This window comes from Shewanella sp. 5_MG-2023 (assembly GCF_030547465.1).
In the GTDB taxonomy this organism is placed as follows: domain Bacteria; phylum Pseudomonadota; class Gammaproteobacteria; order Enterobacterales; family Shewanellaceae; genus Shewanella.
In genome coordinates this window covers 1-57,671 of the sequence record NZ_JAUORC010000008.1, presented here as the reverse complement: position 1 = coordinate 57,671, position 57,671 = coordinate 1, and the positions used below count along the sequence as shown (strand labels likewise).

Annotated in this window: 53 protein-coding genes; 31 read left to right on the top strand and 22 right to left on the bottom strand. The window is 41.9% G+C overall.

Annotated elements, in window-relative coordinates; translation table 11 throughout:
- Window positions 1-74: 74 nt before the first annotated feature.
- A complete protein-coding gene (locus Q4557_RS06205) occupies window positions 75-1,607 on the bottom strand; it encodes a DUF3612 domain-containing protein (RefSeq protein WP_102475979.1) in 1,533 nt (510 codons plus the stop codon).
- Between the two features lie 202 nt (window positions 1,608-1,809).
- Between Q4557_RS06205 and Q4557_RS06200 the strand changes: the two genes are divergently transcribed.
- Window positions 1,810-2,322: a malate synthase gene (locus Q4557_RS06200; protein ID WP_241901072.1), complete on the top strand. Its 513-nt coding sequence runs from the start codon at window positions 1,810-1,812 to the stop codon at window positions 2,320-2,322.
- Window positions 2,323-2,495: 173 nt separating this feature from the next.
- On the opposite strand, the gene Q4557_RS06195 is transcribed toward Q4557_RS06200, so the two are convergent.
- From Q4557_RS06195 to Q4557_RS06175, 5 genes are all read right to left on the bottom strand, one after another.
- Complete coding sequence (locus tag Q4557_RS06195) at window positions 2,496-2,912, bottom strand: MarR family winged helix-turn-helix transcriptional regulator (RefSeq protein ID WP_102439355.1); 417 nt, start codon at window positions 2,910-2,912, stop codon at window positions 2,496-2,498.
- On the bottom strand, window positions 2,912-3,910 hold the full coding sequence (gene dmeF, locus Q4557_RS06190) for a CDF family Co(II)/Ni(II) efflux transporter DmeF (RefSeq protein WP_303411409.1): 999 nt from the start codon (window positions 3,908-3,910) through the stop codon (window positions 2,912-2,914). The genes Q4557_RS06195 and dmeF overlap by 1 nt, the downstream gene beginning before the upstream one ends.
- A 191-nt stretch (window positions 3,911-4,101) precedes the next feature.
- A complete protein-coding gene (gene ccoG, locus Q4557_RS06185; RefSeq protein ID WP_303411407.1) occupies window positions 4,102-5,676 on the bottom strand; it encodes a cytochrome c oxidase accessory protein CcoG in 1,575 nt (524 codons plus the stop codon).
- 226 nt (window positions 5,677-5,902) lie between these two features.
- On the bottom strand, window positions 5,903-7,483 hold the full coding sequence (locus Q4557_RS06180) for a sigma-54-dependent Fis family transcriptional regulator (RefSeq protein ID WP_303411405.1): 1,581 nt from the start codon (window positions 7,481-7,483) through the stop codon (window positions 5,903-5,905).
- 277 nt (window positions 7,484-7,760) lie between these two features.
- The gene (locus Q4557_RS06175; protein ID WP_277869096.1) at window positions 7,761-7,883 is read right to left on the bottom strand and encodes a hypothetical protein; all 123 of its coding nucleotides are present in this window, start codon (window positions 7,881-7,883) and stop codon (window positions 7,761-7,763) included.
- Between Q4557_RS06175 and Q4557_RS06170 the strand changes: the two genes are divergently transcribed.
- Window positions 7,825-8,724, top strand: coding sequence for a YeiH family protein (locus tag Q4557_RS06170; protein ID WP_303411533.1), 900 nt, complete (start codon window positions 7,825-7,827; stop codon window positions 8,722-8,724). The two genes, Q4557_RS06175 and Q4557_RS06170, sit on opposite strands and share 59 nt — an antisense overlap.
- Window positions 8,725-8,763: 39 nt before the next feature.
- Here Q4557_RS06170 and Q4557_RS06165 read toward each other — a convergent pair whose 3' ends face one another.
- From Q4557_RS06165 to Q4557_RS06155, 3 genes are all read right to left on the bottom strand, one after another.
- On the bottom strand, window positions 8,764-8,982 hold the full coding sequence (locus tag Q4557_RS06165) for a hypothetical protein (protein ID WP_102439350.1): 219 nt from the start codon (window positions 8,980-8,982) through the stop codon (window positions 8,764-8,766).
- 92 nt (window positions 8,983-9,074) lie between these two features.
- Window positions 9,075-9,716, bottom strand: coding sequence for a paraquat-inducible protein A (locus Q4557_RS06160; protein WP_102520420.1), 642 nt, complete (start codon window positions 9,714-9,716; stop codon window positions 9,075-9,077).
- A 32-nt stretch (window positions 9,717-9,748) separates the two neighbouring features.
- A complete protein-coding gene (locus tag Q4557_RS06155; protein WP_102530642.1) occupies window positions 9,749-10,927 on the bottom strand; it encodes an HD-GYP domain-containing protein in 1,179 nt (392 codons plus the stop codon).
- A gap of 401 nt (window positions 10,928-11,328) precedes the next feature.
- Between Q4557_RS06155 and Q4557_RS06150 the strand changes: the two genes are divergently transcribed.
- Window positions 11,329-12,630 carry an isochorismate synthase MenF gene (locus Q4557_RS06150; protein WP_102439440.1) on the top strand — a complete coding sequence of 434 codons (1,302 nt, stop codon included), beginning with the start codon at window positions 11,329-11,331 and terminating at the stop codon, window positions 12,628-12,630.
- Window positions 12,631-12,746: 116 nt separating this feature from the next.
- On the opposite strand, the gene Q4557_RS06145 is transcribed toward Q4557_RS06150, so the two are convergent.
- Window positions 12,747-13,202: a hypothetical protein gene (locus Q4557_RS06145; protein WP_303411400.1), complete on the bottom strand. Its 456-nt coding sequence runs from the start codon at window positions 13,200-13,202 to the stop codon at window positions 12,747-12,749.
- A 432-nt stretch (window positions 13,203-13,634) separates the two neighbouring features.
- Here Q4557_RS06145 and Q4557_RS06140 point away from each other — a divergent pair, with 432 nt between their 5' ends.
- Together Q4557_RS06140 and Q4557_RS06135 are read left to right on the top strand one after the other, a co-directional pair.
- Window positions 13,635-14,300, top strand: a complete 666-nt coding sequence (locus Q4557_RS06140; protein ID WP_102475983.1) for a 7-cyano-7-deazaguanine/7-aminomethyl-7-deazaguanine transporter — start codon at window positions 13,635-13,637, stop codon at window positions 14,298-14,300.
- Between the two features lie 179 nt (window positions 14,301-14,479).
- Window positions 14,480-14,938: a GNAT family N-acetyltransferase gene (locus Q4557_RS06135; RefSeq protein ID WP_102475984.1), complete on the top strand. Its 459-nt coding sequence runs from the start codon at window positions 14,480-14,482 to the stop codon at window positions 14,936-14,938.
- 401 nt (window positions 14,939-15,339) lie between these two features.
- Here Q4557_RS06135 and Q4557_RS06130 read toward each other — a convergent pair whose 3' ends face one another.
- Window positions 15,340-17,481, bottom strand: a complete 2,142-nt coding sequence (locus Q4557_RS06130; protein ID WP_303411397.1) for a cache domain-containing protein — start codon at window positions 17,479-17,481, stop codon at window positions 15,340-15,342.
- A 3-nt stretch (window positions 17,482-17,484) separates the two neighbouring features.
- A complete protein-coding gene (locus Q4557_RS06125) occupies window positions 17,485-18,867 on the bottom strand; it encodes a sigma-54 dependent transcriptional regulator (protein ID WP_102439343.1) in 1,383 nt (460 codons plus the stop codon).
- A gap of 354 nt (window positions 18,868-19,221) precedes the next feature.
- Between Q4557_RS06125 and Q4557_RS06120 the strand changes: the two genes are divergently transcribed.
- The 8 genes from Q4557_RS06120 to mutM all read left to right on the top strand — a co-directional run bounded on the left by Q4557_RS06120 (window position 19,222) and on the right by mutM (window position 26,242).
- On the top strand, window positions 19,222-19,983 hold the full coding sequence (locus Q4557_RS06120) for a substrate-binding domain-containing protein (RefSeq protein WP_241903543.1): 762 nt from the start codon (window positions 19,222-19,224) through the stop codon (window positions 19,981-19,983).
- Window positions 19,983-20,690 (top strand): ABC transporter permease, encoded by a 708-nt coding sequence (locus Q4557_RS06115; RefSeq protein ID WP_076542090.1) that lies wholly within the window; start codon window positions 19,983-19,985, stop codon window positions 20,688-20,690. Before Q4557_RS06120 ends, Q4557_RS06115 begins: the two co-directional genes overlap by 1 nt.
- 2 nt (window positions 20,691-20,692) lie before the next feature.
- A complete protein-coding gene (locus Q4557_RS06110) occupies window positions 20,693-21,397 on the top strand; it encodes an energy-coupling factor ABC transporter ATP-binding protein (protein ID WP_102475987.1) in 705 nt (234 codons plus the stop codon).
- Entirely contained in the window at window positions 21,381-21,965 is a 585-nt protein-coding gene (gene mobA / locus Q4557_RS06105) for a molybdenum cofactor guanylyltransferase MobA (RefSeq protein WP_102475988.1), read from the top strand. The genes Q4557_RS06110 and mobA overlap by 17 nt, the downstream gene beginning before the upstream one ends.
- A 39-nt stretch (window positions 21,966-22,004) precedes the next feature.
- Entirely contained in the window at window positions 22,005-23,819 is a 1,815-nt protein-coding gene (locus Q4557_RS06100) for a bifunctional molybdopterin-guanine dinucleotide biosynthesis adaptor protein MobB/molybdopterin molybdotransferase MoeA (RefSeq protein WP_102475989.1), read from the top strand.
- A 23-nt stretch (window positions 23,820-23,842) separates the two neighbouring features.
- Complete coding sequence (gene moaA / locus Q4557_RS06095; RefSeq protein ID WP_102520422.1) at window positions 23,843-24,829, top strand: GTP 3',8-cyclase MoaA; 987 nt, start codon at window positions 23,843-23,845, stop codon at window positions 24,827-24,829.
- A 124-nt stretch (window positions 24,830-24,953) separates the two neighbouring features.
- Window positions 24,954-25,418: a hypothetical protein gene (locus tag Q4557_RS06090; RefSeq protein WP_102475990.1), complete on the top strand. Its 465-nt coding sequence runs from the start codon at window positions 24,954-24,956 to the stop codon at window positions 25,416-25,418.
- Between the two features lie 11 nt (window positions 25,419-25,429).
- The gene (gene mutM, locus Q4557_RS06085; RefSeq protein ID WP_303411388.1) at window positions 25,430-26,242 is read left to right on the top strand and encodes a bifunctional DNA-formamidopyrimidine glycosylase/DNA-(apurinic or apyrimidinic site) lyase; all 813 of its coding nucleotides are present in this window, start codon (window positions 25,430-25,432) and stop codon (window positions 26,240-26,242) included.
- 123 nt (window positions 26,243-26,365) lie between these two features.
- On the opposite strand, the gene coaD is transcribed toward mutM, so the two are convergent.
- A complete protein-coding gene (coaD, locus tag Q4557_RS06080) occupies window positions 26,366-26,869 on the bottom strand; it encodes a pantetheine-phosphate adenylyltransferase (protein ID WP_303411386.1) in 504 nt (167 codons plus the stop codon).
- Window positions 26,870-26,960: 91 nt separating this feature from the next.
- On the opposite strand from coaD, the gene Q4557_RS19925 reads away from it, so the two are divergent.
- The gene (locus Q4557_RS19925; protein WP_368506490.1) at window positions 26,961-27,269 is read left to right on the top strand and encodes a glycosyltransferase; all 309 of its coding nucleotides are present in this window, start codon (window positions 26,961-26,963) and stop codon (window positions 27,267-27,269) included.
- A 32-nt stretch (window positions 27,270-27,301) separates the two neighbouring features.
- Window positions 27,302-27,679 carry a galactosyltransferase-related protein gene (locus tag Q4557_RS06075; protein ID WP_303411384.1) on the top strand — a complete coding sequence of 126 codons (378 nt, stop codon included), beginning with the start codon at window positions 27,302-27,304 and terminating at the stop codon, window positions 27,677-27,679.
- Between the two features lie 13 nt (window positions 27,680-27,692).
- On the opposite strand, the gene Q4557_RS06070 is transcribed toward Q4557_RS06075, so the two are convergent.
- Together Q4557_RS06070 and Q4557_RS06065 are read right to left on the bottom strand one after the other, a co-directional pair.
- Entirely contained in the window at window positions 27,693-28,442 is a 750-nt protein-coding gene (locus Q4557_RS06070) for a glycosyltransferase family 25 protein (RefSeq protein ID WP_303411381.1), read from the bottom strand.
- A 91-nt stretch (window positions 28,443-28,533) separates the two neighbouring features.
- Window positions 28,534-29,382, bottom strand: a complete 849-nt coding sequence (locus Q4557_RS06065; RefSeq protein ID WP_303411379.1) for an adenylyltransferase/cytidyltransferase family protein — start codon at window positions 29,380-29,382, stop codon at window positions 28,534-28,536.
- Window positions 29,383-29,567: 185 nt separating this feature from the next.
- On the opposite strand from Q4557_RS06065, the gene Q4557_RS06060 reads away from it, so the two are divergent.
- Together Q4557_RS06060 and Q4557_RS06055 are read left to right on the top strand one after the other, a co-directional pair.
- Window positions 29,568-30,659, top strand: coding sequence for a CDP-glycerol glycerophosphotransferase family protein (locus Q4557_RS06060; RefSeq protein WP_303411377.1), 1,092 nt, complete (start codon window positions 29,568-29,570; stop codon window positions 30,657-30,659).
- A 101-nt stretch (window positions 30,660-30,760) separates the two neighbouring features.
- Entirely contained in the window at window positions 30,761-31,174 is a 414-nt protein-coding gene (locus Q4557_RS06055; protein WP_102435867.1) for an adenylyltransferase/cytidyltransferase family protein, read from the top strand.
- A gap of 80 nt (window positions 31,175-31,254) precedes the next feature.
- Here the strand turns inward: Q4557_RS06055 and Q4557_RS06050 are convergent, their stop codons facing one another.
- Both Q4557_RS06050 and Q4557_RS06045 read right to left on the bottom strand, forming a co-directional pair.
- Window positions 31,255-32,277 carry a CDP-glycerol glycerophosphotransferase family protein gene (locus tag Q4557_RS06050; RefSeq protein ID WP_102435869.1) on the bottom strand — a complete coding sequence of 341 codons (1,023 nt, stop codon included), beginning with the start codon at window positions 32,275-32,277 and terminating at the stop codon, window positions 31,255-31,257.
- An 85-nt stretch (window positions 32,278-32,362) separates the two neighbouring features.
- Window positions 32,363-33,400 carry a glycosyltransferase family 9 protein gene (locus tag Q4557_RS06045; protein WP_303411374.1) on the bottom strand — a complete coding sequence of 346 codons (1,038 nt, stop codon included), beginning with the start codon at window positions 33,398-33,400 and terminating at the stop codon, window positions 32,363-32,365.
- Between the two features lie 104 nt (window positions 33,401-33,504).
- Between Q4557_RS06045 and Q4557_RS06040 the strand changes: the two genes are divergently transcribed.
- Complete coding sequence (locus Q4557_RS06040) at window positions 33,505-34,218, top strand: 3-deoxy-D-manno-octulosonic acid kinase (protein ID WP_303411373.1); 714 nt, start codon at window positions 33,505-33,507, stop codon at window positions 34,216-34,218.
- A gap of 13 nt (window positions 34,219-34,231) precedes the next feature.
- On the opposite strand, the gene waaA is transcribed toward Q4557_RS06040, so the two are convergent.
- The gene (waaA, locus tag Q4557_RS06035; protein ID WP_303411371.1) at window positions 34,232-35,512 is read right to left on the bottom strand and encodes a lipid IV(A) 3-deoxy-D-manno-octulosonic acid transferase; all 1,281 of its coding nucleotides are present in this window, start codon (window positions 35,510-35,512) and stop codon (window positions 34,232-34,234) included.
- Between the two features lie 132 nt (window positions 35,513-35,644).
- Between waaA and Q4557_RS06030 the strand changes: the two genes are divergently transcribed.
- From Q4557_RS06030 to glpG, 5 genes are all read left to right on the top strand, one after another.
- Window positions 35,645-36,301: a TetR/AcrR family transcriptional regulator gene (locus Q4557_RS06030; RefSeq protein WP_102435876.1), complete on the top strand. Its 657-nt coding sequence runs from the start codon at window positions 35,645-35,647 to the stop codon at window positions 36,299-36,301.
- Between the two features lie 333 nt (window positions 36,302-36,634).
- Window positions 36,635-37,828 (top strand): glycine C-acetyltransferase, encoded by a 1,194-nt coding sequence (locus Q4557_RS06025; RefSeq protein WP_303411369.1) that lies wholly within the window; start codon window positions 36,635-36,637, stop codon window positions 37,826-37,828.
- Window positions 37,829-37,840: 12 nt separating this feature from the next.
- On the top strand, window positions 37,841-38,866 hold the full coding sequence (tdh, locus tag Q4557_RS06020; RefSeq protein WP_102435880.1) for an L-threonine 3-dehydrogenase: 1,026 nt from the start codon (window positions 37,841-37,843) through the stop codon (window positions 38,864-38,866).
- Window positions 38,867-38,982: 116 nt separating this feature from the next.
- A complete protein-coding gene (gene glpE / locus Q4557_RS06015) occupies window positions 38,983-39,291 on the top strand; it encodes a thiosulfate sulfurtransferase GlpE (protein WP_102435882.1) in 309 nt (102 codons plus the stop codon).
- A complete protein-coding gene (gene glpG / locus Q4557_RS06010; protein WP_102435884.1) occupies window positions 39,288-40,130 on the top strand; it encodes a rhomboid family intramembrane serine protease GlpG in 843 nt (280 codons plus the stop codon). Before glpE ends, glpG begins: the two co-directional genes overlap by 4 nt.
- Window positions 40,131-40,133: 3 nt before the next feature.
- Here the strand turns inward: glpG and elbB are convergent, their stop codons facing one another.
- Window positions 40,134-40,787 carry an isoprenoid biosynthesis glyoxalase ElbB gene (gene elbB / locus Q4557_RS06005; protein ID WP_303411364.1) on the bottom strand — a complete coding sequence of 218 codons (654 nt, stop codon included), beginning with the start codon at window positions 40,785-40,787 and terminating at the stop codon, window positions 40,134-40,136.
- A 385-nt stretch (window positions 40,788-41,172) separates the two neighbouring features.
- Here elbB and polA point away from each other — a divergent pair, with 385 nt between their 5' ends.
- Window positions 41,173-43,935, top strand: coding sequence for a DNA polymerase I (gene polA / locus Q4557_RS06000; protein ID WP_102435887.1), 2,763 nt, complete (start codon window positions 41,173-41,175; stop codon window positions 43,933-43,935).
- Between the two features lie 626 nt (window positions 43,936-44,561).
- On the opposite strand, the gene yihA is transcribed toward polA, so the two are convergent.
- Window positions 44,562-45,230 (bottom strand): ribosome biogenesis GTP-binding protein YihA/YsxC, encoded by a 669-nt coding sequence (gene yihA / locus Q4557_RS05995; RefSeq protein ID WP_102435889.1) that lies wholly within the window; start codon window positions 45,228-45,230, stop codon window positions 44,562-44,564.
- Between the two features lie 167 nt (window positions 45,231-45,397).
- On the opposite strand from yihA, the gene Q4557_RS05990 reads away from it, so the two are divergent.
- From Q4557_RS05990 to hemN, 5 genes are all read left to right on the top strand, one after another.
- Window positions 45,398-46,018: a cytochrome c gene (locus Q4557_RS05990; protein WP_102435891.1), complete on the top strand. Its 621-nt coding sequence runs from the start codon at window positions 45,398-45,400 to the stop codon at window positions 46,016-46,018.
- An 834-nt stretch (window positions 46,019-46,852) separates the two neighbouring features.
- Window positions 46,853-47,515: a methyltransferase domain-containing protein gene (locus Q4557_RS05985; protein ID WP_303411358.1), complete on the top strand. Its 663-nt coding sequence runs from the start codon at window positions 46,853-46,855 to the stop codon at window positions 47,513-47,515.
- A gap of 55 nt (window positions 47,516-47,570) precedes the next feature.
- The gene (yihI, locus tag Q4557_RS05980; protein WP_076542043.1) at window positions 47,571-48,128 is read left to right on the top strand and encodes a Der GTPase-activating protein YihI; all 558 of its coding nucleotides are present in this window, start codon (window positions 47,571-47,573) and stop codon (window positions 48,126-48,128) included.
- Between the two features lie 102 nt (window positions 48,129-48,230).
- Window positions 48,231-48,692 carry a DUF2489 domain-containing protein gene (locus tag Q4557_RS05975; RefSeq protein ID WP_102436162.1) on the top strand — a complete coding sequence of 154 codons (462 nt, stop codon included), beginning with the start codon at window positions 48,231-48,233 and terminating at the stop codon, window positions 48,690-48,692.
- A gap of 225 nt (window positions 48,693-48,917) precedes the next feature.
- Window positions 48,918-50,294, top strand: coding sequence for an oxygen-independent coproporphyrinogen III oxidase (gene hemN / locus Q4557_RS05970; protein WP_076542040.1), 1,377 nt, complete (start codon window positions 48,918-48,920; stop codon window positions 50,292-50,294).
- Between the two features lie 81 nt (window positions 50,295-50,375).
- Here the strand turns inward: hemN and add are convergent, their stop codons facing one another.
- Window positions 50,376-51,371, bottom strand: a complete 996-nt coding sequence (gene add / locus Q4557_RS05965) for an adenosine deaminase (RefSeq protein ID WP_102476005.1) — start codon at window positions 51,369-51,371, stop codon at window positions 50,376-50,378.
- A 226-nt stretch (window positions 51,372-51,597) separates the two neighbouring features.
- On the opposite strand from add, the gene Q4557_RS05960 reads away from it, so the two are divergent.
- The gene (locus Q4557_RS05960) at window positions 51,598-53,430 is read left to right on the top strand and encodes a DUF885 family protein (RefSeq protein ID WP_102436166.1); all 1,833 of its coding nucleotides are present in this window, start codon (window positions 51,598-51,600) and stop codon (window positions 53,428-53,430) included.
- Window positions 53,431-53,562: 132 nt separating this feature from the next.
- Window positions 53,563-54,507, top strand: coding sequence for an alpha/beta fold hydrolase (locus Q4557_RS05955; protein ID WP_102476006.1), 945 nt, complete (start codon window positions 53,563-53,565; stop codon window positions 54,505-54,507).
- 114 nt (window positions 54,508-54,621) lie between these two features.
- Here the strand turns inward: Q4557_RS05955 and Q4557_RS05950 are convergent, their stop codons facing one another.
- A complete protein-coding gene (locus tag Q4557_RS05950) occupies window positions 54,622-57,018 on the bottom strand; it encodes a bifunctional diguanylate cyclase/phosphodiesterase (protein ID WP_241903448.1) in 2,397 nt (798 codons plus the stop codon).
- Window positions 57,019-57,671: the final 653 nt, after the last annotated feature.

The window sequence follows — 57,671 nt, the reverse complement described above, 5'->3', positions numbered from 1 at the left end:
AGTGAATCTGCAAGTGCTAGCTAAAGCGGTCAAATTGCCCTTTGCAGAGAATTTGACGCCTATTAACAACAGCGCTAGCTTTCTTCACACAAGGCTTTACCCGCAGCGTAGCAGCTTGGCTGGCGTGGACACACGGCGCCGCGAGAGCAAATCACCCGAGCATCATTGTCTATGCCGCGCTCAATCCAATTGATATTCAGAATTTTAGCCACACTGGTTAAATCAGCTTTGATGTGTTTTGGAATGGCCACCAAACCGCCATTATCAACACAGGCTTTCTTTAAATCGGCGGTAATGGATTTTGCATCCTTGCCTTGGGCTTCAATGGCAGGGTTGAGATCAATGCCCGCACATAGCACATGTGGATTGCCTGCAGAATCATCAACTTTGATTGATTCGCAACAGTAAATTCGCGGCTCGTTACCGACATTTAAAATCGAGATCTGCGCCGAGGTGCCATCAGTGCTAGGTTCATTAATTTTTCTAAACACTGCCCAGTGATGACATGGATCTTCAACAATGCGCATATTGCCCCACGGCAGTGGAATACCATTGCCACGATAAACCGCTTTTAGCTTTCCTGGCGCATAGGCATCAAAGTAATGCCAGTGTGGATAAGGTGACACTACCGTCATGCGGCGCATTGCCACTGATGCTGACACTTGCAGTTGTTTATGTACCGCAATTTCATAGCCATGACGGTCGAGTAATTGTCTAAATGGCACCTTGGGACATAATAAAGCGCCAGCAAAAAAGCTCGATTCAAAATCACGCCATGCATGCAAAATATCTTGAGCATTAAGGGTATTTGATTGCATTGAGCTGTCATCATCAATTTCTACCCGACGCCCTGAGGTCATCACACTTTTAAGGCCATCTTTATTGTGTAAAACACAATGGCCAATATGCACCGCCAAGTCATATTTTAATCGCGGTACATTGGCTTTCAGGGCTTTATTAATATAAATCGTCGCTGGCGGCTCAAAAAATGAGGTGGTTAATCGGGCTGAACTTGCGCCAGTTTCATCGATCACTTCTGTGGGGATTTCATCAATCCACTTGATTTTAAGCCCCATACTTTTAGCGATATTAAGCATTTCTTCAGCCGCTAGAGGCAGTTGTTTTTTACCAATATCTTCAGCGGCTCGTTCTAAATCTGGGAAGTGATTTTGATGATGCTCTTGATGGGCGCGAATAAGTAACTGGGCAAATTGCCTGCCTGATGTACCTGTTTGCGATAACATTTCTGGAATGGCAATTTGCAATATATCATTTGAAAACAAGAAACTAGGCTCAAGCGGCATGCCGCTAACACCGCCATGACGGCCTTTTTCAGGGGTGATTGACTGCTCTTCTGGCATGTCATCTAAAAACCATTCCACATCTTTTTGAAACACGGTTGCGATCACGGCCAGCATTCCTGCACTGGGGACACGTTTACCGCGCTCTATCATCGAAAGGTACGACACTGACGGCGCCGAACTGGAATCCACTCGAATACATCGAGCGGATAAATCTTCCATGGTCAGGTGATTGCGTTTACGTAAATTACGAATCTTAGTGCCAAGGAAATGTGACTTTCTCATCAAGCTTTGATCATTGCGCATTTTGTAAAATTCACAGTGTAAAATTTTTATTGTGAAATTGTAGTGAAAAATACACTAGACTACAAATTAAGCAATCGGGAAACAGTGTTTGTTTTAACAAAACCCGTTTAAGCCAGTAAATGTTAAACCAGTACGCAGGGCATTAATTGCTGAAAACAACCAGCAAGTGCCGACATCAAACGAAGAGGATAAGGTTATGATTATGACTACTATGAACCACAACACAGCCGCTCACGACCTTAACAGCTTCATTGAAGAACAAATTGTGGCCACCAGCACTAATGCAGATAAAATCACCAACGCGAAAATATTTTTAGATAATAACTTTCCATTGGCTAGCGGGACTCATGCCGATGTAAGTAGCTACGTGATTTACTACACTCATCTGCTAGCATTTATGAAAGATGGCAGCCAATGTGGATTGCAAAATCCTTGTCAATTTGTGGCGTTAACTGGTCATAAAAGCGACCCAACATCTATCGTGTTAAAAAATAACGATACCCATGTTGAAGTGAGCTTTGACCGAAACGGTGAACTGGGTGCTAACGACCCAGCGCATATTGAAGATATTCAAGTGGCACTGCCGATTAAGAATTTACCGACACCTTACAAGCAATGGGTAAGCATGCTGCATTCACGTTGTTTACCAACTGAAGGTAACTGCAAAGTGTTTACCGCCAAAGATGGCAGTGACTACGCTATGCATCAGCGTTAATTGTTACTCTCTATATCGCTTAAGATAGCAAAAATAGCCCATTAAAAAAGTCCAAGCTGTATTCATACAGCTTGGACTTTTTTATTGCTGGCATTTGTACTAAAACTAAACTCAAGCTTTAAGCCAGATTCAAGCCACACCGAGTTTAGAGCTATGCCAGAGTTAAGTAAACCCTAAAACTCTTGGTTCATCTTTGCTAAGCAGCTTTGTAAAACCTGTAGATGTTCTGGGTCGATATTGCGGCTCAAGTCAGCCACTAAATCTAAATGTAATTGATTATGCTGGCGATGAATCACTTGCCCGGCTTCTGTTAACACCACCACTATCGAACGTCTATCATCGGGGTGAGCGCAGCGTTCAATTAGCTGAGCTTGGACTAATTTATCCACCTGAACAGTTAAGGTGCCAGTGGTTATCGCCAGCTTTTGCGCCAACTCCTTCATGCGTAAAGGACCATGATTGCCCAACACTTCAATGGTATGGGTTTGCGCCAGTGAATAGCCGGTTTCTTTTACCACCGATTGCTCCCAAGAAGCCATCTTGTCGTAAAATTCAGTTAGTAAGTGATTTAGGTTTTGTAGATTTTTCATTATTTAACAGGATGAACCTCAAGGGTGAGATGGTTAATTTTATCAAAATTCGCCAATAATTGTTTGTATTCAGCAATGCTTTTATCAACATGAGACTCAAGAATGATAGCCGCCGAGTAATGATCGCCACTGATTTTCCATATATGCATATCTTTGATGCTGGCAAAGGGCTGTAATGCTTGTGTTATCGCCTGACGATAATGCTGATCAATATTTTCATCCAGTAACACTGGGCTAGTTTGCTTTAATAGCCCTAAGGTCCACTTACAAATCACCACAGCGCCCACCATACCCATTACCGCATCAAGCCAGTTCCAGCCATAAAACTTACCAAAAATAAGCGCCACAATAGCCAGTACTGAGGTCAATGCATCGGCTAACACATGTAAATATGCCGCCCTTAAGTTGTGATCGTGATGCAGCTTATGTTGGTGATCATGCTGATGTTCTGCTTGCGCGGTTTCATCGCGGGAATGGTTATGTGAGTGCTGATGTGAATGATGATGTGAGTGGCTATCGGAATGAGCATGCCCGTGGGAATGATCATGGCCATGATGATGATCGCCAAGCAAGAACATGCTGACAACATTTACCGCCAAACCAATAAAGGCCACCATAATCGCTTCATTAAATTGAATATTTTGCGGGTTAAACAGACGGTGAATCGACTCTGCCATCATCAATAACGCCACTACCCCAAGCACTATCGCGCTGGTGTAACCACCTAATACACTGACCTTGCCAGTACCAAAGGAAAATTTATCACTGCCAGCATGTTTTCTAGCATAGCGATAAGTAAATAAGGTGATACAAAACGCCGCAGCATGTGTGCCCATGTGCCAACCATCGGCTAGTAATGCCATTGAACCGTACATCGTACCGGCGACAATTTCTACCACCATAGCGGTAACGGTTAAGATCAACACATACAAGGTGCGCTTCTCACCTGTATTGTGCAACGAATTAAATTGATGATGATGTTGATTTAAAAATTTCAAAAGCCACCTTTGTTTGCCTATTGCTTGCCTATTGTTTGATAGTCAAACTATATTTAGCAATAGTATTTTGACTGCCAAACTAAGTCAATTAATTACTACGCCAATTGCTTACTAGGTCAAATTAGTGAAAAAATGGATAAGCTAGCACTGTAGATTATCCATTTTTATATCAGCCGACGTCAGTGCTGATACTAGGGCCTAAAAAAACGTGATTCTTGCGATACTTGATTCAATTGAGCTGAAGTCACCATGCCTTTTGGGGTAACTTCAGTAATAACAAACTCGAGATGATCAAATGACTTTGAAGCATTGTTTGCTTCATCCATAGACGCTGAACTCTGGCTAACGATTGTATTTGGATTGATGATAACGGTGCGCCTCACCGTTAGTGGATACTCTAACTGCTCGGCAGCCTTAATCATCACTAAAGTGTCATTAGGGATCTCAAATTGTGATTGTGATTGTGATTGTGATTGTGATTGTGATTGTGATTGTGAATCATCAGTAGCGATAACACTTATCCTGTAAACAGCAGCTTGTTGGGTTTTATTCCTAATTTTTAATAGATAGCTATTCTCTGTCACCGTGTCACTGATTTCACGGTACAGACTTTGGCGATCGCGAATCACATTAAGTTGAATATCGCTGCGCTGATATATATCCATCACAATCAGTAACAACATAATGATTAACGCACTGGCGTACCCCACTGCTTTAACTGACCATATAGAAGGCTTAGCTTCACCTTTCAAAGCGTTTTCGCTAGTGAAACTAATGAGATTTTGTTGATAACCAAACTTATCCATTGTTTGATTACACGCATCGACACAAGCACCGCAGTTAATACAATCATATTGCAAACCATTACGGATATCGATGCCTGTTGGGCAAACATCAACACAAAGATGGCAATCAACGCAATCACCTAGAGCCGATTCTATAGACTTCTCAGCATTGTTAATGACAACTGCTTGTTCGCTTTTGTTGATACGTTTGCGCGGGCCACGAGTTTCCCCACGCATCGCATCGTAGCTTACTGTTTTAGTATTAGAGTCAAACATCACCGCTTGAAAGCGTGAATATGGGCAGCAGTGTAAGCACATCATTTCGCGCATCCAGCCTGCATTAATATAGGTACATATGGCGAAGAACCACACCCACACTCCGGTCCAAAAACCACTGCTTAAGGTAAATATATCGATATAAAGTGCTCTTGCAGGCATAAAGTAGCCCATGAAACCACAACCTGTTACCAATGCCGTTAACATCCACAGACTGTGCTTGGTGAATCTTTTACGTATTTTAGCAATAGATAAAGGCGCTTTATCTAAAGCTGACCTATGATGGTGATTGCCTTCAACTTTAGCCTCTAGCCACATAAACATCGCCGTCCATGCGGTTTGCGGACATAGAAACCCACACCACACTCGTCCCCAATAAACGGTAATGAAAAATAAGCCAAAGGCCGCGGCCATGAATACCCATGCCAGAACGGTAAAATCTTGTGGCCATAAGGTGACATCAAAAAAGAAGAATTGCTGCTTAGTCACATCAAACAGTATTGCCTGACGCCCTTGATAATTAATGAATGGCAGTAAAAAGAACACCATGATCAGCAGGCTATTGCTACTTTTACGAATACGTTGAAATAGTCCTTTTTGCTCACGAACATGTATTTTATCTAAGTGGCTTTTATTACCATAAATATTAACGATTGGGATTGATTGACTTGCCGTAGTGACAGCACGAGATACAGGCTCAGACATATGCTTATTCCTAAATTCAAAATACTCTTAGGAATAGCAAGACATACGCCAACACTGAAATATGATTAAACCACTGATTAATATAGTTAAAAACCCGTCACCACATGAAGAAAGTCACGATATATCGCCTATTGATGATATATCGTGACTTATGACAGTTTTACTATGGTCGATTTAAGGCAAACGATGATCACTATTTCATTCATCTAGCACCTTACCTAGCACCCTACCTAGTAATAGACAGTTTCTTCATTCGAGATCGAAGCGTGCTAGGTGGTAAGCCTAATAGGTTGGCGGCGCCATTAACTCCAGATATTCGCCATTGGGTTTGGGCTAACACATCACCAATATGCGCCGCCTCCGCCTGTGCTAATGTCATCACCTGCTTTGCTTGCGAAGTTAATCCGCTATTCGCTGTTACCTTACTCGTGTTTAGCGGGTTGAGGTTGAGACTATTAAAATCCAAGGTGTCGTTTTGTGTGAGAATAATCTCGCGTTCAATTAAGTTCTGCAATTCCCTGACATTACCCGGCCAAGTATAGTGCTGTAACTTTTTGAATCCTTTAGCACTCACCTTAGTGATTTTCTTACCCAGCTTTTGGCTTAATGAGCCCACCAAATCGCTCACCAATTCAGCTAAATCTTCACTGCGATCACGCAGTGGCGGTACTAAAATAGGAAATACATTCAAGCGGTAATAGAGATCCATTCGAAACAAACCTTGCTCCACTCTAGCTTGCAGATCATGATGAGTTGCTGCGATTAGCCGAATATTGACCTTAATGGATTCACTGCTGCCCACACGCTCAAAGGTTTGCTCTTGAATCACACGTAATAATTTTGATTGAGCCTCAAGGCTGAGCTCTGCTATTTCATCAAGAAATAAGGTGCCGTTATGTGCCAGCTCAAAACGGCCTTTGCGGCGACTTGTAGCGCCAGTAAAAGCGCCTTTTTCATGACCAAATAGTTCACTTTCCAAAATCGATGCCGAAAATGCGGCACAATTAACGCTGACCATAGGCTGGTCTTTACGATGACTTAATTGATGTAGACTACGGGCCACCAGCTCTTTACCTGTGCCATTTTCACCACAAATAAGCACCGTACTGTCAGTATTGGCCACCAAACTAATCTGTTGTGTCAGGTGCTTAATGGCCTGACTACTTCCTGATAAACCTGTAGCCCCCTGCTTACCTTGAAGTTCAGTAAGTAAATACTGATTCTCAGATGCTAATCGCTCTGAAAGCGCCTGCACTTGTGCCAGAGCCTCTCGTAATGAATTTTCGGTATGCTTTTGAATACTGACATCACGAAATATCGCGATAACCCCAATCAATACACCATGGTCGTATACCGGAGTCGAGCTGTAATACACCGGAAAACAGCTGCCGTCTTTTCGCCAAAACACATCTTCACTGACTTGTCTTGCCACCCCATCGTGCAAAGTACGATATATCGGGCAATCTTCTCGAGGATAATGGCGACCATCAGCATGACTATGGTGATGACAATCATGAATATTATTACCAATCAGTTCTTCACTTTTCCAGCCAGTCATTTTCTCGGCGGCAGGATTGATAAAAACGGCATTACCATCAAGGTCAAAGCCATACACACCCTCAGTTATAGCCGAAAGTAATAAGGTGTTTTCTGGTAAAAAGTGACTGCTTTTTATATCAGGACTCACATTCTGGCCAATACTCGAGCTGGTACTGGAGCTAATACTGGAGTTAATACTCGAGCTGGTACTGGAGCTAGGGCTAACACTAGCATGAGCACTGACATTAACGGAGTGGGGTTTATTCATAATAAGCGCGATACCAACAATATCGTAAAGAGTGGTTGTAATTATAACCAAGTCACGACATTTCGCGACCCCTACTTATCATTCACGATGATGAGTTATAACAGTGGATGAATAACAAAGAATTTATCAGCCAATTGCTCATTCATGTCGATTTATCGTTATTCAATACTGGATATATCGCGCGGTGAAATGAGTTTACATGCGCAAACTTCTCATGTTCACCATTAATTGTCTGAGTTTTATCGTCCATAAGCACTGATCTTGCTACAATAAGTCATCAGTATTGTGAGTTACTTTCAATGACAGCAGCTATTTCAGCACGATTCAAACTAGGGTTATTCATCGCCATAGGCATAATCTGCTTAACGCCTTTTATCTCTTCTCCTATCGCTTTGCTCATGGGGTTTACACTTGCCAGCCTTGGCATGGTGCCAAATAACATTGATTTAAATAAGCTCACCAAACAATTGCTGGCCTATTCAATCGTCGGCCTAGGCTTTGGGATTAACTTACCTGAAGCGATTGTGGCCAGTAGCAATAACCTAGGGTTAATCGTTGGCTCTATCTTTTTCACACTGATTCTGGGTTATGGCTTAACGCGATTATTGAAACTAGAACAAAAGACCGGTCACTTGATCAGTTGTGGCACCGCAATCTGCGGAGGTAGCGCTATTGCGGCAGTCGCGCCTGCTATTAATGCTAAGAACGATCAAATTGCGGTTTCACTGGCATGTATTTTCCTACTCAACTCTGCTGCATTATTTTTATTTCCCACCATTGGCCATGCGTTATCACTTAGCCAATATGATTTTGGTGTTTGGAGTGCGATTGCCATTCACGATACTTCATCTGTGGTTGGCGCCGCCTCTGCTTATGGTGATGAAGCCCTTAAAACCGCCACTACCATTAAACTGGCTAGAGCGCTTTGGATCATTCCTATCGCGTTATTGAGTGCAATAATTTTTGACGGTGATAAATCAAAAATATCTATCCCGTATTTTATTGGCTTTTATTGCTTAGCCATTCTTATTGCTTACTTTATTCCACAAGGCCAGCCCGTTTATAACGTGCTGTTTAGCGTATCCAAGCAGTTGCTTATTGTGTGTTTGTTTTTAATTGGCGCTGGTATCACGGTCAGTAAAATGCGCGCTAATGGGCCAAAACCGTTAATGTTGGGGATCATATTATGGCTGGCGATTGGCAGTACATCACTTGGGTATATTTTATTGACGGGAGATTAACTTGAGTAGCTGTTGCGGCAATGTCTGCGCGAAATGCTGTTAAAGGTCTTGTTGGTTATTCTGCTGCTTAATAACCTCTGACTGTTCTTGCTGAATATCAGGTTTAGCTAACGCCAGTGCAATCAGGCCACTAAATGCTAGTAGCTCAATCACAGCGCGGGTTAAACCCGTTGTTTGCACCGAGGCAACAATGGCAATAATGCACAGGCAAACTATCGCGCAGGCTTTAATGATTTTTGAATTTAGCAGCCGAAACATAATAATGAGATAACAACCTTTCTGAATATGAAAGGTTATTATCGGAACTGTCCGTTTAAGCCGCCAATATCTATTTTTACTATGTTATACAATTAACGCGACGGTTTACTGGTATGACGCTTGTTAACGCTACTGGCCATTAACCAATGACTGGCAATTGAAAACACACAATAAGCACTAAAATAATAAAAGCCTATTTCAAAGTGGGCAGTGGTTGTCAATAGTTCGCCCATACCGGCAGAAGCATTGCCCGCCATATAAACTATGATTAGCGCCACCACAAATACATCTGCCATTGACCACTTTCCAATCGCACCAATGAATCTCATTAATCCATATTGCAACGGCTTAAATATTGGCAGATTGACCATCAACATAGTCAGCAACTTAATCGCCGGAAAAACGATACTGAATAAACCCACTAATGCTGCAACTAAAATATTATTGGATTGATATAACTCATTGACGGTATCAACAATACTGCGGGTTTTATAAAAAACCTCTACCTCTCCTTCAATATTATCAAAGCCGAGCATACTCACCGCCATATCCAGCATACTGCGGGCATTACTGCGGTTATCTTCAGATAAGCTTTCGGTAAACATGGTCACGCCGGCTTCAACTAACTCCGACTTTTCGATGGAGCCTTGGATGGTCAAAATGGGTTGAGTCACCCCGGGAATTAATAGCGCCAGCGACAGGATTATCACAACAATGCTCAGTAGCGACTTCATCTACAACTCCATGGTATTGAGATTGGTATTGGCTAATAAAAAGGGCTTGGGTCCACAGCTAATGACCGTGGAGATACACCGCGGTCAATATTGAGGTTACATTTGCGTAAATCAACTAAGGTAACTTCGGTATAGCGCTGATGCTTTTGTGAATAAAAGCATTTTACCACTGGATGTAACGCATCTCTGCCTGCTGACTCCCATACAATACCCACACGTTCATCAGACAGTTGCACTAATGAGCCCACAGGGTAAATGCCCACACAGCGGATAAATTCGTACACCAATGTTTGATCAAGATGGAACGGGGTCAAACTCATTAGAATTTTAAATGCTGCAGCTGGGCTCATGGCTTCTTTGTAGCAGCGGGTTGCAGTAAGTGCATCATAAATATCAACAATACAACTCATGCGCCCATGTTGCGGGATTTCATCGCCTTTAAGGCCTTTGGGGTAACCTTTGCCATCAAGCTTTTCATGGTGCATCAAACACACATCTTTACTCACCTGAGATATCTCTTGGGTATCACTCATGATGTCGATGGCATACACCTGATGCATCTTGATAAGTTCAAACTCTTCTGCCGTTAATTTACCTGGCTTGTTGAGTATTTTGTTATCCACTTGCACCTTGCCAATATCATGCAAGATCCCACCCACAGCAAGCTCTTTAAGCAGTGATGCATCAAGACCTAGGTGCTTACCAAAGGTCACTAGCAAAAATGCCACGTTAACTGAATGCTCAAGCAAATAAGCGTCTTTGGTTCTTAATGCTGACACACACCTAAGTGCATCGGCATCATCCATCACCGACTCGAGCATTTTGTCGGCAACATCTTCAAATGGTGCCACCTCGACAGCCTTGCCTTGGTAGGTTTCAGACAATACTTTACGCACTAATGTTTTTGCTTCAGTGAGGATTTTTTTAGCTTGAGTTTGTTTATATTCTCGGGTGTTGGTTATCTTTTTTACCAGTGGGGAATTGGGCTTTTTCTTTAAACCGCAGCCATCAGCTGAACGCTCAACATCAACCCATACGGTTTTAATACCGGCTTTGGCAAGCTTTACCATGGCGTCTTTATGCTTGATCTGCCCAGCATTACTGATGGCCACTTTGCTATCATTGCGATCAATCGCCACCACAAACATACCCAGACTTAAGCGCTCTACCGGGATACGGATTATGTCTTGGGACTCAGGTAATACCGTCATTGATGGGGAACTCTCCTAAAAACCTTAATATCATGTAAATAATTGCTAACATGTTGAGTTTTATGTGCCCGACATGTAATTATTTAAAATGCATTTTATCCTTTTTAAGCAAAATTAACTAAAATAAATATAGCAAAGTGTAAGCTCATGTAAAAATAACGAAGCCAATGATAAGTAAGTTTAAAAAGTGCCTAGTAACTAATGATATAAGTCATTATGATCACAGCATCGAAGCCTGAAGATTGACAGTTTTTGAACCCTTAACTAACTTAAGGCATAATTCATATAAATCCTTTTACGCTTTTTCATTTCAATTATTTGAGATATTGACTCTGGAGTCTGCATTGGCTGGCCATATTTTTTTTGAGCACTTTAACGAGTTAATCAAAAAGTTACACGCTATGAAGTTGGCTCACGTCAAAGAGCCGATTGTGCAGGTCTCAGTAGAAGCCAAATCCTTGCCGTTATTATCTTGGCTAGGGGCGCAAACTCAATATCCTCGCATATATTGGCATGCCCGTGACAAACAAGAAGAAGTGGCCGCTGTAGGCGCCTGCAAAGACTTCAAGCAAGAACAAGAAATTAATGACGAGCTACTGGCATCGATTTACCAATCCCAGCGTGGAAAAAGCAGTAATCAAGATATTCGCTACTACGGCGGCGTCGCCTTTGACCGCACCGTAGAATGCTGGCCTGAATTTGGCCGCACTCGCTTTGTGCTGCCTCGCATAGAACTGCGCCGTCATGACAACATCATCAAAATTTTAGTAAATTTAAATTTTGAAGATAATAGTCAAGATGATGAGTGTAATGCGGCCATTGAAGCCATCAATCAGCTCAAACCAGCCAAACCATTGTCACCACCTAATAAACTGCCTTTAATGGGCCGCAGTGACTTGCCAAATTACCCACGCTGGAAAGAATTGGTTGAGCAAGTGACTAACCCTAAATTTAATGCCACCACCCCTAAAGTGGTGCTATCGCGCCAAACTCAGTTAGAAATTAATGATGTGGTCGATCCTTGGATGGTATTAGCCTGCTGGCAAGGGCGCAACCCCAACAGCTTTCAATTTGGGTTTCAATTTAGCCCTGAGCGCACCTTTATTTCATGCTCGCCTGAGCGTTTATACTTACGCCGCCAAAAAGAGTTATTTACCGAAGCCCTTGCCGGAACGACTGTGCGTGGTTTAAACCAAGAAGAAGATGATTTTCTTGCCAATCAGCTACTAGAAGACAGTAAAAACAGCAATGAAAACCAACTGGTTAGGCAGCAAATTGTTGATGTACTCACGCCATTAAGCCATTACGTTGGTGCGGATGAGTCTGCCAAAATTTTTAAATTAACTCATATTCAGCACTTACACCGCTCTATTCGCGCTGAATTAAAAGCCGGTGTTAATGACTTTCAATTACTTCAAGGTTTACACCCAACCCCTGCCGTGGGCGGGTTACCGCGAGAATCAGCATTAAACTTTATCCGTCAACGTGAAGGCTATAATCGCGGCTGGTATGCGGGCGCATGTGGTTATTTAAATAAGTACGAGAGTGAGTTTTCTGTGGCCATTCGCTGCGCCTTAATTGAACCAGGGCGAATTAATCTGTTTGCTGGCGCGGGGATTGTTGCCGGTTCAGATCCACTGGCTGAATGGCAAGAATTAGAAAATAAACTCACCACTATTTTATCCATTTTGGTTGAGTTATAAGCTTTAACATTACCAAAATAGACAAAAACCCCAGTGCGTCACTGGAATTTTTACTATTAAGGTAATCATTTCAATACTTTGTTTTCGCTATAAAAATAACGCTAAAACATGAATGATTAAAATTTATAGCCCACTGATATCATAGCGGCAGGATCTGTTTTAGTATCGCCATGATCTCCAAAAGAGCCACCTTCATCTTCACGGCGTAGACCTGCGCTAACACCGAATTGCCAACCACTTTGAGCAAAGCCACTGGGATAATACTCATAGTTGATGACTGCGAAACCATCTTCACTGGTTAGCGCTTCGCTTCCTAAACTTAATCCAAATGAGTGTGACTGACTCTCATCAACAAAATACTGATAGCCCAAAGCACCACCGACTAATCCTAATGCCGCCGAGAAAACATGACTGTCATGTTGAAAATGATACCGAGCCCCTAAAACGCCACCATATTGGTATCCAGCCCCCACAGTAAAACTCGAGGGCGAAGCAACGTATTCCGCCTGGACTGTACTACTAGTGAGTAATGCAAAGCTGCTAGTGAGTAATACAAATAAAATTTTTACCATTCAAAGTTCCCTTTATAATTAATAAGCACTTCATGCACTTACGCTGGATAGTATCTCTGTTTGTCACTAAAAATCAATTTCAAATTAACGCTTCGCTAATTTAGCTGAAACGCAAACCGATAGCCGTACAACAAAAGTGCTTTTTCGCTTATATGAATAATCATAAAATACCGCGTTACGAGCATCAATATTGGCCATTAAATTGATTATTGATAGAACTAACCAGAGTATTATTATCAAAATCGGTCAAAAAATGTCGCGCGATGGTTGCATCTTATTTTTTGCTCACTATAATGCGTCCTCCTTGGCGAAAATGACACCACTCAATAAACTCTTTGAGCAAGTTAAAGTCAGCTAAAATATATAATCAGCAACGCCAAGTACATATACGGGTTCCCTCACCCCGTCTAACCCAATAAAAAAGGCCATAACATGTTAATGCTCTCTCAGGCGCAATGTCGCCGTGCACTGATGTTTCTTGTCAGTTTTCATATCATCATTATTTGCGCAAGCAACTATTTGGTACAACTCCCGTTTCAGATTTTTGGTTATCACACCACTTGGGGGGCGTTTAGCTTTCCCTTTGTCTATTTAGCCACAGATTTAACCGTCAGAATATTTGGCCAACAAGCGGCTCGCAGTATTATTTTCAAAGCCATGTTACCTGCATTGGTGATCTCCTATGTCATGGGGGTGATTTTCCATCAAGGGGTTTTCCAAGGCGCTGATTCATTAGCCCAGTGGAATCAATTTGTGTTCCGTATCGCACTTGCCAGCTTTGTGGCTTACTTAGTCGGACAGTTAATGGATATCACTGTATTTGCTAAATTGCGTAAAGCTAAAGCCTGGTGGGTAGCCCCTGCCGCATCGACTCTATTTGGTAACTTGGTTGATACTGTCGTGTTTTTCAGTATTGCATTTTACGCCTCTTCAGACCCATTTATGGCAAATCACTGGCCTGAAATAGCCACTGTCGATTACGCCTTTAAACTTATGGTTAGCTTAGGGTTATTTTTACCTGCATATGGGGTATTACTGAAAGTGCTCACCGATAGGTTGGTTTTATCTGATACAACCCGCACCTCGACTGCGCTCTAATGTTACTAAATCACCGCGAGTCACTGCTGACAAAGCACACTTTCTAGTGAGTTTTTAAGCTATGCCGCATTATTAACTGGTACGATGAGTTAATATGCGGCCATATTTTTGCTGTTGTCAGCTCAATATCAGCCGTTCTGATATTGAGGCGGCATGGCCCAACCAAAAGTAAACCTTACATGCTAACTATCCAAATTGAAGCTCATACTGAGCTAAGTGCTGAGGTGGCTATTCATATTGCCGCTATCAGTGCCCGCATTAACGAACTCGATCGCGCTCAAACTGTCGAATCATTACATAGCAAATTAGACAATCAAGCTTGTTTGATTTTATTAGCTTATGTTGAAGGTGAACTTGCTGGGTTTAAAATAGGATATCAGCTCGATAATCAGCGTTTTTACAGCTGGCTTGGCGGAGTTGATGCTGATTTCAGGCAACTTGGTTTAGCAAAATCTATGCTCGAGTACCAAGAAAAGTGGGCGACAGAGCAAGGTTATCAACGCCTTGAAGTTAAAACTCGCAACCAATTTAACGCCATGCTGACGATGTTGGTTACTAACCAATACCACATTACGCAGGTTGAATCAGCCACTGACTCGGCAGATAACAAGTTGTTTTTGCATAAAGAATTAGCTTAACAACCAAGATAGACAGTGTCGATTTGAACGATAAAAGTTAGTCGACTGCCCCAAAGAGCTTGCAGAGCATTTGTAAAGGGTTTGTAAAGTTGAAAATAATTTCACCAACAAGTTGCAAATCTAAATGATAATGATTACTATTTATCTGCGTTCCAAAACTCAGTTCTTATTAATAGCTTCATCTCCTATTAATACCCTCTGAGTCTGCAAGCACGACATTGCTCATACACTCTTAGTGGCCAGGCTCATCACCTGGCTTTTTTTTATCTGCGATTGACTCAATTACACTATTAATCCCAAACCAAGAAACTAACGCAGACTATCTAGTCGTCACTGCTTATAACAATCCATATTCAATGTCATATGCAACTAACGCTATAAGCAGCTAATACGATAAACAGCTAAGCGTCAGTATCTACGCGGCTATTATCTTCAAAATGCAGTCCATCATAGGGATTATTTTCCTGTTCTTCTTTCGCCTTATGATAAAGCCCGATAGTAAATACCGTACCTTTACCTAAGGTCGACTTCACCTCAATGGTGCCACCAATGCGCTTAATAATGCCGTAACTGAGCGATAAGCCTAAGCCTGTACCGTCTTTACGGGTAGTGTAAAAAGGGTCGAAGATACGGCTTAAGCGCTCAGGTTTAATCCCCATGCCTTCGTCTTCCACTTCAATTTTTACCCCGACAACCTCGTCATTTTCAAGCCAATCATTGGCTCTGACCCAAATTCGGCCTTTATTTTCAATGGCGTGGGCAGCGTTAACCACTAGGTTAATGAGCACTTGTAAGATTTGCGGCTGATTCACTTGTACCGTGCATTGGGTATTAATATCTTTGATGAGTTCGACTTCTTGCTTTTCAATCGAGTGCCTAACCAGTACTAACATTTCTTCGATCATCGGTTGCACTGGGTGCATTTCAAGCGGCGCATTAAACTCACCGGGGCGACTGTACTGCAACAAGCTGCGAATAATGGTGCTTATTCTACCTACCTGCTGAATAACCAGTTCAATTTCTTCTTCAACAGCAACAGCCTTACTGCCAAGCTCATACTTCATTAGTTCCATATTGCCTAAAATTACCGCGGTAGGATTATTAATTTCATGGGCAATACCGGCTGTAAGCTCCCCTAAGGCGGTTAACTTTTCATTGGTGACCAGTTGATGTCTTGTTTCATTTAGCAAGGCCACGTTACGTTGCAGCTCTTCGGTTTTATCTTGCAAGCTACGGGTACGTTGCTCCACTTTCACTTCAAGCTGCTCTGCCGCTAGCTGAATTTGGTTATTACGCCGCTGCAGTAAGTCCAGCATGTGGTCAAATTGCTTAGCCAAATTAGATAGCTCATTATCATGCTCTAATCCCAGCTCGCCGATACGTAAGTCTCGGCCTGACTGCACCGCTTTTACCACATGATGAATGCGCTCAATGGGCTCAAGTAAGCTATTAGCCCCTCGATAAACCAAGAAACCAGACACCAACAACACCAGCATTAAAATGGTGCCAAGCTCGAGGATATTGAGAATATAGGTGTGTATAAAAGGCGACTCAGAAAAACCTGAATAAATCATCCCAATACGTTTACCACGAATATCTTTAAGGGGGGAGTAGCCTGAAATAAACCAGTCATTTAATACAAAGGCACGGTCAACCCACGACTCCCCTTCAACCAAGACTCTCTGGCGCACATCTTCTGACACTAAGGTGCCTAATGCCCTCGATTGGCTCGCTGTTTCATGGGGCGAAAATAGATCCATAGGCACATTGGTACTAATGCGGGCATTATCAAGAAAAATAGTCACAGTACCAATTGAGCGCTCAGGCAAGGTGCCCTCGTCGTACACCAAGTCTCGAATATGATCGACTATAACCGTGTTGCGATTAAATAAAATCCCACCATCGAGATACCAATTCACTTGGCCATTTTCATTTAATATGGGCAATAAACTCCGGCTTAACATGCCACGTGTTTCTTCACTTTTGGTGGGCTCTTGCGCCCTTAAAGTAGCCGATATAGGAATGCGGGCGATACTGGCTAAACCGGGGGCGAGACGAGCCAAACGCTTGGCTGATAACACCATCAAACCAGACAAGGGTTGTTGCTGTTGGATTTTGGGTAACATTATCCGCAAATCGGGATCGGCCGCGGCTTGCTCAACTTTGATTAGCCTTAATATATCAAGTTGTAAAAACTGCTTTTGTTGTTCCAGGTATTGATTAATTTTGTCTATCTGGGATGAGTCGCCCTGCTTGATTTGCTGGAAGGCATTCTGAAAGTCCCATGATTGACTCACATTGAGCAATTGAATTTCTTGTTGTCGCTGAACCTCTTCAAGGGTATTGGTGGCCACAGTCAAATCAGCCTTAACCTTCATAAACAACTGTTTACCGGTATAACTGATATTCCAGTAAATGGTAATGAACACTAGGCTTATCAGGGTCAGTAAGATGGGCAGCAATGTCAGGATTAAAATCCGATAACGCACTTTGGCCTGCATTTGCTGCCAGCTGACTCCAAATATTTGACTAAATACCGACACGATTTACGCTTCCTTATCCGGTTCAGCATCAAACCATTCTTTATATTTTCGATCTAAGGTTTTTCGAGACACCCCTAAATCGCGGGCAGCCGCCGATTTATTGCCATTATTGGCATCGACAACACTCATGACGTGTTGTTTTTCCACTTCTTTTAGTGGCCAACTTAGTGGGTAACCGGCTTGAGTCATCGCTTCTGTTTCTGGCGCTTTTTTCCAATACTCTGCAGGCGGCTTACCCAATAAAATACAGCGCTCAATCATATTACGCAGTTCACGAATATTCCCTGGCCACTCATGTTGTTGCAGTACCTGTATATCTTCATGGCTCCAAATCACCTCTTTAACCCCTAACTCGCGGGCTAGTTGCCAAGTAAAATGATGGGTTAATTCAATCACATCCTCAGGACGTGTGCGTAAAGGAGGGATCAAGATATTGAGTACATTGAGTCGATAATATAAATCACTTCTGAAGTTACCAGCAGCTACCTCTTCTGATAACAAGCGGTTTGTTGCCGCCACCACTCTGACATCAATGGCGACTTCTTTTTCACTGCCCACGGGCCTGATAGATTTTTGCTCTAAAACCCTCAATAGTGCCGTTTGCATTTTCATTGGCATTTCACCAATTTCATCTAAGAAAATCGTTCCGCCTGACGCAAAACTAAATAAGCCTTCACGGGCGCCTTTCGCGCCAGTAAAGGCACCTGCTGTATGGCCAAAAAGTTCACTACTCAGCAACTCGGGGGCAATGGCGCCACAGTTAACTGGGACAAATGCGCCAGTACGGCCACTTAGCTGGTGTAATTGCCTTGCCACCAGCTCTTTACCAGTACCTGACTCACCTTCGATGAGCACCACGGCATTTGTTGGCGCAACGCGTTCAATGACTTGTTTCACTTCCATCATGGCATCGCTGTTGCCAATCATGGTGGTTGAGTGGCCAGTTGAAAGCTCACGACGAAGCATGAAGTTTTCACGCTTTAATAACCTTCGTTCAATACAACGGTCAACCGAAGTCATCATTTGCTCGAGATGAAACGGCTTCATAATGAAGTCTGAAGCGCCCGCTCTTAAGGCTTTAATCGCCACATCCATATCGGCATAGCCAGTCATAAAGATAATGTCCGATTGGCGGTCAGGTTCATTTAGCGCCTCATGCCAATCGATACCAGAGCGATCAGGCAAGCGAATATCGACAATTAATAAATCAAAATGGCCACGGCTACGCAGCTTTTCTGCCTCGCCAATGGTGGAGGCAGTTTCTACTAAAGCGAATTTTTTTGACAACGCCTTTTTAAGAAAGCTACGCATTCCAGGCTCATCATCCACAATCAATACCGAAACAGCAGTTGGTAACGATTTTTCGTTTGAGTCATTGGTGTTCATATGAGGGCCTACTTTGGACATTTTGACTATATTTAAGCTTATCGTATCACTAAAAATCTATTGCTGGGTCAGTTTGCCCACCAGAATTAGCTTACTGGGACAATATGTCTGTAAAAACATAATTCGCACGCGATCTAGATCACAATTTTAAATTTAGTCGTGATCCAAATTTTCAGAAACGCCCTTGGCATATTATTTGCTGTATCTATTTGTAACTAAGATAAGTTAATGTAAATGTTGTTTTTTTAACCATAAATATGATGTTTTAATGATTATCTCTTCAAGGAATTAAAAATGTTTAGTCTAAAATCAGCTTTAACGGCAACATTCAGTGTCGCATTATTAACTAGCACCATGATGAGCGCGACAGTAAATGCTGAAGAAATTATTAAGCTTGCGACCACCACCAGCACTGATAATTCAGGTCTTTTACGCGCTATTTTGCCGACATTTGAAGCTGAATCTGGTTATAAGGTACAGGTTATCGCCACAGGTACTGGTAAAGCACTAAAACTGGCCAGTCAAGGTGATGTAGACGTGGTAATGACCCATGCACCTGCTGCTGAAGCTAAGTTTGTTAAAGACGGTTATGGCACTAATCCTCGCGGGATCATGGAAAACGATTTTGTGGTTTTAGGCCCAATTGCTGATCCCGCTAAACTAGCAACAAGCGATGATGTCGTTGAAGCGTTTCAAAAAATCGCAGCATCGGGCAACAGTTTTATCTCACGCGGTGATAATTCTGGCACCAATATGAAAGAGCTCGCAATTTGGAAACAAGCTTCTGTAACGCCAGATTTTTCAGGCTATACTTCAATTGGCCAAGGTATGGGTAAAACGTTACTGATGGCCAATGAGAAACAAGCCTATACACTGACAGATCGTGGAACGTTTGTTGCTTACAAAGCTAAATTAGATTTGGCAATTACATTCGAAGGCGGCGCCGATTTAGCAAACCCTTATCAAATTATCCTAATTAACGCAGAAAAATACCCTGAATTGAATCATCAAGGTGCTAAGGCATTAAGCGATTGGTTTATTAGCCCAGCGGCTCAGCAGATGATTAATGACTTTAAAGTTCAGGGAGAGCAATTATTTAAGGCAACATATAAGTAATGAATGAAGGCTGGTTAGCCCTACTGCAGCAAGCATTTAGCTTGCTGCTTTCGTTAGACCCTGATGTATGGTCTATCATAAGTGTATCTTTTTCCGTCTCTTTTGCGGCGCTGCTCATCACCTTGATCCCATCAATTGTGTTGGGCTTTTTGCTGGCATCTTACCAATTTCCTGGTCGCTGGTTTGTCACCAATATTGTGCAAACCTTACAATCAATCCCCACAGTTGTGATCGGCTTACTGGCTTATTTGCTGCTCACCAGAAATGGGCCAATGGGCGACTTACGCTGGTTGTTTACCCAACAAGGAATGATCTTAGGACAAATGATGATTTGTGCCCCGGTACTTATCGCATTATCCCAAGCGGCATTTAGTAGTGTAGACCGCCGTGCATGGGAAACCTCCCGCACCCTTGGCGCATCGTGGCAGCGTGCTATTTGGACCGTATGTCGCGAACTTCGCGTACCGTTATTATTGGCCATTATTGCTGCTTTTAGCCGAATTTTGACTGAAGTGGGTTGCTCAATGATGGTGGGGGGCAATATTTTACACCACACCCGTAATATTCCCACCGCCATTGCCTTAGAAACCAGTAAAGGCGACTTTGCCCAAGCTATCGCACTAGGATTAGTGCTGCTGATTTTAGCGATTGTGATTAATTTTGCCATCGGCTCACTGCGTGGCAAAGCCATGCCAAGGAGTCAGTAATCATGGTTAAAGTGACCGCGAAAAACATTCAGGTGCAATTTAAAGCAAGAAAGTTGTTTGCTTTTGACAGCCTGAGTTTTTGTGAAGGCGATGTCATATACCTGCAAGGGGACAATGGCAGTGGTAAATCCACCCTTATGAAACTATTAGCGGGGATCGTAAAACCGTCATTAGGTAAGGTAACAGCTGAAGGATTTGCCGCGCCAAAATGGTGGCAACCAAGTACCTTACTAGGCAAAGCGGTTTATCTTCACCAACATGCCTACCTGTTTGATGGTAATGTGGACTACAACTTGCGCTACGCCTTACCAAAGGACAAGTTTAGCGCCGAGCAGCTTCAACAGCGTATTCGTCAAGCTATTGATATGGCGCAGCTGGGGGCATTATTACACAGTAATGCCACTGATTTATCTGGCGGTGAACGCCAACGATTAGCGCTAGCCAGAGCTTGGATAAGCCAACCCAAACTGTTAATGCTAGACGAGCCAATATCTAATATGGATAAGCAATCGCAAAAACTGGTTTTAGCGATGATTAACCAATTAAAACAAGAAGGCACAGGTCTAATTATTAGTAGTCATCAAACCTGCGGCTTAACAGCCTTGTGCAAAAAGCATTGGCATATTGCTGACAACAACGTTGTGGCCAGCAATCATATCCCTAGCGTTGAACAATCACAGGAGTTTCAATATGTCAGTGCAAATTGATGCCGTTATTTTAGCCGGCGGCATGGCCAGAAGAATGGGCGGCATAGATAAAGGCTTAGTTGAGCTCAATAATAAGCCAATGATCAGCCACACCATTGAGCGAGTTCAACCACAAGTGAATCGCATCATCATTAATGCCAATAGAAGCCAGCAACAATATGCTGAGCTAGGTTTTGAGGTTATCAGTGACAATGACAGTGGTTATTTAGGCCCACTCGCAGGCATGGTCACCGCGATGGCGCACACTGATGCCGAGTTATTATTAGTGGTGCCTTGTGATAGCCCAATGCTACCAACAGATTTGTGTGAGCGCATGTATGCCTCGTTAAAAGAAGCCGATGCTGATATCGCGGTAGCCAGCGATGGCGAACATCACCAACCTGTGGTGATGTTATTAAAACCTGAATTAAAACAATCGATGCAGGCCTTTTTAGATGCCGGCGATCGAAAAATATTTTTATGGTATGAAAAGCAAAAACACGTTGTAACCAGCTTTGCCGATCAACCTAATGCATTTGTTAATGTGAACACACTTGAACAAAAACTTGTCATCGAGAATGCCAAGTAAGCTGTGGCAACACAGTAACAAGCCAACAATGAGGTCTTTATGAGTATACCGTTTTCCAATCCGCTGAGTATTCCTGTTCTTGGATTCTGTGCCTATAGCGGCACCGGTAAAACCACCTTGTTAAAACAACTTATTCCCGAATTAAATCGTCGAGGGTTACGTTTAGCAGTAATTAAACACGCACACCATAATTTTGATGTGGATATTCCGGGAAAAGACAGTTACGAAATGCGTAAAGCAGGTGCTAAGCAAATGCTGGTTGCCTCCCATATTCGCTGGGCATTAATGACTGAAGATGCGGTTGATGGTGACCCACAATTACCGCACTTACTAAAGCAAATTGAAACGGACAAAGTGGATATCGTGCTTGTTGAGGGCTTTAAAAAGCTGCAACTGCCTAAAATTGAGCTGCACCGCGCCGCCCACGGCAAGCCACTGATCCATACCCATGATGAAAACATTGTCGCTATCGCGTGTTGTGACGACACCGAAACACCGGCCGAGTTAACCCGACTCGATTTAAATAACGTCGGCCAAATTGCCGACTTTGTGATTGAATACAGTCAAAAGTGGCAAACACCTGAAGTGGCTTTACCGATCCCAACCGTTGCAACACCTGTAAGCGATGAGCAGAAATTTTTATCAGTTGCCCAAGGCTTAGAGCAACTCATGACCATGGTGACGCCGCTTACCGCTAGTGAGCAAGTCACCATCGATGACGCAGCAAATCGAGTACTAGCTAGCGATGCGATTTCACCTGTTAACGTGCCCCAGCAAACCAATTCAGCAATGGATGGTTATGCTTTTGCTTATAGTACTGATAACAGCCCAAGCAACCCAGTTGCGCCATTAAAATTGATGGGTGAAGTGCTTGCTGGGCACCAATATCCAGGCACATTAAACCCCGGTGAAGCCGTACGCATTATGACAGGCGCAACCGTGCCAACTGGCGCTGACACTGTCGAAGCACGTGAGTTGGTGGTTGAACAAGATGGCCAAGTGCAATTACAAGGCAAAGTGGATGCGGGTCAGCATGTCAGACTTGCAGGTGAAGATATTGCCAAAGATGCCTTAGCATTAGCAAAAGGTCATCGCTTACAAGCCGCTGAACAAGGCTTATTAGCCTCATTGGGTTTAGCCTCTGCAGATGTTGTTAAACAACCGGTTGTGGCGGTGTTTTCCACTGGCGATGAAGTGAGTCAACCGGGCGAGCCGTTAAAAGCCAACTGTATTTACGACTCTAATCGCTACACCATTAAATCAATGGCGCAAAAGTTAGGCTGTAAAGTCATTGACTTAGGCATTATTGAAGATAGCGAAGCATCATTAACGGCTGCGCTACAACAAGCCAGTGTTGATGCCGATATTGTGATCAGCTCCGGTGGAGTTTCTGTCGGAAATGCTGACTACATCAAAACAGTATTGGCTAAAATTGGTAAAATAAACTTCTGGCGCATTAATATGCGTCCAGGTCGACCATTAGCCTTTGGCCAAGTCAACGACAGTTTGTTCTTTGGCTTACCGGGTAATCCCGTGGCGGTAATGGTGTCGTTTTTACAATTTGTGCAACCTGCAATTCGTAAACTGGCTGGCGAAAGTAATTGGCAGCCACAATATTTACCAGCAATAACAGATAGCATCTTAAAAAGCCGCACAGGTCGAACAGAGTTTGTGCGCGGTGTTTACTCGTTAAGCAATGATGGACGGTTACATGTGACCTCAACAGGGGCACAGGGTTCAGGGATGTTGAACTCCATGGTTAAGGCAAATTGTCTGGTTATTATCGGTGAAGCCGAAGATGCCGTCATGCCTGGCCAGCAAGTCTTCATTCAGCCTTTTGCTGAACTGTTATAACTAACCATAAGATGTACTAATTCATGAGTTTGATCGTCGACAGTTTTAATCGAAAAGTAGAGTACTTACGTTTATCGGTCACTGACCGCTGTGATTTTCGCTGTGTATATTGCATGAGCGAAGATCCAAGCTTTCTGCCTAGAGAGCAAGTACTTACCTTAGAAGAACTCGCATGGATTGCACAAGCCTTTACCGAACTCGGAGTAAAGAAAATCCGCTTAACTGGCGGCGAACCTTTAGTAAGAACCGATTGCGATAAGCTTATTGAGTTATTAGGTAAATTGCCTGGTTTAGATGATTTATCGATGACCACCAATGGCTCACGCTTAAGTAAACTTGCTCAGCCCATGCATGATGCTGGTTTAAAGCGCTTGAACATCAGCTTAGATACCCTCAACCCTGAGCTATTCACTGAAATGACTCGCAACGGTAAAGTTGAACGAGTCATTGCAGGTATTGATGCCGCTAAAGCCGCAGGCTTTAAGCATATCAAAATCAATGCCGTGATTTTACGTGGCAAAAACGATCATGAAATCTTAGATTTAATCGACTTTTGCCGTGATCGTGAACTAGACATCACCTTTATTGAAGAGATGCCACTAGGGGTTATTGATGAGCGTAAACGCAGTCGTCATTGTTCTAGCGAAGAAGTCAGAGCCCTTATTGAAGCCCGCTATCCATTAGTGCCGTCAAGCAAACGCACTGGTGGGCCAGCACGTTATTTCAAAATGGCAGATCACAGTATTCATATTGGCTTTATCTCGCCCCACAGTAATAGCTTTTGCCATGAATGTAACCGCGTCAGAGTGACAGTCGAAGGCCGTTTATTGCTGTGTTTAGGTAATGAAAACTCGGTTGATTTAAAAGCGATTGTTAGAGCGCATCCAGGTAATATTAATAAGCTAAAACAAGCGATTTTGGATGGCATTCAACAAAAACCCAAAGAGCACTACTTTGGCACCGATGATGACGTGCAAATTCTGCGATTTATGAACACCACTGGCGGTTAAGCCATTTTTACTTACGCAAATCAACCGCCTTCATTAACTAGCCTTAGCAGATAACCACCAAGGGTTACCCACTAAGGCTAGCTTTGATATACACTAAGACTAACAACCACTAGCACGTTAGTTTATGGCCTTATCTCGAAAAAAATGGAATAACATCCTGATCATTGCCTGCGTTTTCATGGTGGCAGTGCTAACCTTTATCGACTCAAAAACCAATCAAATGCCCGATGATGCCCAAGCATTATTTGATGAAACTAACCAGTTAACCCAATTGCAATTCGATGATATTTGGCTTAATAAAGGCGCTAACGGCTGGGTCTGCTCTGCAAGTGTTTTAAACTGTAGAACTTTAGCCGAGGCTTGGAGCCAATTAGCAATCTCCCCCACCAGCATAAGTGATGCAGAGCGCCAACAGTTACCGGCAGCGCAATCGTTAGTGATTGCGATAAATCACACCCCACAAGGACAACTTTGGCAATATTACCCCCAGTATGGGTTATTGCAGTCAGCCGCCGATAATTGGTACCAAATCCCGCCAAGCTTACGTACTGAACTCATCCCAATCATTGCCAGCCAAACACAAGAATAATAGAGAGCCCTATGCCTGAATTACCGGAAGTTGAAGTCACTCGCCAAGGAATATCACCCTACCTCGTCGATCAAACCGTTCGCGACCTTATTATTCATAATGGTTCGTTACGTTGGCCTGTGCCTGACATTTGCCGCAATATTATCGGCCAAACTATCCGAAATGTACGTCGCCGCGCTAAGTACTTACTGATAGATACTGACGCGGGGATCACCATAGTCCATCTAGGTATGTCTGGGAGTCTGCGAATTTTACCAGCCAACACCCCAGCAGAAAAACATGACCACATTGATTTGGCGTTAGAAAATGGCCGCATTCTGAGGTTCAATGACCCAAGGCGCTTTGGTGCATGGCTATGGTATGAATTACCTGAAGAAGCACATCCATTACTATCAAAATTAGGCCCAGAGCCACTGTGTGAAGACTTTAATCCAGTGCAACTACACAATGCCCTCGCCAATAAGAAAAAGGCCATCAAACTGTGTTTAATGGACAATCACATTGTGGTCGGTGTGGGGAACATTTATGCCAATGAAGCCTTGTTTGCCGCAGGTATTCATCCTCAAGCAGCTGCTGGCTCAATTGATATTGAACGCTTAACAATTCTGGTTGCTGAAGTGAAACAGATTTTAGCCCAAGCCATTAAACAAGGCGGCACCACCTTAAAAGATTTTACCAATGCCGATGGTAAACCCGGTTACTTCGCCCAAAAGTTACATGTTTATGGCCGTGGCGGCGAAAACTGCACTGAATGCGGCAATCTATTAAGTGAAATACGTTTAGGTCAACGCACCACGGTATTTTGTGGGCTATGTCAGACATAAGATTGTTGAGGGTAAAATAGGGCAGAACAAGCCTTACCCTGCTTAAGAATATTAAGTCGAGAAAACAAAAAGCCTCGATAGCATAGCTATTGAGGCTTCTATTTTTTAGATATTTGAAATAATTCAATCAACCCGCAGTGATTTAATTGAAGCAATTTTTTGCAGCAAAGAAGCGGCGACATCCTGATGGACGAATTGACTCACATCACCGCCATGTAGGGCAACTTCTTTTACCAAGGTAGAAGAGATAAATGAGTTTTCTTCCGCTGGGGTCAAAAAGACACTTTCTAAATCTGGACTTAAACGACGATTCATATTGGCTAATTGAAATTCATATTCAAAATCTGACACAGCTCGCAGACCACGCACTAACACACTCGCCTGTTGCTCTTTAGCAAAATCAACTAATAAGCCAGTAAAGCCAACCACTTCCACATTGTCTAAATGGGCGGTCACTAAATTAACTTGCTCTACACGCTCTTCAAGGGTAAACATCGGCTGTTTTGACGGATTTGAGGCAATGCCGATAATGACGTGACCAAATAATTTTGCCGCACGCTCAATTAAATCAGCATGGCCATTAGTAACGGGATCAAAAGTACCTGGGTAAATTGCGCGTCTATGCATTTGAATATTCACTGTGTAAAGTATTGCCAGCTAGTTTATCAGTATCAAATACTCGCATCAAAGTTTGATTTGATACTGGTCGTGTTTTACCATATTTCCCACTGAAGTCATTATTGCTGATGATGGTTCTAAACAAGAAACCAAAGCACTTATAGACTCTTATCGTGCCCAAAAGCTGCCCTTTACTTTAATCCATTGTTGGCAAGAAGATTTAGGCTTTCGAGCAGCAAAGAGTCGCAACAATGCCATCCAAGCATCAACAGCTGACTATGTTATTTGCATCGATGGCGATATTATTTTGCATCCTCGCTTTGTTGAAGATCACCTGAGTAATGCGAAAAAGAACCAAGTCATCGCCGGAAAGCGTGTCAGGCTATCTCAAAATTTAGCCAAAAGATAATCACGTCTAACAAACCCATCTCGCCATTATCAGTGTTATTTGCTGCACAAAGCGGCCATAAAAATGCCATTCGCTCTAATGTGTTAAGTCACTACTTAAGCAAAACAAATCAAAATGCCGACAGCGTGTTTAGTTGTAACTTTAGCTTTTGGCGCCAAGATGCGATAAACGTCAATGGCTTTAATTGTGACTTTGTAGGTTGGGGCGCTGAAGATAAGGAATTTTGTGTTCGACTGATTAACGGCGGAGCATCAAAAAAGCAATTGAAGCATTTAGCAGTATGTTATCACCTGTACCACCCAGAATTGTCTCGAAAAATGGCACAAGTAAATCAACAGATTTATGATGACGCCATTTCAAAGAAATTAACTTATTGTCGAAATGGCATCAAAAAATACATTCCAAGCTAAAACTCACTCAAAGCTAAAGCTGGCTTGGCAATTTGGGGAGCTTACTTCGATTAATTCTTACCTTGACCTCAAAACATAACTTTTGCCAAATGCGTTTCAGGGGATGTTTTTTGGTGGTATTTCGATTACCTAAAGTACATATTTCACTTTCAAAGTCAGCGTCTTGCACAGGAAAAGGTCGAACAACAAAGCATCTTAAGTCCTTTTGAAACCAATACTGAATATCAATATCCACAGGCCTTGCAATAGGCATTGCCGTTGCAAGTAGCTTTTTAGCCCCAGCTATCGACACAAATTGACCACGGGTAGAAGAAGGCAGTTTTAAGCAGGTCGATAATGAAAAACCATCATCAAGCTCAAGGGTATCAATAACCGCTTTTTGTTTACTGCCGTGACATAATTTAATGTAGTCCCATTGAGCAGATAATTGACTCACGCTTTTTAATAATGATAATAAATCAGGGTTTAATATCGAGTCATCTTCTAAAATAAGCGCGAAGTCCAAGTGCTGCTCAAGCATCATATTCCAGCAATTGACATGGCTCAAATAGCAGCCAATTTCACCGACATTCAGCACTTTATCGTATTTTGCTAAATTTGTTGGCTCATCAAAAACCGCAGCAATTTCAGCTTCAGTCAGTGCTTTACCGTATACCGCAGGCACTCGTTCAAACTCAATATTGAGCAGCTCAAGTTGTTGTTGCATAAAAGCCATTCTTTCAACGCTTTTATCGAGATTGATTACAAACACTTTAAACTTCATAAAACGTCTCAATTCCGTCCTTGGTAGTGCCTAAATTAATAATTTAAATCAACAACTATTCGATGCAACTGTCATTCTATTTTTCAATCACTTATTTAGGCGTAATGTTCAATTTTTGCTTTAATACCGTAGAACTGACATTAGGGGTGTAATCAAAATAGACCATGTCACAACTTACTGGTGGGTATTTCCCCTTCCAATCAGAACCCACTGAAATAGCATCGATATTATACTGATCAACGATTGATTGTTTATTTTTATCAATCTGAGGGATTACTTCATCCACATAGCGATTAGCTTCTAAAATTGAAATTCGCTCTTCAAAAGGAATAATTGGCGGTCTGCCTTTAGAGTTAATAATCACTTCATCGGTAGAAACACCCACAACCAAGTAGTCACACAGCTCTTTAGTCTTTTTAAGAATATTTAAATGGCCTTGATGAAAAATATCAAAACAGCCAGAGGTGTACATTCGGCGATATTTTTTAGCCGTCACCATTGGCTTGATAGAAATGAAATCACTCTTCAAGGTTTTCAATAACTCTTGCTGATAAATCGTATCCAGCTGCAGATCATCTCCTAGGTTAGGAGGGTTTGGCCAATGGCGATCTTCAAAAACTTTGTCACAAAACTCAACCGGAGACTCATAGCGAGGAATAACATGAAAATGCACTGCGGGATCAACCATCATTAACATTAAATAGTTAATTTTGCTGTAATCAAAGCGCTTCTTTAACACCCTTTCAATATCAGCAATAATCACTGTTTGCTCAGCAGCAGCTTCCTTAGAAATGGCAGAATATTGGTGCACACCCTCTTTGCAAATAAGTACCATTGAACCTAAAGTCGGTTGCATGGGTCTTAGCAATAAATCCCAATGTTGATATGATTTAATCAGGCTTTGTGGATAATCGAATTTTTTGAGCGTTACTTGAGGCATGAATTCAGTACACGATAGAATTGTGATTAGTATTTTAATCGAATAATCCATAGTCGTCTACGAGTTAGTCCTTGAAGAAGCGCCCCTTACTCTAAATCTATTTAACCAATTTGATTACGCTAGAATAACTAACATATAATAGACCAATGTTACATTTTCAATGATGCTCAATTGCTAGGAATATCATGCTAATCCTTTTCGATACGCTAAACGTATATTACCTCCCACAATATATTCCTATTATTCAAGAACTAAAATTGAGAAACCATGATGTTAAGCTAGTCTGTTACCATGACCGTAATGAAAAAGCTGTAGTAGAGCCAATCTTTCAAGCTTTAAACCTAGAATGCATCTGGGTACATAATGACAATGAAGCTGAGAAGCTGTATGTAAAGCTAAAACCTGAATGGATTTTCTTTGGTAATAAATGCGACTTTTTAAATAGTATTCATCAATACTCAAAAACCGCCCAATTAGGTCATGGTATCGGCCCTAAACCGACTTACTACCACAAGTCAGTTACCCCTATGACTGTGAGATTCATTGAAGGCGCATTGCGATTAGCCAAAATTCAACAGTTGTACCCCAATGACAATTTCATTCAAGTGGGCTTTTCAAAGTTAGACCCTATTATTAATCATGATGAGCCTGGCCTTGATTACGAAAAACTGGGGCTCGACAGTAATAAAAAAACGATCTTATATGCGCCAACCTTTAACCCTAGCTCATTAGAGTGCTTTCCTGACAATTGGCCTACTGACTTTACAGACTATAATATTTTAATAAAGCCGCACTCATTGACCCAAATGAGAGGCAAATTTAAAAAGCAGCAACAAAAATTAAAAAAATGGTCAGAGTTCAGCAATGTTTATGTGGCCTCACCTAAAGATATATCCCTGCTGCCCTTTATGAAAAATGCCGATATTTTATTAAGTGAAGCCTCGAGTACATTGTTTGAGTTTGCAGCGCTTTCAAAACCCGTCATTGTATGTAATTTTTTTAAGCTTAAGTGGTCTTATAGAGGCATTTTTCATTACCGCTTTAAAAAGCGCTTTGGCAAGGATAATGTGCTTTATAGCGACATCGGCAAGCATGTGAATAGCTATAAAGAACTAAAAGTGGCAATACCGCAACAATTAGCCATGCCTGAAGAATATGCGGTAAGTCGAGCTCAATACACCACAGACCATGTTGGCCCGACTGATGGCAAAGCATCTAAAAGAATTGTTGATTATTTAGAAGTAAATTCCGCTAATTCGCTTGCTGCTGAAACTTAAGCAAGGCAGTGACAGTCTAAATACTTATTAGTATTTTTTAATATGAGTGAATGGCCTACAATAATCATTAGCGAATAAAAAAATTATTTATCGGAATCTGTATGAAGAAAATCGGCTATACAACAGGTGTGTTTGACTTGTTTCATATTGGGCACTTAAATGTCCTTAAACGAGCTAGATTAGAATGTGACTATCTCATTGTTGGTGTCACCAGTGATGAGCTGTCTATGTCGGCAAAGAACAAAAAGCCTGTTATACCCTTCCAAGAGCGTATGGAGATTGTGGAAGCGATTAAGTTTGTGGACGAGGTGGTTCCGCAAGTTAATTACGATAAATTAGAAGCATGGAATAACCTGCGATTTGATCGTATGTTTGTTGGTGATGACTGGAAAGGCACTGATAAGTGGAATCAAATTGAAAACGAATTTGCAGAGTTTGGTGTAGAGATCCTGTATTTCCCATACACCTCTCACACCTCAAGTTCGATTCTTCGCGAAGTACTCAGTAAAATTTAACTCACCCACCGAGTCATATTCAATGGTGTATTTTTACATACACCATTGAATAATATCTAAATGAACGTTAACTCTCCTAGCTAAGACCAGCGATAATACTGTAGTTTTTTACGAATTTTAAAACGTCGAATTAAATTCAGCGGCTTTTTCTTTAAATGGGCTATGCCTGTTTGAATTAAAGACTCCATAGCATCAAGTGCTCTTTCACTCGACAAACCATCTTTGTATGGATGTATTGCTCCTGAATGATTTTTCACTTCAGATAATAAATCATCGCTATCAAAAAGCGCTTTATCCAATACCTTTTCTAAATCATCAGCTTTTTCAAAGTTGAGCATCCATTTTTCTGGCCTGCGACTATTAAAAGCCACCACAATTTTTTCTTGTATCGCAAACTCAGCAAGAATAGACGAGGTGTCAGATAAAATGATGTCCGCAGCTTGTAGTAACGGAATAACATCGCCCGTTTCTATAAAGCGTAAGTTTTCAGACGATAAAGCTTTATACATAGCAACTTCTTCACTGGTCGCTTTTGGATGCAGTTTTACAATCCATTGCCAATCTCGCGTTTTAGTTAATCGCTGAATATTAGAATAAAGTTGTTCAGTACTAGTCAATTTGGGCGAAAAAGTAGGCGCATACAAAATAACCGGTTTATCAGACTGAAACTGAGCGGTGTTGGCATGCAAAGTAAATAAAGGATCTAGTTTTGACCAACCAGTCTCAACTATCTCACAGGTTCCGTCATTTATTGCTTCAAAGCCCTTAGTAATATTAGGCCCTTGGGTGCAATACAAATCAAAGAAGCCCCTGATATTAAACTTGCCCTTTTTACCTGAATCAAATCCATGAAACACTTGCACTTTTATCCCTGGGAAAAAGTCGGGAATAAAGTTGCCAGGTGCAAGGGTGGCATCTGCAGCGAACTGTTTCACCTCAGTGACATCCATCAAGCGTTTATCAGACGGTTTTAAAAAGGGTTCAGCCTCACTCCCTTTGGGAATAAACCAAGCGACAGAACCACCACGTTGCTTTATCGCTTTCTCAATCGGTCTCAATACACTATAAGAATAAGATAATGTGACGTAAAACAAATAACGCATATGCAATAAACCCTTTTGAAATCGATGAAAATTTAAATTGTTACTTACTCGATAAATTAAATAGCATCACCTCTCTGCAAGATGATTATTGGCTGACAATTTTATCAAATTGTTCTTTAACGCTTTCAACCTTGATTAACCCCATCAAGTCCTGCCCCTTTGCCCTTTTCCCCCAAGCAATGCTGCTATCAGGAAATTGCTGCTTAATCACTTGATCATACACACTGACGACCGAGTCTAAACTGCTATAAGGCCCTGTTCGGCCTGGATTTGAATGGGCGTATAAACCAATCACTGGCGTACCTTGAGTCACCGCCATATGGGCGGGGCCGGTATCTGGCGCAATAACCAGACTGGCTCTTTTCAATAATGCCAATAATTGCGTTAGGCTGGTTTTTCCAATCATATTGTCAATATGGCAGTGACTGCTTTTAATGATATTAGCCGCTAAATCGACTTCCAATTGACTTGGGCCGCCGCAAAGTATCACCCGATAACCTTTCTCGACCGCATGATCTGCCACTGCAGCGTAACGCTCTGGCAGCCAATTACGCTCAGCTTTACTGGCTGCGGGGCAAATCACTAACACTTTTTCATCATCTGTGATGACTTGTTTGGCGAACTCGGTATCGGTTTCAGGTACCGGAATATTCCAGCTTGGGGTTAAATCTGTAACGCCAATGGCTTTGGCAAAGCCCATAAACCCTTCTAACACATGGGGCGTTGCCAATGGCTCCACCCTATGATTAGTCACCAACCACTGACCTTCTTTAGCTCTGGCTTTATCAAAGCCCACTCTAACTTTTGCTGAAATCATCAATGATGCGATGGTCGCTCTCAGCGCCACTTGCATGTGTAGTAAAACATCAAAGCGTTGACCAGCGAGGGCTTTTCTCAATTGGCCATAACTGCGCCAACCTTGGGATTTATCAAAGATCACAAACTGAATACCGGGCATATGTTTAACCAATTGATATTCAACTTTACCAATCACCCAAGTAATGGCTAAATCAGGATATTGACGCTGGATCGCTTGCACCATGGCTACCGCATGACACACATCTCCAATCGCGGATAAACGAAGTAAACATAAGGATTGTATCGATGAAAAGTCTGCTTTCATGGGTTACCACTAACGATATAAAGGGAATTAAGTACAAGTATTCGATCTTAATGTAGAATATTGTTTTTAGCCACCGACAAATCGACGCTTTTACTAATTGGCCTATGCAATTTGAATCAACAGATACTGGGATCATTGCTTGGTGCGAGCCACTCGCGCAGCAATTAACTCCCGCACAATTCCAAGCTGACTATTGGCAGCAACAAAATGCCATTATAGGCCAGTCAAAAGGTCGCTATACCACCTGGTTTGTGGAAAATAACCACCAGCGCTGGGTATTACGCCATTATTGGCGTGGTGGCTTTATGGCAAAATTCAGCCGTGATGCTTATGTTTTTACAGGCATGTCTCGCACTCGAGCCATTGCTGAACTGGCGTTATTAGAGAAGCTATTTGATGAAGGCTTTCCAGTACCTAGACCCATTGCCGCCAATGTTGAACGCTTTGGCATCTGGTATCGCGCCGATCTGATTATTGAGCTGATTGATGGCGCGAAAGATTTGGTAGCCTATTTATCCAAAACAGCCATGAGTGATAGCCAATGGCAGCAACTGGGCAGCCTCATTGCTAAATTTCATAATCGTGGCGTATATCATGCCGACCTTAACGCAAAAAATATCTTACTGGCCGAAGCGCAATTTTACCTTATCGATTTTGACCGTGGGGTAATAAAAACACCCGCTAAGCAGTGGCAACAAGCCAATTTAAGCCGATTACTGCGCTCGTTTTATAAAGAGCAAGCGAAACTGCCAACATTAAATTTCAATGAATCAAATTGGCAGCAGTTACTTTACGGTTACCAACAAGCCATTAATTAACTGAATTTAGCGATTAGCTGATTAACTGAGTAAAGCGCAATTGCTGCTCAACTATTTCAAACTGCTTTTGCAATGCGCCGCGATTTTGAGACACCACCGCTAAGCTCGCTTTGGCGGCGTTATCATGCAATTCGGCGTTAGCAAACAGCTGTAATAACATGTCAGCAAGTTCATCGGCGTTATTCACCACAGTTAAGCCACCAGCTTGCTCAAGTAAATGGGTGATTTCAGCAAAATTCCAATGGTGCGGGCCAACACTTACTGGCAAGCCCATTGCTGCAGGCTCTAAAGGGTTATGCCCGCCACTTTCAATCAGTGTGCCGCCAATAAAGGCAACATCTGCAGCGCCATATAGCATCAACAGTTCACCCATGGTATCGCCCAGCAGTACTTGGGTGTGCTGAACGACCGCCTCATTCATACTGCGCCTAGCTAAATTCAACCCTTGTTGAGTGGTCGACACAGCGGCAACATTAAATTGTTCAGGGTGTCTTGGCGCCATAATCAGCAGCGCATCAGGATATTGCTCCAACACTTTTTCATGGGCTTGCAACATCATATCAAACTCACCAGGATGAACACTGCCAGCAACCCATACAGGGGCTTGGCTTCGGTTCCAATCAGCTCTTAAGGTTTTAGCTTGTTGGTATTTGCTGTCATCAATCTGTATGTCAAACTTTAAACTGCCGCAAACATGCAATGACTGAGTGTTGGCCCCTAACGCCGCAAAGCGGGCAGATTCAGCCTCGGTTTGCACCGCAATCGCATCAAGCGCCGTTAACATGGGTAAACTTAGCCCCATTTGCTTATGGTATTTATCGGCAGATTTTTGCGATAAGCGCGCATTAGCTAACACCAAGCGAGTATTATTCTTCTTGGCAAAATGAAGCAGGTTTGGCCACAATTCAGTTTCCATAATCACGCAAAGTTGCGGATTAACCTGCTTAATAAAGCGACTAATACAAAGGTTAATATCAAACGGAAGGTAACAATGCTGCACACTATCGCCAAAAGCCTTTTTAACCTCAGCAGATCCCGTAGGGCTGGTGGTGGTAACCGTAAATGACAGTTGTGGGTACTGTTTCATTAAGCGTTTTATTAACGGTATTGCTGCTAAGGTTTCCCCCATCGACACACTATGAATAAGTACATCAGTTTGCTTTAAGCGCATTAATCCAAAACGCTCGCCCCAGCGGCCGCGATAATCAGGGCTTTTAAACGCACGAAAAGCCAAATATGCCACGATGAGAGGGGATAACAGCAAGAGTAAAACGGAATATACACCACGAGTCATGAAAACTACTTGATCAATTTTGCTTGTCAGATAACCACAATGTTAACATAATCTAAATTCATAGGGATATGAGCTTAGTAGTATGTAATTAAGAAATGATTTCTTCATGAGCCTCTGATAATTGGAACTGATATGAAAACCCGCGATAAGATAGTTTTTGCCAGCCTTGAACTTTTTAACGAACATGGTGAACGTAATATCACCACCAATCACATTGCGGCTCATTTAAATATCAGTCCTGGAAACCTGTATTACCATTTCCGCAATAAAGAAGACATTATCAATTCTATCTTCACCATGTATGAATCTAATCTTGAAAATGGTTCAAAGCCTTATGAAGACGTATCAATTGACGTTGAATTATTATTGGGCTATTTCGATGCGATGTTTTATACCATGTGGCAATACCGATTTATGTACGCCAACCTAGCCGATATTTTAAGTCGAGATGAAGCCTTAAAGCAGCGCTATACTCTGGCACAAAAAAGCGTATTAGCACGCTCAAGTAACGTCCTTAAACAACTTAAACAAGATGGTTTTTTAAACGTTGAAGACGATAACATCGTCGAACTTGCAGATACCATGAAGATGATCGTTAGCTATTGGATTAGCTATCAACTGACCCAATCGGGTGCATCAAAAATCACCAAACCTGCAATTTACAAAGGTTTATTACGGGTGGTTATGCTGTTTAAAGCGTATTCAACGCCAATTTCTCAACCTACCTTTGCACGACTTGAGCAGCACTACCGCGAGTTAGTCTCTCAAGACGCCTGCCCAGAGCTTTAATTCAGGTAAATTAAACCGCCCTTACAATCCCATTGCTGGCAACTATAATAATAGCGTTGGCAAAAGGGATTGGCAGTATTTTAATCATAAAATACCGTTTTACTGCCACTTATTAATACTTCCCCAGTTAATGAAAGTTGATTAGTTTTATTTATCCGAAATCACCCCAAGCCCTAATCAATTTTATGTAACCACTGCGCTTAAAAAAAACGCTGTGGCCTTATAAAAATTAAGGGTAGAATGCCGACAACTCCCGATCAGAAATCAGCGCATGTTTGACTTAAACAGCCAAAGGTTGCGATTAACATAATAACCATTATTAGGAGAAATCAGGTGGCCTCTACCTCATTTTACGACCGCATAAATCAACAACTTGTCGATGTTAAAGCTGAAGGCTTATACAAGAGTGAACGTGTCATTGCGTCTGCCCAGCAAACCTCTATCAATGTAAATAGCGAAGAAGTGATTAACTTCTGTGCTAATAACTACTTAGGCTTGGCAAATCACCCTGAATTAATTAATGCTGCTAAGAATGGTTTATCAAGCCACGGCTTTGGTATGGCATCGGTTCGTTTTATTTGTGGCACCCAAGATATTCATAAGCAATTAGAAAATAGCTTAAGTGAATTTTTAGGAATGGAAGATACCATTCTTTACTCTTCATGTTTTGATGCCAATGCGGGTTTATTTGAAACTCTGCTAGATGCGAACGACGCTATCGTCTCTGATGCGCTAAACCATGCCTCTATTATTGATGGTGTGCGTTTATGTAAAGCTAAGCGTTTCCGTTATGCCAACAACGATATGGCCGATCTTGAAACCCAGCTGATTGCCGCGCAAGCTGCGGGCGCACGAAACATTCTTATCGCCACTGATGGCGTGTTCTCAATGGATGGTGTGATTGCCAACTTACAAGGTGTGTGTGATTTAGCCGATAAATACGATGCACTCGTCATGGTTGATGACTCTCACGCTGTGGGTTTTGTTGGTAAAAATGGCCGTGGCACCCACGAGTTTTGCCAAGTAATGGATCGCGTCGATATTATTACCGGTACTTTAGGTAAAGCCTTAGGCGGCGCTTCAGGTGGTTTCACTTCTGCTAAAAAAGAAGTGGTTGACTGGTTACGTCAGCGCTCTCGCCCTTACTTATTTTCAAACTCTTTAGCGCCTTCAATCGTGAGTGCATCAATCCATGTGTTAGAAATGCTAAAAACGGGTCACGATTTACGTGAAGCCGTATGGGAAAACAGCCGTTACTTCCGTGAAAAAATGACAGCAGCAGGCTTTACTTTAGCAGGTGCTGATCACGCCATTATCCCGGTAATGATTGGTGATGCTAAATTGGCAGGTGATTTTTCAAACCGCCTACTCGCTGAAAACATCTACGTGGTTGGTTTCTCATTCCCGGTGGTGCCAAAAGGCCAAGCCCGCATTCGCACCCAAATGTCAGCGGCGCACACTAAAGCGCAAATTGATAAAGCAATCGAAGCCTTTACCCGTATAGGTAAAGAAATGGGCATTATTTAGGACTCACTACACATGAAAGCACTAAGTAAATTAAAGCCTGAACAAGGCATTTGGATGGTTGATGCGCCTAAGCCAACAATGGGCCATAACGATCTATTAATTAAAATTCGTAAAACTGCCATTTGTGGTACCGATGTACATATCTACAACTGGGACGAATGGTCACAAAATACCATTCCTGTGCCTATGGTTGTTGGACACGAATATGTCGGTGAAGTGGTCGATATGGGCCAAGAAGTTCGCGGCTTTACTGTCGGCGATCGCGTTTCTGGTGAAGGCCATATTACCTGTGGCCATTGCCGCAACTGTCGCGGTGGTCGCACGCATTTATGCCGTAACACTTCAGGTGTCGGGGTAAACCGTGAAGGTGCCTTTGCTGAGTACTTAGTGATCCCTGCATTTAATGCCTTTAAAATCCCTAACGATATTTCAGATGACCTCGCATCTATCTTTGATCCATTTGGTAATGCAGTACACACCGCATTATCGTTTGATGTGGTCGGTGAAGATGTGCTAATTACCGGTGCAGGCCCTATCGGGATTATGGCAGCGGCAGTATGTAAGCACGTTGGCGCCCGCCATGTGGTTATCACTGATGTTAATGAGTACCGCCTTGATCTTGCTCGTAAAATGGGCGCGACTCGCGCAGTAAACGTTGCGAAAGAAGACTTAAAAGATGTAATGATTGAGTTAGGCATGACTGAAGGTTTTGATGTTGGCTTGGAAATGTCAGGCGTACCATCGGCATTTCATTCAATGCTCGATACCATGAATCACGGCGGCAAAATTGCCATGCTAGGTATTCCTGGCGGTGAAATGGCCATTGATTGGAGTAAAGTCATCTTTAAAGGCTTAATCTTAAAAGGCATTTATGGACGCGAAATGTTTGAAACTTGGTATAAAATGGCCAGTTTGATTCAATCAGGGTTAGATTTGTCGCCAATTATCACCCATCATTTCAGTGTTGATGACTTCCAACAAGGCTTTGATGCAATGCGCTCTGGTCAATCAGGCAAAGTGATATTGAATTGGGATTAATCGCCATATAGCGGATTTATTCTCATCTAAAAAGGGGTTGTATACGTACAATCCCTTGTCACATACTAAAGGCTCTATTGTCGTTTTTACTATCGTCATTTTTTAAAGGATTAACCATGTCAGCGTTTAAGCATTTATCGATTAACGAACTCATTCACATGCAAGAAGATGCCAGTGATGTGCAAATCGTCGATATACGCGATGCCGCCAGCTTTGCCGCAGGTAACATTAAAAATTCAGTGCATCTTACCAATGAAAACATCGCCCACTTTATGGCCGATGCCGATATGGATAAGCCATTAGTCGTGGTGTGCTATCACGGCGTGAGCAGTCAAGGCGCTGCGGGTTACCTTATTGAACAAGGTTTCGATGATGTTTATAGTCTTGATGGTGGATACACAGCTTGGAGTTTAGCTCACGTATGATAGAAATCGGCCAATTACCTAACGCTCGCGCAGCACAGGCATTCATAGACTATTTAAAAGGTCTTGATATTGAATGCCATCCCGTTGTGATTGAAACCGGGGTATCTTTGGTCGTTGAGCAACCATCTCAGGCACAACAAGCCAAATACGAGTTTGAACAGTTTAGACAAAACCCATACCAGAAGAAGTATTTACAAGCCTCTTGGGATAATGGCACCACCCAAACCAAATTAGATTATGGCTCCTCCAGTTTAGGGCTTATCCAGCAGTTTATTACTGGCGCAGGGCCACTAACCCTGATTACCTTCTTTGTTTGTGTGCTGGTATACGCCGGCATGAACCTTGGCTTTGCCAATGGCATTTTTAGCCAGTTATCCTTTTTTGGCGCTGTGCCCCAAAGTGACATTAGCCAAATATGGCGAGTGTTTACCCCCAGCTTGATGCATTTTTCATTAATGCATATCGCCTTTAACTTATTATGGTGGTGGTATCTAGGTGGCAAGATTGAAACCAAACTCGGTAGCAAGCCACTGATCATATTACTTGTCGTTGCAGGTAGTTTACCCAGTATTGTGCAATACATGATGACAGGGCCTAACTTTGGCGGCTTATCAGGCGTGGTATACGCCGTTGTTGGCTACACCTGGATAATGGGGCAACGCCAACCCCAATCAGGTATTGGCATTCCCAACAGTTACATGGGCTTTATGCTTGTTTGGCTGGTACTAGGCTTTACCGATTTACTCGGTATGCCCATCGCCAATGGTGCTCATATCGGCGGATTATTGATTGGTTTGGCTCAAGGCGCTTTTGATAGCCGTAAATCAGCCGCTAAATAACCACTAACACATCCCCAGCACTTCTGTGACCAGCTTTTTAATACCCACATTAGCCTCAGCTATGGACGTCGCCAACATATAGGCTGGGGTGGTTACCAGCCGATTTTGCTTATCAATAACGATATCAGCGCAAGTACTCTCTAAATGCTCACCACCCATTTCATTAAACGCCTGTGCGGTACCACTGTCATTACCAATGGTGCCTTGGGGGGCGTTATTAAAAATTCGCGGCAACATAATGGGTGCGATACACATAAAGCCCATTGGTTTGTTGGCGAGCACAAACTCTTGAATAAAACTTTCCACCTGTGGCTGCAGCACGCAATCACTACCTGCAACGGCAAAATCACACAAGTTTTTAGCAGCGCCAAAACCACCCGGGACAATTAAGCCATCAAATTGATCAATATTTAGCGCATTAATATCACTGATTTCACCACGGGCAATGCGCGCCGACTCCTCTAATACATTTCGCTGCGCATCCACATCAACTTCACCGGTTAAATGATTGACTACATGCAATTGATTAATATTTGGCGCAAAACAATGATAGCTCGCCCCTGCCTGAGATAAAGCTAATAAGGTTAAAACCGACTCTTGAATTTCTGCGCCGTCGAACACCCCATTTCCACTGAATAAAACCGCAATATTTTTCATTACTGATCCCTTGCCATTGTATTAATTTAACCTTTTTTCAACAAATCTATTGATCTGTTCAAAAAACATGCTAACTTAGATTTCCTCAAATCTCCTCATGGTTTAAAACTGAACTAAGAATTCAGTTAATTCAAGGAAGAATATTAAAAAGTCCACAAATTGGGAATATATTTTAAAACTATAATTCAACTCACAAAAATTATATTTACTACAACAAATCAAAGGCTTAACTGTTTTACATCCTGTCGTAGTTAAAACACACCTAAATGATTAATTAATTCACTCACAGACTTATCCACAGCCTGGGATAAAATTTGCCGTGGCCGAAAAGCCCTGTATGTGGCATTCTAGAGCCATCTCAGAATACTGAATATGAAGCCAAACTATGCCAACAATCCCCAATAACCCACTCGTCCTTGTGGATGGTTCCTCTTACCTTTACCGTGCTTATTATGCCCCACCTCATTTAACTAATTCTAAAGGTGAAGCTACGGGTGCTGTTTATGGTGTAGTCAACATGCTACGCAGCTTAATGAGCCGCTATAATCCAAGTCATATTGCGGTAATTTTCGACGCTAAAGGCAAAACTTTCCGTAATGATATGTATAGCGAATACAAAGCTCAGCGCCCACCAATGCCTGATGATTTACGTACCCAAATTGCCCCATTGCATGCCATTATTAAAGCATTAGGCTTACCATTAATCAGTATTGAAGGTGTTGAAGCCGATGACGTTATTGGCACCATCGCGCTCAAAGCTAGTCAAGAAGGTCGAGCAACCTTAATCAGCACTGGTGATAAAGACATGGCGCAACTTGTAGATGAACATGTCACCTTAATTAACACCATGACCGATACCATTATGGGCCCAGAAGAAGTCACCGCTAAGTTTGGTGTCGGCCCAGAGTTGATCATCGACTTGCTCGCCATGATGGGCGATAAAGCCGATAACATTCCAGGTCTGCCCGGTGTTGGTGAAAAAACCGCATTAGCAATGCTAACGGGGGTTGGCGGCGTCGATAAACTTATCGCCAATCCTGAGAGCGTGTTAGATGTGACTTTCCGCGGCTCTAAAACCATGCCAAAGAAAATTGCCGAAAATAAAGACATGCTGCAGCTATCATACGATCTTGCCACCATCAAAACCGATGTGGAGTGGGATAATGACTGGGATAAATTAGCCACCAAACCACAAAACCGCGATGAATTAGTTAAGCTTTATGGTGAAATGGAATTCAAGCGCTGGTTAGCAGAAGTATTGGATAATAAATCAGGCTTTAATACATCAAGCAAGTCTAACACCACAGAGGAAATCACGCCTGTCGCTGCGGCCATTGAAGTTGAATATGACACCATATTAACCGAAGCGCAGTTAACCCTTTGGATTGAAAAGCTATCAAAAGCTAAATTAATTGCCATCGACACCGAAACCACCAGCCTAAACTACATGGAAGCAAAGCTGGTCGGTATTTCATTTGCAATAGAAGCAGGTAAAGCGGCTTATTTGCCGTTAGCCCATGATTACTTAGACGCACCACAGCAACTTGCTATGGAGTACGCACTTGAGCAATTAAGACCGATTTTAGAAAATGACCAACTTGAAAAAGTCGGCCAAAACCTAAAATACGATATCAGTATCTTTGCCAATGCAGGCATCAGCCTTAAAGGTGTTCGCTTTGATACCATGCTTGAGTCCTACGTGTTTAACTCTGTCGCCTCTCGTCATGATATGGACGGATTAGCCCTTAAGTATCTTGGTCATAAAAATATTAGCTTTGAAGAAATTGCCGGCAAAGGCGCAAAACAGTTAACCTTCAACCAAATTAATTTGGATGTAGCAGCGCCCTATGCAGCAGAAGATGCCGACATCACCCTGCGTTTACATCAGCACCTATGGCCAAGAATAGAGAAAGAGCCAACACTCAGCTCAGTATTTAATGAACTTGAATTACCGCTAATCCAAGTATTATCAAATATCGAACGTCAAGGCGTACTCATTGACAGCATGCTGCTCAGTCAACAAAGTGATGAACTTGCACAGAAGATTGACGATCTTGAAACTAAGGCTTATGACATCGCCGGTGAGAAGTTTAACCTCGGCTCTCCAAAGCAATTACAGGCATTATTTTTTGATAAACTTGGCTATCCGGTCATCAAAAAGACCCCAAAAGGTGCCCCGTCAACCGCAGAAGATGTACTGGTTGAATTAGCCCTAGATTACCCGCTTCCTAAAATTATTTTGCAGCACCGCAGTCTGTCAAAATTAAAGAGCACCTATACCGACAAATTGCCATTAATGGTTAATCCGGTTACCGGGCGCGTGCATACCAGCTATCATCAAGCCAATGCCGCCACAGGACGTTTATCATCAAGCGAGCCAAACCTGCAAAATATCCCTATCAGAACCGAAGAAGGTCGCCGCATTAGGCAAGCTTTTATCGCCGCTGAAGGCCGTAAAGTATTGGCTGCCGATTACTCGCAAATTGAATTACGCATCATGGCGCATCTTTCACAAGATAAAGGCTTATTGACAGCATTTGCTGAAAATAAAGATATTCATAAAGCCACCGCAGCAGAAGTATTTGGGGTGCATTTTGAAGAAGTGACTACCGAGCAACGCCGCCGAGCTAAAGCGGTTAACTTCGGTTTAATCTATGGCATGTCAGCGTTTGGCTTGGCCAAGCAGCTAGATATCCCACGTAAAGAAGCTCAAACCTACATTGATACTTACTTCGCCCGCTATCCTGGCGTATTGAAGTACATGGAAGACACCCGCGCGTTAGCCGCTGATGTTGGCTATGTCGAAACCCTTTACGGCAGACGACTGTACTTACCTGATATTAAAGACAGAAACGCCATGCGCCGTCAGGCGGCTGAGCGCGCAGCGATTAATGCGCCAATGCAAGGCACTGCCGCTGATATCATCAAAAAAGCGATGATAAAGATCGCCGCTTGGATTGAGAACGACACTCAAGGTGAGATCACCATGATGATGCAGGTGCACGATGAATTGGTTTTCGAAGTGGATGCAGATAAAGCAGAAGCCTTGAAGAGCAAGGTCTGTGAACTGATGGCCGAAGCGGCCTCCATTGATGTGATGCTATTAGCTGAAGCAGGACTTGGAAACAATTGGGATGAGGCGCACTAGGGTTTAACGACTCACATATACACCTAAACAGATGATGAAACGGATGCGGCTAAACAGATAGTCATTGCCGAATACAAAATACCTGTAATGAAAAATTTACAGGTATTTTTTTACCTGCTTGTTTACCACTTAGTCTTTTGCACAAAAAACGCTGATAAACCCAGCATAAATTGTGTTGCTGCTCACAATATTGTTCATTTTAACGAAAAACAGTTTTTTATTTAAAGGCTAATACCGTATTATCTTCGCTGTAGGGTACAGAGGTTAAGATGTTCCATCTTTCAGACCTTTTTATTTCACTAGAAATAGTGACAAGCCGAATTATGGCGCTCCAGCATCTATATATGCTGGAGCTTTTTTTTGCCCAAAATAAATTTTAGAGCAAATACTTTAACTACATTTAAGAAACAGGTATTATGAGCTTATTGAGCGTCATCAATGAGTAGATGGCACTTGAGTCTTGTTGAATTTAGCTTCTCCCCAAAAGAGCTAATTTTTTTAACCGATAGCTATTTAGTTATCGGTTTTTTTTTGCCATTTTTCGAAACTCGATTTTTAAATGCAAAAAAGGCTACTAAGTACAAAGTCTTAATAGCCTTTTTAAACTGAATAAGAATTAGTTATTCTTATTCAGCCTGCTCTTGCGATGCTTGCTCCGCTTCAGCTTCAGTGAGCCAGCTTGGGTTACACCACTCATTTAAAATGCCTAGCACTTTAGGTTTACCAGTCCCTTTAGTAGAAGAGAAAGGTTCAACTTTAACCCAATCCCCATACTCAGCTAACTCTTTACGCACCGCATTAACTGTCTTCATTTTGACGTTTTGCGCGAGCTTATCAGACTTAGTAAGCAAAGCTAACACTGGGATTTCACTCAGCACAGCCCACTCAATCATTTGCAAATCGAGATCTTTAAGCGGATGGCGAATATCCATTAACACCACAACACCGCTTAAACAGGCGCGCTCTTGTAAATATTCACCTAAAGCTTTTTGCCATTTATTTTTTAATGCTAAAGGCACCTTAGCAAAACCATAGCCAGGCAAATCAACTAGACGACGGTTTTCTTCAAGTTCAAAAACATTAATAAGTTGAGTACGACCGGGGGTTTTACTGGTTCTTGCTAAGCCTTTTTGATCCGTTAATGCATTCAAGGCGCTTGACTTACCTGCATTAGAGCGGCCAGCAAACGCTATTTCTACTCCGGCATCACCAGGTAAGTACTCATTTAAGTGTGCAATGTCTGGCGCACTAATTAAAAACTTGGTTTTTCGAAAATCTATACGCGTTTCTGACACGATTTACTCCAATAATTTTTAGGTAATACCTTAATTATGTAAGATTTGCTTACTTTTCCACATTTTCGTGTAAAATATTACCCGGATCACAGTTTGTAGATTTTACCACGCTTGCAGGTCACCCTAGTAAGCTCAGGACAATAAATTAAACAAGAAGTTGGAACGCCATGAAAAAGTTAGCTCTTGCGCTGTCTGTATTTGCCGCTATATCAACCCCTGCAATCGCTGAAGGTAATGTGGAAGCGGGTAAAACTAAATCAGTTATGTGTTCAGCCTGTCACGGTGTTGACGGTAACAGCATTGCTCCTATTTGGCCTAAACTGGCCGGACAGCACGCATCTTATCTAGAAAAGCAATTACATGATTTCCAAGCGGCGGCTAAAAGCGGCGGCAAAGAAGGTCGTAATGATCCTACCATGATAGGCATGTCAATATCCTTATCTGAACAAGATATTAAGGATGTTTCTGCATATTATGCTAGCCAAACATTAAATGTAGCCGATGTGGCGAGTATTCCTGCTGAAGGCGAAGCCCTTTATAAAGGCGGCGATATGGATCGTGGTATCACTTCATGCATGGCATGTCATGGACCAGATGGTAAAGGCGCAGAGCTTGCAGGCTTCCCATCAATTGGTGGTCAACATGCTGATTATGTCAAAATCCAGCTAAATAAATTCCGCGATACAAATCGTAACAACGATCTCAATGGCATGATGCAAGATGTTGCTAAAAAGCTAACTGACAGTGATATCCAAGCATTATCTCAATATATTTCAAGCCTTAAGTAAATTTTACTGCTCGCGCTGACAACGACAAAAAGGGTGACAATTCACCCTTTTTTACAACCTCAAGTTTACGTTTACGTAAACTTGAGGTTATTGAGGCTTGACAGAGATCACTCTTTTAGGGTTAAATAGCCCCGTACCGAAATGAACCCAACTGTCAGAACAAAAATATCAATTCTATCTCACAGATTTCGGCTACGTTTACATTTAAGATATAAGAATAATATTTACCAATAACAATAATATAAATAAGACCACTCACTAAAAATAATAAGAGTAGTGATTTCAGCTTGAAGTCCAGGTCATATAGAATTTGTAAGGATTAGACCGAATGGTCGACACGCTTAAATAGCACTCCCTTACGCAACAGAGATAAAACCCCATAAGGACACTACTTTAAGGATTAAAGTAGCGGCAAAGGAAGCTAATTGCTTAGGATGCACTTGCGGAGGCTTGATATCACTGGACGGTACTTTAAACATGGATTGTTTACTAATGTCATTGAAGACAACTAGGAAATTGATGTGTCATTGAAGACCATCTACGGAAGCTGTGGTCAGGACGGCAACAGGATTTAAATAAAGTGTCATTGAAGACCGATAACAACTAAAAAAGCATGGAAAGCGCTAAAAACAAGAAGGATACTGACCGGGATAGTCACATAGCAAGTACGGATACTTGGAATCAGAATATAGTGTGATAAGCACTGTTTTACGAGGTGGCAGTTTACTGCCACCTTTTTTTATTTCCGCTTTTTGTAATCACTTTCATAATCAACCTAAATCTGCTATTGATTGATATATATCTTTGTTTTTGTTCAGGTGCCTGCTTACTTCAATGATAAAATGTCCCTTGTGCCGTTATCGTGCTGAATTTTTTCTACAAGATAAAAAAAGAGCCTTTTACCGCTGCGATCAATGCGGCCTTGTTTTCGCTAACCCCCAATCCCACCTTATGCCGGCAGCGCAATTACAGCGTTATGGCCGAGCCAATAAAGCCAGCAAGCAAAAGCAACTAATTCAATTTATCAAACCCTTGCTGTCACAGATAAGCGCCCAGCAAAGTGGTTCATTGACAGGGCTCAATTTTGGCAGGGTGCTAGACAAAGCCAGCCTCGACAAAATTGAACACGCGGGTCACCGCCTTTATCAGTACGACCCATTTGTTAAAGCCAATCAACAACTTTTCAATCAGCAATACGATTTCATTTGCTGCTATCGGGTACTAGAGCATTTCCAGCAACCAGGTAAAGAATGGCAATTACTGTCAAAATTGCTAAAACCTGGTGGATGGTTAGCAATAAGTACGTCTTTAATGACTGATTTAAATCACTTTTCTAAATGGCATTTCAAGAATAACCCCACTCACGTTAGCTTTTATCAGCAACAAACTTTCGAGTATTTGGCACAACACAGCGAATTTACGCTATTATTTGCAGCAAAAGAGCTCGTATTGATGCAAAAAACATCAAAGTCTGATATAAAGCGCATCCTTATTTAGTGCAAGGTGGATATGAATCCGTCTAGCCAAATTTTACAACCTAATGAGATCACCAATGGCTCGTAGTAAAAAATCGCGCAAGGGCGGCGAAAATGGCCCTAAACAAGCACCAAGAGTCAAAAAGTCTGAGCGCAAAGTCATCGGCGGCAAGAAGAATGATTCTGGTCGTAAATCAGGTAGCCGTCATAACGAAGCCCTGATTGAAAAAGAATCACCACATGTGAAAACGCAAAAAAATAATGACCCTCGTCATGGTAGCAAGAAGCCTGTTGCGTTATCGATTGCACCAGCTAAAGAAGCAACTGTTGCTGCTAGTGCAAAAGTGAAACAGCCTAAACTGACTGACGAGCAAAAATTATTAAAGCTTGAAGAAGATCCAAGGTTTAATGACTTGCTTGATTTGCTAGAAGAAGGCAAAGACTTAGCCGCTGACGATCAGAAATGGTTAGATAGCCAATTATCTAAAATTGAATCGCTGATGGAAAAATTAGGCATTTCGGATGCTGAAGAATTACCAGCACCAGCCGCTCCGAGTAAAAAAGCCGCTTCAGATGATGATTTATATGAGCGCTTTGAAACAGGCGCGGATGTATTAAAAGACTACCAGTCTTAATCATTACTACTTTTAAATGGCATATCTATTTCAGATATGCCATTTTTCTATTTATTCTAAACTAAGCCTTATTCAAGCCTAACATCACTTTAAGGATAAACTGTGTCTAGCATTGTTATTGTTGTCGCTGTCATCATTGTATTACTTTTAGCTTCTTACGCCGGATACTTGCTATTACAAGTCAAGAAACAACAACAGGCATCACTAGCAGCCAGTAAGCAGCGCACAATAGAAGCCAGAGCCAAAAAACAACAAGTATTAGATGATATCAAGTATATCGCAGCAGCCATGTTAGAAGAGCGCTGTGAGCCTTCTGAAGGGGTAATGCGAATCGCTAAGTTATTTGATACCTTATCCATGTCTGAAGCAATGGCCGTTGAATTCCCGCATATCTTCGAGCATTACGCCTGTATTAAAGATCATCCCATAAAAGATGCACGCAGCGCTTTACCTAAACAGCAGCGAATGAAATTGGACTTAGCCAGAATGAAATCTGAAGCAAAGTTAGAACAAAGCTTGCTTGAAGACGCTAAGAAGTTGAAACAGTTTCATTTCATGCATTAATAACCGACAGTTTTTAACAAATCCCTTAGTTATAAGACAGATAACAGCCTCAACATGGATATTGAGGCTGTGAGCTATGCCACAAATCTACCTAAATGCTAACTTTTCCTGCAAAAATGCACCTAATTGCTAATGAGAAATTTCAAATTTACAACGTAGATCAAGGTTATTTGTTAAAGATACTTGCATACTTCGTACATTGCTAATTTACCCGGAGGACACGCCTTGAAGCAGCCCACACAAATAAGTTGGGATCAGTCAATGATCGAAAAGTATAACTACAGTGGTCCACGCTATACGTCGTATCCAACGGCTTTAGAATTTGACGATACTTTTACTGAGCAAAATCTACTTTCAGCGATTGAAACCAGTAAAAGTGACAAACTGTCTTTATACATCCACATCCCATTTTGTGCCAAGCTTTGTTATTACTGCGGATGTAATAAAGTCATTACTCGTCATGCACATAAAGCTGACCAGTACATTGAATACCTTGCAAGTGAAATTGTTAAGCGTGCCCCGTTATTCAAAAATTACACTGTGACCCAAATGCATTGGGGTGGCGGTACACCTACATTCTTAAACCCAGAGCAAATCTTAACCTTATCAAAGCTGATTAAAAGTCATTTTAATTTTGCTGATGTTGGCGAATTCTCTATTGAAGTAGACCCTCGTGAAATCGAATTAACCATGCTTGATACATTAAAAGAAGCTGGCTTTAACCGTATTTCTATTGGTGTACAAGATTTCAATAAAAAGGTACAAGTTGCCGTAAACCGCGAACAAGATGAGCAGTTTATTTTTGACTTAATGGCTAAAGCAAAAGACATGGGCTTTGTATCGACCAACGCAGATTTAATCTACGGTCTACCGCACCAAACCCCTGAAACCTTTGCAGAAACCATTAAGCGTGTGATTGAGTTATCACCGGATCGTTTGTCTATCTTTAACTATGCGCACTTACCATCTCGTTTTGCCGCTCAGCGTAAGATTAAAGATGAAGATATGGCTTCGCCACAGCAAAAGCTAGATATGTTGCATCAAACCATTGAATCATTAACCGGTGCAGGTTATCAGTTCATTGGTATGGATCACTTCGCTAAGCCAGATGATGAGCTTTCAAAGCTTCAAAATGCCGGTAAGCTTCATCGTAACTTCCAAGGTTATACCACTCAGGAAGAATGTGACCTATTAGGTTTAGGTGTGTCTTCAATTAGCCAAATTGGCGATTGTTATGCCCAAAACCAAAAAGATATCCGTCCATACTACGAGTCGATTGACGAAAAAGGTCACGCATTATGGAAAGGCTGTAGCTTAAATCGTGACGATGAAATTCGTCGTGTAGTGATTAAACAAATGATTTGTCACTTCGACCTCGATTTAGCCAAAATTGAACAGCAATTTGATATTAATTTTGAAGAGTACTTTGTTGAAGATTTAAAACTGCTACAAACCTTCATTGATGATAAATTAGTTGATATCACAGACCGTAAGCTTACCATTAGCCCTACCGGTCGTCTGTTGATCCGCAATATCTGTATGTGTTTTGACGTTTACTATCGTCAAAAAGCACGTCAGCAACAGTTCTCGCGAGTGATTTAGTTTTTACTATCACGCAATAAAAAACCGCTGATTATCAGCGGTTTTTTTATGTTTATTTTCAGCTAAACAGGTAGGAGCTAACTATAACTTTGACGCGTATAGCGCCTTGCGTTCACTGCCTGATAAAAAGGCCATTTCAACACCATTACGTTGCACTTGCATCAGCTGAGCATCAGTTAAACCCAGTTCTGACTTAGCGATACGATATTCATGCTTGATATCAATCGCGCTCACACCAGGATCATCGGTATTAAGACCAATTAATACTCCAGCATCCAGAAACTGAGTAAATGGATGAGCATCATAATCAGCCACAGTTGAAGTATGTAAATTACTTGTCGGGCATGACTCGATTCCAATAGAGTGCTTAACTAAATATTCCATCAACTTAGGGTCGTGGATAGCATTTACACCATGGCCAATTCGAGTAGCACCCAACTCTTGAATTGCTTGCCACATGCTCTCGCTACCGGCCGCCTCACCGGCGTGGGCTGTGATCTGTAAGCCAGCATCTCTCACTCGCTTAAAGTGTTCATTGAATAGCTCACCAGGGAAACCTAGTTCATCGCCAGCTAGATCCATTGCCACCAAGCTATCTCGATGCGCTAACAAGCCATCAAGCTCTAAGCGGCATTTCTCTTGTCCAAATGAGCGCGACAAAATGCCGATTAAGTTAACCTTAACATCATAATCTTTCATGCCAGCTTTGACGCCATCAATAACGGCCTCAACCACGCCTTCAATCGGTAAGTTATGACTCATTGCCATGTAATATGGGCTAAAACGCAGTTCAGTGTAATCAAGCCCTGATACTGCCGCGTCTTCAACATTTTCATATGCTACGCGTTTTACAGCATCTAAATCAGCTAATACGCCCACCATCCAATCCAGCTTAGTCAGGAATGCCACTAAACTATTTTCTTTGCCTTGAATTTGAACAAAGGGAGCCAACTCTGCAATTGAGTTAGCAGGCAGTTGAATACCATGCTGATGGCCAAGCTCCCAAATCGTTTTGACCCGCACGTTGCCATCTAAATGACGATGCAAATCAACCAGCGGAATGGATGTATTGATCATTTTTGCCCCCTATTGAATTTTTGAGCTAAATGTGTTTTTTATTTTATGAACACCCAGCAAGCAAAGTTTAACACGCATCGACAAAAAAACGACCTTAGCAGCAACTAAATTATGCAATCAGTAACAATTATGTCGATGAATTTCACTAGCGAGCATATGATTGAATTGCTATGTTGTGGCTTAGTTAGCTAAATTTGTTATTTACCAACGTTTAAAGGAATTTCCCATGCGAAAGCTCATACTGCCAGCATTAATCATGCTTGCCATATCTGGCTGTAAAATGACTTCAGGTTCTAAAGCTCAATATTATTTAGGCGTTCCCGAAAAAACTGAAACCCCAACTCAGGTAAAAGAAACGGCTACAGCGGCAGTAGTAGAAAATATGAGCCTGAAATCAATTATTGATAACGCTTGGCAAGTAGACTTGGATTACTCGCCGACATTGGCCTATTCATTAGGCGATAAGTCAAAGGCCGATAAATTAGCTGATTTATCACCAGAATCCTTAGCCCAAAAGAATCTACGTCAGAAAAAGCTACTGGCATCATTAAAGCAAATTGATCCGGCCACCCTGTCAAAAACCGACAAAATTAATGCACAGTTATTAGCGTACCAACTGCAAAACAGTGTTGATATGTACAACTTTAAAGATCATTACTTACCGATAACGGCCGAAAGTGGTTTTCATGCTTACATCGCCTCAATCGCTAATGGGCGCTTTAATAGCGTTGAAGATTATCAAGATTATTTAGCAAAACTTAATGCCTTACCCACTTATTTTGCCCAGCAAACATTTTGGCTAAAACAGGGCTTAAGCAGTGGTATTACCCCAGCAAAAGTAACCTTAACCGGTTTTGAGCAAAGTATTAGTGCCTATATTGTCCCTGTTGAAGACAGCGGTTATTACAAACCCTTCACTCAATTTCCCGATCACTTTAGCGAGTCTGAAAAACGGCAATTAACCCAGCAAGGTCGAGATACTGTTGAGCAAAAAGTGCTACCGCTGTATCAAGATTTTTTCGATTTTATGACTGAAGAATATATTCCTAATGCCCGTATTGCGATTGCCGCAAAAGAGCTACCTAATGGCGAGGCTTTTTACCAAAACCGCGTGGCCTATTACACCACCTTAGCCATGACAACCGATGAAGTTCATCAACTGGGTTTATCAGAGGTCGCCCGAATCAAAGCAGAAATGGAACAAGTCATCAAAGAGGTAAAATTTGAAGGCAGCTTTGCTGAATTTCTGCATTTCTTACGCACAGATCCACAGTTTTACCCAAAGACAGCTGAAGAGTTATTAAAAGAAGCTGCTTATATCGCTAAAAAAGCAGATGCTGCTTTGCCTAAACTTTTCGCCACCTTACCTAGAACCCCTTATGGCATTAAACCAGTACCGGCTGAAATCGCCCCTAAATACACTACGGGACGTTACTCTGGCTCAAACCGTGATGATGATCCAGGCTACTACTGGGTCAATACATACGCCCTCGATAAACGTCCGCTATATGAAATGGAAGCATTAACCTTGCATGAAGCAGTACCTGGGCATCATTTACAGATCTCGCTAAATAAAGAGCTAACAGACTTACCCGACTTTAGACGCTTGAGTTATATCTCGGCATTTGGCGAAGGTTGGGGATTGTACTCAGAGTATCTAGGGTTAGAAGCGGGCTTTTACCAAGACCCATACAGTAATTTTGGCCGCTTAACCTATGAAATGTGGCGGGCAGCACGTCTTGTGGTCGATACTGGTATGCACGCAAAAGGCTGGAGCCGTGAGCAGGCCATAGAGTTTATGGCCAGTAACACCGCATTATCACTACACAATGTCACCACCGAAATTGACCGTTATATTTCGTGGCCAGGACAAGCACTGTCATATAAAGTTGGTGAATTAACCATAAAGCGTTTACGTAACAAAGCTGAAGTTGCATTAGGTGAAGACTTTAACATCCGTTTATTTCATGATGCATTGCTAGAAAATGGTTCAGTTACCATGGCGATCCTAGAACAAATGGTTGACGAGTTCATTAGCGAGCAGCAACGAGCAAACTAATAATAGACACTCATTAGAGAGCTAAATTGCCATTTAGCTCTCTATAACCACCTTCCCCATCAGTATCACTGTTTGCTACACTGCCAAGGTTTACATCCAGCCAAACCCTAGTCCTATTTCTTAAAGCTTAAGGTGATCGATTTGTCTTTTTCGTCAGAGCAACAACTTAATAATGATGAGCAGCAACAATTTTGGCAAGCGGTAACGCAAGCCAAACTACGTCAAGACAATGCCGATATTGCCTATGCTTTTGTTCGAAATCCAACCACCAACAAAGCAATTGTCATCAGTAGTGGCAGGGTTGAATGCTATTTAAAATATAAAGAGCTGATGTTCAATATATATCAGCAAGGCTATAGCGTTTATATTCTCGATCATCGCGGTCAAGGCTTGTCATCACGCAGTCAAAAAAATAATCACCAGGGTCACATTGATAAATTTCAGACTTATATCGATGACTTTCATGTTTTTATCAAGCAAATTGTTCAGCCCCAAGCACATGATGCTCTATATCTTGTGGGCCACTCAATGGGGGGAACCATAGGTACTTTGTATATGGGCCAATACCCAAGCACATTTAATGCTGCGGTGTTTTCAGCCCCCATGTATGGCATCAACTTGCCAATGAATAAAGGCTTTATTCGCTCTTTAGCCAAGCTGCTAAATACTTATACTGCAGACAAAGAGCCCAACTATGTTATTGGTGGTAAAAACTATAATGCAACCAGCTTTGCTGACAATGAGCTAACCCATAGCCAAAATCGTTATCAAGCCTCTATCGCGCTGTTTGAGCAGAATCCACAAATTCAGTTAGGCTCGCCCACAAACAACTGGCTATTAGAAGCTATAACAGCAGCTGATAACGCAACCCAAGTGGCCGCAACGAGTATCAAGCCCATTCTTATTTTGCAAGCGACTGAAGACACCATTGTGGATAATGCAGCCCAAGATAGAGCGGAAAATAACTTATGCCAGCTACAAAGGATACACAGCAGTCGGCATGAGATATTTATGGAAGTAGATGAGGTACGTAACCAAGCACTGACAAGTATGTTCGCTTTTCTTGAGCAATACTAATTAGCAGCTATTAATAGCAATTATACTAGCGCCATTGATATTAGTGCCATTAACACTTTAGAAACCCTGATGACTGTCTGAAGTTTGGGAAGTCCAGTTAACTTATAACTTAAACTAACTAAATGGTACTTTCCAAACCACGCTCAGGTTAATTTCTGATTCTAATAAGTGTTTAATGTCTTGTTGGGATAGCGGCCTACTAATTACAAAGCCTTGAAACAAATTACTATTAAGATCGCTCAGTAAACTCAACTGCTGACGATCTTCAATGTGCTTTACTACGACAGGATAATTTAACTGTTTGGTCATATTAATAAGTGAGCGGAATATCTTTCGCGCCTCTTTTGAACTAACAATATCATTAATATAGCCAGTAGCCAGCTTAACCTGAGCAAAATGAATACCATTAAAGCGATGTAACGGACATAAACCTGATCCAAAATCATCGATAGCGACTCTGACACCGGCCCGCTGTAGTTTTAAAATTTTATTTTTTGCAGTGATAGGATTAATAGAAAAGATATCTTCCGACAACTCCAATTGGATTAAATTAAAATTAACGCCTCTTTCTGCAATCTTGTTAAGAATAACATCAACAAACATATCTTGATGAAAATGCCTAGAAGAGACATTAATTGAAAAGCACGGGCAATTTAAATTCGCAGCTTGTAAGCTCTTTATAAATAAGCAAACCTGACTTAACATCCATAATTCAAGTTCAAAAATCGTGTTAGAAAGCTCAGCAACTGGAATAAATTGCTTCGGGCGAATAAAACCTAACTGAGGATGATGCCAACGCATCAATACTTCAACACTTTCGGTATTGCCATGTATATCTACTACAGGCTGATAAACCAAGGATATCTGGCCAGCCTTAATCGCTAACTTTAAGTCCCGTTGTAATTTCAAGGGTTCATTGTGGCTAGCATCCAACAGTAAACTATGTAGCACACAGCTATTGGTCTTACTTTCAATAGCTTTGCATAAAGCTTTATCTGCACGAGAAAGTAACTGACTCGGTTCTAAAGATTCTTGGCCATCAAAAACCACCATTCCAATTTGAGTAAAAACTGAAACATCTTGTCCAGATATGCTGAAACTACGGCCAACCACTTGGCGAACTTCACTTGCTAACGCTAACGCACGTTTATTGGCATGCTCTAAATTATTACCTAAATTTTTTGCTGCAATAACAAATTCATCATCTCCCAGACGACTTAACAAACAGCTATTTGAAAAACTCCCAGCAAGCCTTGCTGAAATCTGCATAAGTAATCGATCAGTGAGTTGCTCACCTAACGCTTCATTTACTAACTTAATGTTGCTTAGATTAATGACTAGCAAGCTGCAATGTTGATTACTTTTACGCGCATAAGCTTGAAGGTCAAACAATTCGTTAGCTAACGCTTCCCGATCAATAATATCTGACACCCCAACATGACTTTGCCTTTCTACAGTAATCTGTTGGTTTTCAAGTTCAGAAGAAACATCGTTTATCGAACCTATGACTCTTATTGGCTTACCCAGTTCATCCCACTGGATAATTTGACCTCTATCTAACACCCAAATGTAATCATTCGCCTTAGTTAGCATCCGATGAACACTTTCGTAATTGCGAGTTTTACCTTGCAGATAATTATTAAGTGCTGCTACCACTGCTTTTTTATCATCTGGATGTAACAAAGCTTCCCAGGCTTCATAGGAGCTAGCGATATCATCGGATTGATAACCTAATATTTCTTTCCAGTGATCTGATAAGAAGACGCCATTGGATATAGTATCCCAGTCCCAAATACCGTGTTGATCTGCATTAATAGAATATAACCAACGCTGCTCAGCATTAGTCAGTCGTTGATTGCTTTCGGCTAAATGTAGCCCTACTTGAACCAATGACTTATTGAGCCAATATAACTCATCGACAAAGGTAGTCACCTTAGTCGATCCCCCTTTAGCATTGACAATATTTTGCGCATTTTTAGTTAAAGTTCTAATAGGCTTAATTAGTACCAAATATAACCCTAAGCAAAAAAGTAGCACAATTATGCCACCAATTGCCCAAATATAAATAAAGCGTTTTTGGAGGCTGTCTGCAGCCTCAGCCATCAATGAGGAGATATTGTACTCAACATAAATCACATCTACCGCGCTAGAATAACTATATTTATCTGAGGCATTGATAGGATAATATGCTTGTATAGAGCCACGCTCTAAATTGGTTTGAATCAGTGGGCGTTTATTGCTTACCGCTTGTTGATGGATGTCATTGATGTAACCATCAATAACATTAGTAGCATTACTGTCACGCCATATGACATGATTAGCGAAGCGAATTTGGCTAGAAGCATCTAAAATGACATAAACCATCATATTGCTATCTATAGCAGTAAGAGAAACCTCTTGTTCAATTCTTGAAGTGTCTTGATTAGCTAACGCTGACTCAATGACATGCGTCATCCGATACAATTCTTTCTCAATGTGCTTAGATTCATTAGCCGCCAATTGAGAATGCAACTCTTCTCTTTCATAGTAAAACTCCCCGCTGACTAATAGAAAGAACAGGGCGCTTATAAAAAAAGGCACTAAGAATGATAGTGAAAATAAAGGTCGCTTTGACAAGGCTACACCGTTGATTGCTAATAAAATATTTGACGCATTAATAACATACTAAAGACGACAGAGATCAACAACAGCTAATCGAAAATATACCATCAATAAACTTCAGCAACGTAAAAACTTCTGCACAGTTGCACCCTTGGCAAAACACACTTTGTTTGGCGCGACTTAGTGGACTAGCCTTACTATGATCTATTGTTCACTGACATAGCATTATTCAGTCCGTTAGCCCTAAAGATAACCCCTGCTTTTACATGGGTACTGCCCACACTTGCCTTAAGTAATAATATTCAGCAGCTAATGACTCAGCAATCAACATCAGGAATTGTTGTCTTTTACCCCAACTACGAAAAAAACCTGACTGTTAAGTCAGGCCTTTATCGACTCTCTTACGAGAGATATTAGGCGCTTGGCAATGACCTACTTTCACATGGGCATTCGTCCACACTCATCGCTCACGCTGATATGTTGCAACTAATAACTCAAGTTATCAGCGTTAGGATTTATTCTTTTGCCCCAAACGAAAAAAGCCCTGACTGTTAAGTCAGGGC

Coding starts and splice junctions, on each gene's coding strand:
- Q4557_RS06090 (WP_102475990.1), top strand. CDS start 24,954: ATGGCCTTATCTCGAAAAAAATGGAATAACATCCTGATCATTGCCTGC.
- Q4557_RS06065 (WP_303411379.1), bottom strand. CDS start 29,382: ATGCCTCAAGTAACGCTCAAAAAATTCGATTATCCACAAAGCCTGATT.
- Q4557_RS06205 (WP_102475979.1), bottom strand. CDS start 1,607: ATGCGCAATGATCAAAGCTTGATGAGAAAGTCACATTTCCTTGGCACT.
- elbB (WP_303411364.1), bottom strand. CDS start 40,787: ATGAAAAATATTGCGGTTTTATTCAGTGGAAATGGGGTGTTCGACGGC.
- Q4557_RS06115 (WP_076542090.1), top strand. CDS start 19,983: ATGAATGAAGGCTGGTTAGCCCTACTGCAGCAAGCATTTAGCTTGCTG.
- mobA (WP_102475988.1), top strand. CDS start 21,381: ATGTCAGTGCAAATTGATGCCGTTATTTTAGCCGGCGGCATGGCCAGA.
- Q4557_RS06125 (WP_102439343.1), bottom strand. CDS start 18,867: ATGAACACCAATGACTCAAACGAAAAATCGTTACCAACTGCTGTTTCG.
- Q4557_RS06195 (WP_102439355.1), bottom strand. CDS start 2,912: ATGAAAAATCTACAAAACCTAAATCACTTACTAACTGAATTTTACGAC.
- Q4557_RS06030 (WP_102435876.1), top strand. CDS start 35,645: ATGAAAACCCGCGATAAGATAGTTTTTGCCAGCCTTGAACTTTTTAAC.
- glpE (WP_102435882.1), top strand. CDS start 38,983: ATGTCAGCGTTTAAGCATTTATCGATTAACGAACTCATTCACATGCAA.
- Q4557_RS06145 (WP_303411400.1), bottom strand. CDS start 13,202: ATGGTAAAAATTTTATTTGTATTACTCACTAGCAGCTTTGCATTACTC.
- yihI (WP_076542043.1), top strand. CDS start 47,571: ATGGCTCGTAGTAAAAAATCGCGCAAGGGCGGCGAAAATGGCCCTAAA.
- Q4557_RS06160 (WP_102520420.1), bottom strand. CDS start 9,716: ATGAAGTCGCTACTGAGCATTGTTGTGATAATCCTGTCGCTGGCGCTA.
- Q4557_RS06175 (WP_277869096.1), bottom strand. CDS start 7,883: ATGAGCAAAGCGATAGGAGAAGAGATAAAAGGCGTTAAGCAGATTATG.
- Q4557_RS06040 (WP_303411373.1), top strand. CDS start 33,505: ATGCAATTTGAATCAACAGATACTGGGATCATTGCTTGGTGCGAGCCA.
- moaA (WP_102520422.1), top strand. CDS start 23,843: ATGAGTTTGATCGTCGACAGTTTTAATCGAAAAGTAGAGTACTTACGT.
- waaA (WP_303411371.1), bottom strand. CDS start 35,512: ATGACTCGTGGTGTATATTCCGTTTTACTCTTGCTGTTATCCCCTCTC.
- glpG (WP_102435884.1), top strand. CDS start 39,288: ATGATAGAAATCGGCCAATTACCTAACGCTCGCGCAGCACAGGCATTC.
- Q4557_RS06180 (WP_303411405.1), bottom strand. CDS start 7,483: ATGAATAAACCCCACTCCGTTAATGTCAGTGCTCATGCTAGTGTTAGC.
- Q4557_RS06110 (WP_102475987.1), top strand. CDS start 20,693: ATGGTTAAAGTGACCGCGAAAAACATTCAGGTGCAATTTAAAGCAAGA.
- Q4557_RS06120 (WP_241903543.1), top strand. CDS start 19,222: ATGATGAGCGCGACAGTAAATGCTGAAGAAATTATTAAGCTTGCGACC.
- mutM (WP_303411388.1), top strand. CDS start 25,430: ATGCCTGAATTACCGGAAGTTGAAGTCACTCGCCAAGGAATATCACCC.
- add (WP_102476005.1), bottom strand. CDS start 51,371: ATGATCAATACATCCATTCCGCTGGTTGATTTGCATCGTCATTTAGAT.
- Q4557_RS06045 (WP_303411374.1), bottom strand. CDS start 33,400: ATGAAAGCAGACTTTTCATCGATACAATCCTTATGTTTACTTCGTTTA.
- Q4557_RS05960 (WP_102436166.1), top strand. CDS start 51,598: ATGCGAAAGCTCATACTGCCAGCATTAATCATGCTTGCCATATCTGGC.
- Q4557_RS06050 (WP_102435869.1), bottom strand. CDS start 32,277: ATGCGTTATTTGTTTTACGTCACATTATCTTATTCTTATAGTGTATTG.
- Q4557_RS06070 (WP_303411381.1), bottom strand. CDS start 28,442: ATGAAGTTTAAAGTGTTTGTAATCAATCTCGATAAAAGCGTTGAAAGA.
- tdh (WP_102435880.1), top strand. CDS start 37,841: ATGAAAGCACTAAGTAAATTAAAGCCTGAACAAGGCATTTGGATGGTT.
- Q4557_RS06155 (WP_102530642.1), bottom strand. CDS start 10,927: ATGACGGTATTACCTGAGTCCCAAGACATAATCCGTATCCCGGTAGAG.
- Q4557_RS06060 (WP_303411377.1), top strand. CDS start 29,568: ATGCTAATCCTTTTCGATACGCTAAACGTATATTACCTCCCACAATAT.
- Q4557_RS06165 (WP_102439350.1), bottom strand. CDS start 8,982: ATGTTTCGGCTGCTAAATTCAAAAATCATTAAAGCCTGCGCGATAGTT.
- Q4557_RS05985 (WP_303411358.1), top strand. CDS start 46,853: ATGATAAAATGTCCCTTGTGCCGTTATCGTGCTGAATTTTTTCTACAA.
- Q4557_RS06140 (WP_102475983.1), top strand. CDS start 13,635: ATGTTAATGCTCTCTCAGGCGCAATGTCGCCGTGCACTGATGTTTCTT.
- Q4557_RS05990 (WP_102435891.1), top strand. CDS start 45,398: ATGAAAAAGTTAGCTCTTGCGCTGTCTGTATTTGCCGCTATATCAACC.
- coaD (WP_303411386.1), bottom strand. CDS start 26,869: ATGCATAGACGCGCAATTTACCCAGGTACTTTTGATCCCGTTACTAAT.
- Q4557_RS06055 (WP_102435867.1), top strand. CDS start 30,761: ATGAAGAAAATCGGCTATACAACAGGTGTGTTTGACTTGTTTCATATT.
- Q4557_RS06100 (WP_102475989.1), top strand. CDS start 22,005: ATGAGTATACCGTTTTCCAATCCGCTGAGTATTCCTGTTCTTGGATTC.
- ccoG (WP_303411407.1), bottom strand. CDS start 5,676: ATGTCTGAGCCTGTATCTCGTGCTGTCACTACGGCAAGTCAATCAATC.
- polA (WP_102435887.1), top strand. CDS start 41,173: ATGCCAACAATCCCCAATAACCCACTCGTCCTTGTGGATGGTTCCTCT.
- Q4557_RS06135 (WP_102475984.1), top strand. CDS start 14,480: ATGCTAACTATCCAAATTGAAGCTCATACTGAGCTAAGTGCTGAGGTG.
- Q4557_RS06200 (WP_241901072.1), top strand. CDS start 1,810: ATGACTACTATGAACCACAACACAGCCGCTCACGACCTTAACAGCTTC.
- Q4557_RS06150 (WP_102439440.1), top strand. CDS start 11,329: ATGAAGTTGGCTCACGTCAAAGAGCCGATTGTGCAGGTCTCAGTAGAA.